Annotated in this window: 52 protein-coding genes and 1 riboswitch (1 of these 53 only partly in view); of the genes, 28 read left to right on the top strand and 24 right to left on the bottom strand. The window is 60.9% G+C overall.

What is annotated here, in order from left to right:
• On the bottom strand, positions 1-1,078 hold the 5' portion of the coding sequence (locus tag APH41_RS26255) for a BCCT family transporter (protein ID WP_230633881.1). Its footprint begins 857 nt before the window's first position; only the first 1,078 of its 1,935 coding nucleotides appear in the window; the start codon lies at positions 1,076-1,078; its stop codon lies off the left edge, out of view.
• Between the two features lie 389 nt (positions 1,079-1,467).
• On the opposite strand from APH41_RS26255, the gene betI reads away from it, so the two are divergent.
• The 10 genes from betI to yccS all read left to right on the top strand — a co-directional run bounded on the left by betI (position 1,468) and on the right by yccS (position 16,320).
• On the top strand, positions 1,468-2,061 hold the full coding sequence (gene betI, locus APH41_RS26250; protein ID WP_054898188.1) for a transcriptional regulator BetI: 594 nt from the start codon (positions 1,468-1,470) through the stop codon (positions 2,059-2,061).
• 110 nt (positions 2,062-2,171) lie between these two features.
• Positions 2,172-3,644 carry a betaine-aldehyde dehydrogenase gene (betB, locus tag APH41_RS26245; protein ID WP_054922365.1) on the top strand — a complete coding sequence of 491 codons (1,473 nt, stop codon included), beginning with the start codon at positions 2,172-2,174 and terminating at the stop codon, positions 3,642-3,644.
• A gap of 194 nt (positions 3,645-3,838) precedes the next feature.
• Entirely contained in the window at positions 3,839-5,542 is a 1,704-nt protein-coding gene (gene betA, locus APH41_RS26240) for a choline dehydrogenase (RefSeq protein WP_054898187.1), read from the top strand.
• Positions 5,543-5,759: 217 nt separating this feature from the next.
• Positions 5,760-7,202 (top strand): TldD/PmbA family protein, encoded by a 1,443-nt coding sequence (locus APH41_RS26235; RefSeq protein ID WP_054922362.1) that lies wholly within the window; start codon positions 5,760-5,762, stop codon positions 7,200-7,202.
• On the top strand, positions 7,202-8,518 hold the full coding sequence (locus tag APH41_RS26230) for a TldD/PmbA family protein (RefSeq protein WP_054922359.1): 1,317 nt from the start codon (positions 7,202-7,204) through the stop codon (positions 8,516-8,518). Before APH41_RS26235 ends, APH41_RS26230 begins: the two co-directional genes overlap by 1 nt.
• Positions 8,519-8,782: 264 nt before the next feature.
• Positions 8,783-9,673: an alpha/beta fold hydrolase gene (locus APH41_RS26225; RefSeq protein WP_034128899.1), complete on the top strand. Its 891-nt coding sequence runs from the start codon at positions 8,783-8,785 to the stop codon at positions 9,671-9,673.
• 36 nt (positions 9,674-9,709) lie between these two features.
• On the top strand, positions 9,710-11,137 hold the full coding sequence (gene mdtD / locus APH41_RS26220) for a multidrug transporter subunit MdtD (protein WP_034128900.1): 1,428 nt from the start codon (positions 9,710-9,712) through the stop codon (positions 11,135-11,137).
• A 130-nt stretch (positions 11,138-11,267) separates the two neighbouring features.
• Positions 11,268-12,605, top strand: a complete 1,338-nt coding sequence (gene dbpA / locus APH41_RS26215; protein ID WP_256220343.1) for an ATP-dependent RNA helicase DbpA — start codon at positions 11,268-11,270, stop codon at positions 12,603-12,605.
• A gap of 145 nt (positions 12,606-12,750) precedes the next feature.
• Complete coding sequence (locus APH41_RS26210; protein WP_054922384.1) at positions 12,751-13,929, top strand: NAD(P)/FAD-dependent oxidoreductase; 1,179 nt, start codon at positions 12,751-12,753, stop codon at positions 13,927-13,929.
• A gap of 207 nt (positions 13,930-14,136) precedes the next feature.
• On the top strand, positions 14,137-16,320 hold the full coding sequence (gene yccS, locus APH41_RS26205) for a YccS family putative transporter (RefSeq protein ID WP_034128901.1): 2,184 nt from the start codon (positions 14,137-14,139) through the stop codon (positions 16,318-16,320).
• A 106-nt stretch (positions 16,321-16,426) separates the two neighbouring features.
• Here the strand turns inward: yccS and APH41_RS26200 are convergent, their stop codons facing one another.
• Positions 16,427-17,164, bottom strand: coding sequence for an ABC transporter substrate-binding protein (locus tag APH41_RS26200; RefSeq protein ID WP_034128902.1), 738 nt, complete (start codon positions 17,162-17,164; stop codon positions 16,427-16,429).
• A 197-nt stretch (positions 17,165-17,361) separates the two neighbouring features.
• Between APH41_RS26200 and APH41_RS26195 the strand changes: the two genes are divergently transcribed.
• On the top strand, positions 17,362-17,814 hold the full coding sequence (locus tag APH41_RS26195; RefSeq protein WP_034128903.1) for a GNAT family N-acetyltransferase: 453 nt from the start codon (positions 17,362-17,364) through the stop codon (positions 17,812-17,814).
• 88 nt (positions 17,815-17,902) lie between these two features.
• Here the strand turns inward: APH41_RS26195 and APH41_RS26190 are convergent, their stop codons facing one another.
• Genes APH41_RS26190 through APH41_RS26180 form a run of 3 tightly spaced genes read right to left on the bottom strand, consistent with a single transcriptional unit; the run spans position 17,903 to position 20,865 of the window.
• On the bottom strand, positions 17,903-18,199 hold the full coding sequence (locus APH41_RS26190) for a helix-turn-helix domain-containing protein (RefSeq protein WP_014720272.1): 297 nt from the start codon (positions 18,197-18,199) through the stop codon (positions 17,903-17,905).
• Between the two features lie 17 nt (positions 18,200-18,216).
• Positions 18,217-18,717 (bottom strand): M48 family metallopeptidase, encoded by a 501-nt coding sequence (locus APH41_RS26185; protein ID WP_034128904.1) that lies wholly within the window; start codon positions 18,715-18,717, stop codon positions 18,217-18,219.
• 42 nt (positions 18,718-18,759) lie between these two features.
• On the bottom strand, positions 18,760-20,865 hold the full coding sequence (locus APH41_RS26180; protein WP_054898181.1) for a bifunctional diguanylate cyclase/phosphodiesterase: 2,106 nt from the start codon (positions 20,863-20,865) through the stop codon (positions 18,760-18,762).
• Positions 20,866-21,177: 312 nt separating this feature from the next.
• Between APH41_RS26180 and APH41_RS26175 the strand changes: the two genes are divergently transcribed.
• Positions 21,178-21,843 (top strand): polysaccharide lyase family 7 protein, encoded by a 666-nt coding sequence (locus tag APH41_RS26175; RefSeq protein ID WP_003194947.1) that lies wholly within the window; start codon positions 21,178-21,180, stop codon positions 21,841-21,843.
• 312 nt (positions 21,844-22,155) lie between these two features.
• Here the strand turns inward: APH41_RS26175 and fba are convergent, their stop codons facing one another.
• From fba to tkt, 6 genes are all read right to left on the bottom strand, one after another.
• On the bottom strand, positions 22,156-23,220 hold the full coding sequence (gene fba, locus APH41_RS26170) for a class II fructose-bisphosphate aldolase (protein ID WP_003177554.1): 1,065 nt from the start codon (positions 23,218-23,220) through the stop codon (positions 22,156-22,158).
• A gap of 275 nt (positions 23,221-23,495) precedes the next feature.
• On the bottom strand, positions 23,496-23,828 hold the full coding sequence (locus APH41_RS26165; protein ID WP_054898180.1) for an MliC family protein: 333 nt from the start codon (positions 23,826-23,828) through the stop codon (positions 23,496-23,498).
• A gap of 60 nt (positions 23,829-23,888) precedes the next feature.
• Positions 23,889-24,116 carry a hypothetical protein gene (locus APH41_RS26160; RefSeq protein WP_003194953.1) on the bottom strand — a complete coding sequence of 76 codons (228 nt, stop codon included), beginning with the start codon at positions 24,114-24,116 and terminating at the stop codon, positions 23,889-23,891.
• Positions 24,117-24,147: 31 nt separating this feature from the next.
• Positions 24,148-25,311: a phosphoglycerate kinase gene (locus tag APH41_RS26155; RefSeq protein ID WP_003194956.1), complete on the bottom strand. Its 1,164-nt coding sequence runs from the start codon at positions 25,309-25,311 to the stop codon at positions 24,148-24,150.
• A gap of 17 nt (positions 25,312-25,328) precedes the next feature.
• Positions 25,329-26,384 (bottom strand): erythrose-4-phosphate dehydrogenase, encoded by a 1,056-nt coding sequence (epd, locus tag APH41_RS26150; protein WP_003194958.1) that lies wholly within the window; start codon positions 26,382-26,384, stop codon positions 25,329-25,331.
• 169 nt (positions 26,385-26,553) lie between these two features.
• Positions 26,554-28,551 (bottom strand): transketolase, encoded by a 1,998-nt coding sequence (gene tkt / locus APH41_RS26145; RefSeq protein ID WP_034128906.1) that lies wholly within the window; start codon positions 28,549-28,551, stop codon positions 26,554-26,556.
• Between the two features lie 259 nt (positions 28,552-28,810).
• On the opposite strand from tkt, the gene APH41_RS26140 reads away from it, so the two are divergent.
• The 5 genes from APH41_RS26140 to APH41_RS26120 all read left to right on the top strand — a co-directional run bounded on the left by APH41_RS26140 (position 28,811) and on the right by APH41_RS26120 (position 33,771).
• Positions 28,811-29,806 carry a metalloregulator ArsR/SmtB family transcription factor gene (locus tag APH41_RS26140; RefSeq protein WP_054899040.1) on the top strand — a complete coding sequence of 332 codons (996 nt, stop codon included), beginning with the start codon at positions 28,811-28,813 and terminating at the stop codon, positions 29,804-29,806.
• 19 nt (positions 29,807-29,825) lie between these two features.
• Complete coding sequence (gene metK / locus APH41_RS26135; RefSeq protein ID WP_003194964.1) at positions 29,826-31,016, top strand: methionine adenosyltransferase; 1,191 nt, start codon at positions 29,826-29,828, stop codon at positions 31,014-31,016.
• A gap of 212 nt (positions 31,017-31,228) precedes the next feature.
• Complete coding sequence (locus APH41_RS26130; RefSeq protein ID WP_014720281.1) at positions 31,229-31,579, top strand: DUF1090 family protein; 351 nt, start codon at positions 31,229-31,231, stop codon at positions 31,577-31,579.
• A 95-nt stretch (positions 31,580-31,674) separates the two neighbouring features.
• Positions 31,675-33,339 (top strand): NAD-dependent DNA ligase LigB, encoded by a 1,665-nt coding sequence (ligB, locus tag APH41_RS26125; RefSeq protein ID WP_054922354.1) that lies wholly within the window; start codon positions 31,675-31,677, stop codon positions 33,337-33,339.
• Positions 33,340-33,375: 36 nt separating this feature from the next.
• Positions 33,376-33,771, top strand: a complete 396-nt coding sequence (locus APH41_RS26120; RefSeq protein ID WP_034129072.1) for a DUF1090 domain-containing protein — start codon at positions 33,376-33,378, stop codon at positions 33,769-33,771.
• A 6-nt stretch (positions 33,772-33,777) separates the two neighbouring features.
• Here APH41_RS26120 and APH41_RS26115 read toward each other — a convergent pair whose 3' ends face one another.
• Positions 33,778-34,227, bottom strand: a complete 450-nt coding sequence (locus APH41_RS26115) for a cytochrome c (RefSeq protein ID WP_054922352.1) — start codon at positions 34,225-34,227, stop codon at positions 33,778-33,780.
• Between the two features lie 128 nt (positions 34,228-34,355).
• Between APH41_RS26115 and APH41_RS26110 the strand changes: the two genes are divergently transcribed.
• Positions 34,356-35,549 carry a murein transglycosylase A gene (locus APH41_RS26110; RefSeq protein ID WP_054922350.1) on the top strand — a complete coding sequence of 398 codons (1,194 nt, stop codon included), beginning with the start codon at positions 34,356-34,358 and terminating at the stop codon, positions 35,547-35,549.
• Between the two features lie 124 nt (positions 35,550-35,673).
• Here the strand turns inward: APH41_RS26110 and APH41_RS26105 are convergent, their stop codons facing one another.
• Together APH41_RS26105 and APH41_RS26100 are read right to left on the bottom strand one after the other, a co-directional pair.
• Positions 35,674-36,060 carry an MAPEG family protein gene (locus tag APH41_RS26105; protein ID WP_034128911.1) on the bottom strand — a complete coding sequence of 129 codons (387 nt, stop codon included), beginning with the start codon at positions 36,058-36,060 and terminating at the stop codon, positions 35,674-35,676.
• 29 nt (positions 36,061-36,089) lie between these two features.
• Positions 36,090-36,923, bottom strand: coding sequence for an EamA family transporter (locus APH41_RS26100; RefSeq protein WP_054899037.1), 834 nt, complete (start codon positions 36,921-36,923; stop codon positions 36,090-36,092).
• A 103-nt stretch (positions 36,924-37,026) separates the two neighbouring features.
• Here APH41_RS26100 and APH41_RS26095 point away from each other — a divergent pair, with 103 nt between their 5' ends.
• On the top strand, positions 37,027-38,286 hold the full coding sequence (locus tag APH41_RS26095) for a sodium:proton antiporter (RefSeq protein ID WP_034128913.1): 1,260 nt from the start codon (positions 37,027-37,029) through the stop codon (positions 38,284-38,286).
• On the opposite strand, the gene APH41_RS26090 is transcribed toward APH41_RS26095, so the two are convergent.
• Positions 38,280-39,167 carry a formate/nitrite transporter family protein gene (locus tag APH41_RS26090; protein ID WP_034128914.1) on the bottom strand — a complete coding sequence of 296 codons (888 nt, stop codon included), beginning with the start codon at positions 39,165-39,167 and terminating at the stop codon, positions 38,280-38,282. The genes APH41_RS26095 and APH41_RS26090 overlap by 7 nt on opposite strands.
• Before the next feature lie 76 nt (positions 39,168-39,243).
• A complete protein-coding gene (locus APH41_RS26085) occupies positions 39,244-39,648 on the bottom strand; it encodes an acyl-CoA thioesterase (RefSeq protein ID WP_034128915.1) in 405 nt (134 codons plus the stop codon).
• Between the two features lie 198 nt (positions 39,649-39,846).
• A riboswitch (S-adenosyl-L-homocysteine riboswitch) is annotated at positions 39,847-39,953 on the top strand.
• 21 nt (positions 39,954-39,974) lie between these two features.
• Here APH41_RS26085 and ahcY point away from each other — a divergent pair.
• The 5 genes from ahcY to APH41_RS26060 all read left to right on the top strand — a co-directional run bounded on the left by ahcY (position 39,975) and on the right by APH41_RS26060 (position 46,543).
• Positions 39,975-41,384, top strand: coding sequence for an adenosylhomocysteinase (gene ahcY / locus APH41_RS26080; protein ID WP_034128916.1), 1,410 nt, complete (start codon positions 39,975-39,977; stop codon positions 41,382-41,384).
• 178 nt (positions 41,385-41,562) lie between these two features.
• On the top strand, positions 41,563-42,408 hold the full coding sequence (gene metF, locus APH41_RS26075; protein ID WP_034129073.1) for a methylenetetrahydrofolate reductase [NAD(P)H]: 846 nt from the start codon (positions 41,563-41,565) through the stop codon (positions 42,406-42,408).
• Positions 42,409-42,487: 79 nt separating this feature from the next.
• Positions 42,488-43,570, top strand: a complete 1,083-nt coding sequence (locus tag APH41_RS26070; RefSeq protein WP_054922347.1) for a hypothetical protein — start codon at positions 42,488-42,490, stop codon at positions 43,568-43,570.
• Positions 43,571-43,633: 63 nt separating this feature from the next.
• Positions 43,634-44,437 carry an ABC transporter substrate-binding protein gene (locus tag APH41_RS26065; protein WP_034128918.1) on the top strand — a complete coding sequence of 268 codons (804 nt, stop codon included), beginning with the start codon at positions 43,634-43,636 and terminating at the stop codon, positions 44,435-44,437.
• Between the two features lie 222 nt (positions 44,438-44,659).
• On the top strand, positions 44,660-46,543 hold the full coding sequence (locus APH41_RS26060) for a DEAD/DEAH box helicase (RefSeq protein ID WP_054922345.1): 1,884 nt from the start codon (positions 44,660-44,662) through the stop codon (positions 46,541-46,543).
• Between the two features lie 142 nt (positions 46,544-46,685).
• Here the strand turns inward: APH41_RS26060 and APH41_RS26055 are convergent, their stop codons facing one another.
• On the bottom strand, positions 46,686-47,285 hold the full coding sequence (locus APH41_RS26055; protein ID WP_014720298.1) for a YceI family protein: 600 nt from the start codon (positions 47,283-47,285) through the stop codon (positions 46,686-46,688).
• A gap of 32 nt (positions 47,286-47,317) precedes the next feature.
• The gene (locus APH41_RS26050; RefSeq protein ID WP_014720299.1) at positions 47,318-47,869 is read right to left on the bottom strand and encodes a cytochrome b; all 552 of its coding nucleotides are present in this window, start codon (positions 47,867-47,869) and stop codon (positions 47,318-47,320) included.
• Positions 47,870-48,141: 272 nt separating this feature from the next.
• Here APH41_RS26050 and APH41_RS26045 point away from each other — a divergent pair, with 272 nt between their 5' ends.
• Both APH41_RS26045 and APH41_RS26040 read left to right on the top strand, forming a co-directional pair.
• On the top strand, positions 48,142-49,548 hold the full coding sequence (locus APH41_RS26045) for an adenosylmethionine--8-amino-7-oxononanoate transaminase (RefSeq protein ID WP_034128920.1): 1,407 nt from the start codon (positions 48,142-48,144) through the stop codon (positions 49,546-49,548).
• Positions 49,549-49,685: 137 nt separating this feature from the next.
• Complete coding sequence (locus APH41_RS26040; RefSeq protein WP_054897560.1) at positions 49,686-50,405, top strand: 16S rRNA (uracil(1498)-N(3))-methyltransferase; 720 nt, start codon at positions 49,686-49,688, stop codon at positions 50,403-50,405.
• A 74-nt stretch (positions 50,406-50,479) separates the two neighbouring features.
• Here APH41_RS26040 and APH41_RS26035 read toward each other — a convergent pair whose 3' ends face one another.
• The 3 genes from APH41_RS26035 to APH41_RS26025 are packed head-to-tail and all read right to left on the bottom strand — an operon-like array spanning position 50,480 to position 53,010.
• On the bottom strand, positions 50,480-51,382 hold the full coding sequence (locus APH41_RS26035) for a transporter substrate-binding domain-containing protein (RefSeq protein ID WP_054897561.1): 903 nt from the start codon (positions 51,380-51,382) through the stop codon (positions 50,480-50,482).
• A 25-nt stretch (positions 51,383-51,407) separates the two neighbouring features.
• Positions 51,408-51,758: a RidA family protein gene (locus APH41_RS26030; RefSeq protein WP_034128923.1), complete on the bottom strand. Its 351-nt coding sequence runs from the start codon at positions 51,756-51,758 to the stop codon at positions 51,408-51,410.
• 10 nt (positions 51,759-51,768) lie between these two features.
• Positions 51,769-53,010, bottom strand: a complete 1,242-nt coding sequence (locus APH41_RS26025) for a D-amino acid dehydrogenase (RefSeq protein ID WP_054922343.1) — start codon at positions 53,008-53,010, stop codon at positions 51,769-51,771.
• Positions 53,011-53,117: 107 nt separating this feature from the next.
• Here APH41_RS26025 and APH41_RS26020 point away from each other — a divergent pair, with 107 nt between their 5' ends.
• Entirely contained in the window at positions 53,118-54,020 is a 903-nt protein-coding gene (locus tag APH41_RS26020) for a LysR family transcriptional regulator (protein WP_054897594.1), read from the top strand.
• Between the two features lie 31 nt (positions 54,021-54,051).
• On the opposite strand, the gene APH41_RS26015 is transcribed toward APH41_RS26020, so the two are convergent.
• Entirely contained in the window at positions 54,052-54,669 is a 618-nt protein-coding gene (locus APH41_RS26015) for a hemolysin III family protein (RefSeq protein WP_003195019.1), read from the bottom strand.
• A gap of 145 nt (positions 54,670-54,814) precedes the next feature.
• On the opposite strand from APH41_RS26015, the gene APH41_RS26010 reads away from it, so the two are divergent.
• On the top strand, positions 54,815-55,729 hold the full coding sequence (locus APH41_RS26010; protein WP_014720307.1) for a LysR substrate-binding domain-containing protein: 915 nt from the start codon (positions 54,815-54,817) through the stop codon (positions 55,727-55,729).
• 124 nt (positions 55,730-55,853) lie between these two features.
• Here APH41_RS26010 and madM read toward each other — a convergent pair whose 3' ends face one another.
• Both madM and APH41_RS26000 read right to left on the bottom strand, forming a co-directional pair.
• Positions 55,854-56,618, bottom strand: a complete 765-nt coding sequence (gene madM, locus APH41_RS26005) for a malonate transporter subunit MadM (RefSeq protein ID WP_032897715.1) — start codon at positions 56,616-56,618, stop codon at positions 55,854-55,856.
• Positions 56,619-56,623: 5 nt separating this feature from the next.
• A partial coding sequence (locus tag APH41_RS26000; RefSeq protein ID WP_054922341.1) for a malonate transporter subunit MadL occupies positions 56,624-56,967 on the bottom strand: 344 nt, incomplete at its 5' end.

The raw sequence follows: 56,967 nt of genomic DNA, 5'->3' as shown, positions 1-56,967 counted from the left end.
TGCCGAAGATCGACAGCCACGCCAGGGTAAAGCCCAGCGGGATCAGCAATACGCCAGCCACCAGTTCGCGCACGGTGCGACCACGGGAAATACGCGCGATGAACATGCCCACAAATGGCGCCCAGGAAATCCACCAGGCCCAGTAGAACAGAGTCCACAGGCCCATCCAGCGTTCGGTCTTGGCACCGTCGCCTTCGTACACATACAGGTCGAAGGTTTTCAGCACGATACCGTTGAGGTAATCACCGGTGTTCTGCACCAGGCCATTGAGCAGGTGCAAGGTGGGGCCGAACAGCAGCACGAAGATCAGCAAACCGCTGAACAGCACGATGTTGAGGTTGGACAGGCGGCGAATACCGTTTTCCACACCCGACACGGCGGCAATGGTCGCCACGGTGCTCATCACGATGATCACGATCAGCAAATTGGTATTGCTGTGCTCCATGCCGAACAGGTTTTCCAGCCCCGACGACACTTGCATCGAGCCGATCCCCAGGTTGGTCACCAGGCCCAGCAGGGTCACGAACATGCCGAAACCGTCTACCGCATGGCCAGCCGCGCCCTTCACCCAACGCTCGCCCACCAGCGGGTACAGCGCCGAACGCAGGGCCAGCGGTTGGTTGTGGCGGTACGCAAAGTACGCCACGGCCAGGCCGACCAGCGCATAGATCGCCCAGCCGTGCAGGCCCCAGTGCAGGAAGGTCAGCTGCAGCGCCTGGCGTGCCGCGCCATTGCTGGCGGCAGCGCCTTCGGGCGGGTTGAAGTAATGGTCCAACGGCTCGGACGCACCGAAATACAACAGCGAGATGCCGATACCCGACGAGAACAACATGCCGGCCCAGGCGCCGTAGCTGAAGTCTGGGGTATCGTCCTTCGCACCCAGCTTAAGTTTCCCATAGGACGAAAACGCCAGGCCGACCACAAACACCAGGTAGGCGGCGATGACCACCATGTAGTACCAGCCAAAGCTTTTCGACAGCCAGGCCTGTGCGACACCGAGCATGCGCCCGGCCTCCTGCGGGGCGACGATCAGAATGGCGGTCAACAATAAAATCAGCGCGGTGGAGGTGTAGAACACCCAACCGTTGACCCGGACCTTTTCCGGTGGGGTCTTTATAAGAGAGGCAGAACTCATGGCGCAGATGCTCCAGGCAGTGCGAGAGAGAAACACAAGGCAACGGTTATCCCGGGACATCGATTTTTCGGCAGTCGACGGACGGGTGTTATAAAGACACCCCAAAATTCTTGAGCCCGCCTAAGCGGTGATCAGGCTCTGAAGTGGCCTGTTTCAAGGGTTTTTGCAGGTGTCGAAGGTTGCAGCTCGCAGGTAGGAAACATCTGTAGGCAGCGACCATTTGTCGCAGATCTTATTCTTTGTTGATTGAACGTTCAATCAAAACAAAATAGACTGGCCCTCAAGCCGACGGACGTGGATCGCCCATCGGCAGGCCTAAGGAGAGGTGCTACATGCCCAAGGTCGGTATGCAACCCATACGCCGCCAGCAGTTGATCGAAGCCACGTTGACGGCCATCGATCGGGTCGGGATGGGAGATGCCAGCATTGCGCTGATCGCCCGTCTGGCCGGCGTCTCGAACGGCATCATCAGCCACTACTTTCAGGACAAGAACGGCCTGATCGCAGCGACGATGCGCTACCTGATGAATGCGCTGATCGAGAACGTGCAAGAGCGCAGGCGTGCCTTGAAGGATGACAGCCCACGGGCGCACCTTCAGGTGATCATCGAAGGCAACTTCGACGCCAGCCAGGTCAACGGCCCGGCAATGAAAACCTGGCTGGCCTTCTGGGCCACCAGCATGCACCACCCGTCATTGCACAGGTTGCAGCGGATCAACGATCACCGTCTGTATTCCAACCTGTGTTGCCAGTTCCGCCGTGCGATGCCGCTACCCGAGGCACGCAGCGCAGCCCGCGGGCTGGCGGCTTTGATCGACGGTTTGTGGTTGCGCGGCGCCCTGTCGGGAGACGCTTTCGACACGGAGCAGGCGCAACGGATCGCTTACGAATACATGGATTTCCAATTGGCCAAGCAGGTGAGTTAGAGCCCTTATAAATGCTCAACCCCTGAACGTCCGCCGCTCAGTGTTGCCACACCCCCATGGCCCACTGTTCGGCGGGTAACGCCAACCACTTATGCACTTGCGAGGACTTTATGGCCCGTTTCGACCTGCAAAAACTCTACATTGACGGCGGCTACAGCGACGCTGGCAGCGATGCCACCTTCGAAGCCATCAACCCGGCTAACGGTGAAGTTCTCGCCCAAGTGCAACGCGCCACCAAAGACGACGTTGAACGTGCCGTGGCCAGCGCTGAAAAAGGCCAGAAAATCTGGGCCGCCATGACCGCCATGGAACGTTCGCGCATCCTGCGCCGTGCCGTGGACATCCTGCGCGAGCGCAACGATGAACTGGCCGCCCTGGAAACCCTGGACACCGGTAAAGCCTTCTCCGAAACCAAGTACGTCGACATCGTCACCGGCGCTGACGTGCTGGAATACTACGCCGGCCTGGTACCTGCCATCGAAGGCGAGCAGATCCCACTGCGCGACACCTCGTTTGTCTACACCCGCCGCGAGCCGCTGGGCGTGGTTGCCGGTATCGGCGCGTGGAACTACCCGATCCAGATCGCCCTGTGGAAATCCGCACCGGCCCTGGCTGCCGGTAACGCGATGATCTTCAAGCCAAGCGAAGTCACCTCGCTGACCACCCTGAAACTGGCCGAGATCTACACCGAGGCTGGCGTTCCAGCGGGCGTGTTCAACGTACTGACCGGCAGCGGCCGTGAAGTCGGCACCTGGCTGACCGAGCACCCGCGCATTGAGAAAGTCTCCTTCACCGGCGGCACCGACACCGGCAAGAAAGTCATGGCCAGCGCGTCGAGCTCCTCGCTCAAGGACGTGACCATGGAGCTGGGCGGCAAGTCCCCGCTGATCATTTTCGACGACGCCGACCTCGACCGCGCCGCCGACACCGCCATGATGGCCAACTTCTACAGCTCCGGTCAGGTCTGCACCAACGGCACCCGCGTGTTCGTGCCCAAGCACCTGCAAGCCGCGTTCGAAGCCAAGATCGTCGAGCGTGTGGCGCGTATTCGCATCGGCAACCCGGAAGACGAAAACACCAACTTCGGCCCGCTGGTCAGCTTCGCCCACATGGAAAGCGTGCTGGGCTACATCGCCAAAGGCAAAGAGCAAGGCGCCCGCCTGCTGTGCGGCGGCGACCGCCTGACCGAGGGTGACTTCGCCAAAGGCGCCTTCGTGGCCCCGACCGTGTTCACCGACTGCACCGATGACATGGTGATCGTGCGTGAAGAAATCTTCGGCCCGGTGATGAGCATCCTCACCTACGAGACCGAAGAAGAAGTGATCCGCCGTGCCAACGACACCGACTTCGGCCTGGCCGCTGGCCTGGTGACCAAGGACCTGAACCGCGCCCACCGCGTGATTCATCAGTTGGAAGCCGGTATCTGCTGGATCAACGCCTGGGGCGAGTCCGACGCGAAGATGCCGGTTGGCGGCTACAAGCAGTCGGGGGTGGGCCGTGAGAACGGGATCAGCTCGCTGAACAACTTCACCCGCATCAAATCGGTACAGGTTGAGTTGGGCGATTACGCCTCGGTGTTCTAACACCTTATGGGCCTGGAATGCTCCTCTGTGGCGAGGGAGCTTGCTCCCGCTGGGCTGCGAAGCAGCCCCATTCCAGACCCAGTAGTTCTTTCAGACAGAACTCGAGCGCTGATTTTGCGACTGCTGCGCAGTCGAACGGGAGCAAGCTCCCTCGCCACAAAAGCAGCCTGAACCCATTTTACGAGGGTACATTCATGTCCCAAGAATACGATTACATCATTGTGGGTGCCGGCTCTGCCGGTAACACCCTGGCGACCCGTCTGACCGAAGACGAAGGCGTCACTGTTTTGCTGCTGGAGGCCGGTGGCCCGGACTACCGCCTCGACTTCCGCACCCAGATGCCAGCCGCCCTGGCTTTCCCGCTGCAAGGCCGCCGCTACAACTGGGCCTACGAAACCGATCCAGAGCCACACATGGACGGCCGCCGGATGGAATGCGGGCGCGGCAAGGGCCTGGGTGGTTCTTCCCTGATCAACGGCATGTGCTACATCCGCGGCAACGCCATGGACTACGACAACTGGTCGAAGCTGCCGGGCCTGGAAGACTGGACCTACCTGGACTGCCTGCCGTATTTCCGCAAAGCCGAAACCCGCGACATCGGCCCCAACGATTGGCACGGTGGCGACGGCCCGGTCAGCGTGACCACGCCGAAAGCGGGCAACAACCCGCTGTTCCACGCCATGGTTGAAGCGGGCGTACAGGCCGGTTACCCACGTACCGAAGATTTGAACGGCTACCAGCAAGAAGGCTTCGGCCCGATGGACCGTACTGTCACGCCGAACGGCCGTCGCGCCAGCACCGCACGCGGCTACCTGGACACGGCTAAAAAGCGCTCGACCCTGACCATCGTCACCCATGCCCTCACCGACAAAGTCTTGTTCGAAGGCAAGCGTGCGGTCGGCGTGCGTTACCTGATCGGCGCTGCCGAAGAACGCGTTGAAGCCCGTGCGCGCAAAGAAGTGCTGGTGTGCAGTGGCGCAATCGCTTCGCCGCAACTGCTGCAACGCTCCGGTGTCGGCCCGGCCAAACTGCTGGAAAGCCTCGACATCCCGGTGGTTCACGACCTGCCTGGCGTGGGTGAAAACCTGCAGGACCACCTTGAGCTGTACCTGCAATACGCGTGCACCCAGCCAGTGTCGCTGTACCCCTCGCTGCTCTGGTACAACCAGCCGGCGATTGGTGCCGAATGGCTGTTCAACGGCACCGGCATCGGCGCCAGCAACCAGTTCGAAGCGGGCGGTTTTATCCGTACCCGTGAAGAGTTCGAGTGGCCAAACATCCAGTACCACTTCCTGCCGGTAGCGATTAACTACAACGGCAGCAACGGTGTGAAAGAGCACGGTTTCCAGGCGCACATGGGCTCCATGCGTTCGCCAAGCCGTGGCCGTATCCAGCTGAAGTCGAAGAACCCACGGGACTACCCGAGCATCCTCTTCAACTACATGGCCACCGAGCAGGACTGGCAGGAGTTCCGCGATGGCATCCGCCTGACCCGTGAAATCATGCAGCAGCCGGCACTGGACCCGTACCGTGGCCGCGAAATCAGCCCCGGCATTGAAGTGCAAACCGATGAACAGTTGGACAAGTTCATCCGCGAGCACGCCGAGACCGCGTTCCACCCGTCCTGCTCGTGCAAGATGGGCACCGACGAGATGGCCGTAGTCGATGGCGAAGGCCGCGTGCATGGCATGCAGGGCTTGCGTGTGGTCGATGCCTCGATCATGCCGATCATCACCACCGGCAACCTGAACGCGCCAACGATCATGATCGCCGAGAAAATCGCCGACAAGATCCGTGGCCGCAAGCCACTGCCGCGCAGCACCGCTGACTACTACGTAGCAGGCGATGCGCCGGTGCGTGGCAAGCCTATGCGTGAAGTAGGGCCATTGGCGCAGTAACCGAAACACCCCAGTGATTGATCGTTCCCACTCCGCGTGGGAACGCATCCTGTGATGCTCTGCGTCACGCCCTTCAAGAGCGGACGCAGAGCGTCCAGGGTGGCATTCCCACGCAGAGCGTGGGAACGATCACACAACAAAACCTCCCTTGATCAGCTCCCCGCCCAGGCCTACTCTGTTCGCCTGCCCGCGCCGAGCCGCCCACAAGGAAGGCCCCATGTTCGAACACCACGCCACGCTCAAGAAACACTTCGGTGCCCTGCGCACCACCGCCGAATTTTTCTCCCTGCGCTACGTGCGCGAATCCGGTCAGTACCTGTCAGTACGCAAGAACGTCGCCGAGCCGCCTCACCTGGGCCATGACGAAGGCGCCATGCTTACCGTGCGTCTCAACGGCGTGGAAGCCTACGCCGCGACCAACGACATTTCCCTTGCCGGCCTGCAAGCCGCCCTTGAGCGCGCTGAACAGCAAGCCCGGTTGATCAAGCCTCACGCCCTGCTCGACCTGCACCAGCAGCCAGTGTCCAGCGACGTCGCCGACTACCTGTCGCCCGACCTCGACCAGCCCTTCCCATCCCTGAGCGACTGCTACCAATTGCTCGGCGATGAGTCCGCCGCCGTGCCCAAGGATGAGCGCCTGGTGAGCTGGGAGGTCAGCCTGGGGACCACGCGGGTTGAACAGATCTATCTCAACAGCGCTGGCGCGCAATTGCGTCAGGCCCAGCGCTTTGTCTTTCCGGGCCTGAGTGTGACCGCCTTCGACGGCAACGACAGCCAGACCCGTACCCTGGGCGGTACCAACTTCGGCCAGCAAGGCAGTGCCGGGGTGATCCAGCGTTTTGGCCTGGTGGGCGCCGCCCGCAAGGTGGCCGACGAAGCCCTGCAATTGCTGCTCGCACCGAATACGCCCCACGGCCCGCGTGACCTGCTGCTGATGCCCGACCAAATGATCCTGCAGATCCACGAGTCGATCGGCCATCCGCTGGAGCTGGATCGCATCCTTGGTGACGAGCGCAATTACGCCGGCACCAGTTTTGTGAAAGCCAGCGACTTCGGCCACCTGCAATATGGCTCACCGCTGCTCAACGTCACCTTCGACCCGGACATCCCCGAACAGCTTGCCAGCTACGCTCATGACGACGACGGCACGCCTGCCAGCAAGCAATTTCTGATTCGCGAAGGCCTGCTGCTCAAGCCCTTGGGCGGGGCCTTATCGCAATTTCGCGCCAACCTGCCAGGCGTCGCCAACAGCCGCGCCTGCAGCTGGAACCGTGCGCCCATCGACCGCATGGCCAACCTGAATATCGAACCTGGGGATAAAAGCCTCGCGCAATTGGTGGGCGGCATTGAGAGCGGCATCCTGATGTCGACCAACCGTTCGTGGTCCATCGACGATGCGCGCAACAAGTTCCAGTTCGGCTGCGAGTGGGGCCAGTTGATCGAAAACGGCGAACTCAAGGGCGTGGTGAAGAACCCCAACTACCGGGCGATTTCCGCGCAGTTCTGGCGCAAGCTCAGCGCGGTAGGCGACGCCAGCACCTTCAAGGTCTTGGGCACGCCGAACTGCGGCAAGGGCGAACCCAACCAGGTGATCCGTGTCGGCCATGCGTCGCCGGCCTGTGTATTCAGCAATGTCGATGTATTTGGGGGAGATGCCTGATGAACCACTTCAAGGCTTTGGTGGATTGGCTCAAGCAGGCGGTCACCGATCAAGAACAATTTCATCTCGGCTACGCGGATGAGGCGTCCGAGTTCGTGCGCTTCAACCACGCGCAGGTACGCCAGGCCGGCCAGGTACAGCAGGCCAGCCTGAACTTCAAGCTGATCAACGATGGGCGCCACGCCGACCTGGGTATCACCCTGTCCGGCGAGGCGCAGTTGGATCGCCAGCGCCTGGCGAATGGCCTGCAACAACTGCGCGAGACCTTGCCGCTGTTGCCGCCTGACCCGTACCTGCTGCTGAATCCCGACGCCTGGCACAGCCATAACGAACAGCTGCGCCCGCTGCCGGAACTGGCCCAAGTGCTGGACGACATCAGCCAGGCCGCCGATGGCGTGGACCTGGTTGGCTTCTACGCCGCCGGCCCGATCAGCCGTGGTTTCGCCAGCTCATCGGGGGCGTTCGGCTGGCACCGGGCTAACAGCTTCAATTTCGACTTCAGCCTGTTCCACGCCAATGGCGAAGCGGTAAAAGCCAGCTACGCCGGGCACACCTGGAACAGCGCCGAATTCGCCGCCCGTTTCCAACAGGCCCGTGAGCAACTGGCGTTTCTCGGTCGTCCGCTGCACAACCTGGCGCCAGGCCAGTACCGCGCCTACCTGGCGCCGGCAGCGCTGGAAGAAATCATCAGCATCATCACCTGGGGTGGTTTTTCGGCCCAGGCCATCGCGAGCAAAGGCAGTTCGTTGCAACGCCTGTACGCGGGTGATCAGTCATTGAGCCCGCTGGTGACGGTGGATGAGCAGATCAGCGGCTCCCTGAGCCAGGCGTTTTCCACTGAAGGCTACCCGCGTGAGGATGTCACCCTGATCAACGCAGGCAAAGCCGAGGGCCAGTTGGTCAACTCGCGCAGCGCCGCCGAATACGGCTTGAACACCAACGGCGCCAGCAGCGACGAGTCGCCCAGCGCCCTGCAAATGGCGGCCGGCAGCCTGGCCCAGGCCGATATTCTCAAGCAGTTGGGCACCGGTCTGTATATCAGCAACCTCTGGTACCTGAACTACTCCGACCTGCCGGCAGCGCGCCTGACCGGCATGACGCGCTTTGCGACCTTCTGGGTGGAAAACGGCGAGATCAAGGCGCCGGTCAGCACCATGCGCTTTGATGACAGTGTCTATCAGTTGCTCGGTTCGCAATTGGAAGCGCTGACCGCTGATCGGGAGCTGCTGTTGTCGGCCAGTACCTATGACCAGCGCAACACCGCTTCCAACCTGTTGCCAGGCGCTTTGGTAAACCGTTTGACGCTGACTTTATAAACTGTAGGAGCGAGCTTGCTCGCGAAGAACGTACAGACACCGCGGGCTGGCTGTCAGCGCTGCGTTATCGTTGTCGTTTTTCGCGAGCAAGCTCGCTCCTACAGTTCAATAACCTGCGCTGCGACGAAACTTCTATCCCGCCTACTTTGGCCGTTCGGCATGTTGTCGCTCTGCTTATTCCTCGTTATAACGGTTAATGGCTTCTCGCCACCCCTGCCCACGAGAGCATAACCTTGCCCGGGAAAGGCAAGCTGGAGCGTTGACATGAACCATGGAAGTTTCGTCATAGAAAAACTGTACAAGCACTACAACGTTCACGTAGAGCAACTGGGTAACGACCCGCATAGAAAAACCGTACTGATGGTCAATGGCGCGTTGTCCACCACGCGCTCCTTTGCCCGCACCAGCAAATGCCTGGCCGAGCACTTCAATGTGCTGCTGTTCGACTTGCCATTCTCTGGCTTGTCACGCGAGCACAACACCGAACTCGACCTGGTCACCAAGGACGACGAGGTGCAAATCCTGCGTGCCTTGGTAGCACGCTTTGCGGTCAACCATCTGGTGTCGGCCTCATGGGGCGGCATCTCCACGCTGTTGACCCTGGCGCACAACCCGCCCTCCATCGAAAGCTCGGTGGTGATGGCCCTGGCGCCCAACCTCAACCAGGCGATGCTGGAATATGTCGAGCGCGTGCGTGTGCTGATCGAGGCCGATGACAAGTCGGCGGTCGGCCATCTGCTCAACGAAACGGTTGGCAAATACCTGTCGCCGCGCCTCAAGCGCAATAACCATCGACACCTGTCGACCATGGCCACCACCGAATACCGCCAGGCGCGCTTTCATATCCATCAGGTGCTGGGCTTGGGCGATGGCAACTACTTGCCGGCGCTGCGGCAGATTGAAACACCGGTGCACTTTCTCAACGGCGCGCTGGACGAATACACGCCGGCCGACGAAGCCCAGCTGTTCAAACACTACGTAGGCCGCAGCAGCTTTGCGGTGGCCGAACACACCGGCCATCTGCTGGACCTGGAGTCCCGCGAAGCCGCGCTGGCAGTGCATCGGGCGTTGCTGGATTTCCTGGTGGGCGAGCATGTGACATTGTCAGATATAGACGAACCGCCAGTGGGAAAAGCGGCGACGGATGGCGCATAATCGCCAACACATAGCCTGCTAATTAAAAGGGATCCCATGCCGAATCGTGCCCCTCTCGATGCCAAGACCGCCCGCTGGCTCCCCTGGGTGGTAGCGATTGCCTTCTTCATGCAGTCGCTGGACGGGACGATTCTCAACACCGCGCTACCGGCCATGGCGCAGGACCTCGCGGAAAACCCGCTGCGCATGCAAGGCGTGGTGATCGCCTACATGCTCACCGTTGCCTTGCTGATTCCGGCGTCGGGCTGGATCGCTGACCGCTTTGGCACCAAGAAGATTTTCTTTGGTGCGATCATGCTGTTCAGCATCGGGTCGCTGCTGTGTGCGCTGTCCAGTAGCTTGAGCATGCTGGTGGGCGCACGGGTGATCCAGGGCCTGGGCGGTGCGCTGATGCTGCCGGTCGGACGGCTGGTGGTACTGCGGGCTTATCCGCGCTCCGAGTTGGTGCGGATCATGGGCTTCATCACCATTCCCGGCCTGCTTGGCCCCTTGCTTGGCCCGACAATGGGCGGCTGGATGGTGCAATACCTGACCTGGCACTGGATCTTCCTGATCAACCTGCCGGTGGGCATGATCGGCTGCTACGCCGTGTGGAAATTCATCCCCGACCTGCGCGGCAGCGAGCGCACGCGCTTCGACGGCCTGGGCTTTCTGCTGTTCGGCGCGGCGATGGTGCTGATCACCATCGCCATGGAAGGCCTGGGCGAACTGCACCTGCCGCATCTGCGCGTGATATTGCTGCTGTTCGGCGGGTTCGCCTGCCTGGCGGCGTACTGGCTGCGCGCCGGGCATATCGATAACCCGCTGTTCTCGCCGGTGCTGTTCAAGACGCGCACCTTTGCCGTGGGGATTCTGGGCAATCTGTTTGCGCGCCTGGGCAGCGGCGCATTGCCGTTCCTGGTACCGCTGCTGCTGCAGGTGGCGCTGGGCTATTCGCCGTCGGAAGCCGGCATGAGCATGTTGCCACTGGCGGCGGCGGCGATGTTCGCCAAGTCCATCGCACGTCCGCTTATCGAGCGCCTCGGCTACCGCATCGTCCTGACCGGCAACACCCTGGCCCTGGGCCTGATGCTGGCGAGCATGGGCCTGGTCAGCGAACAAACGCCCTACCCGCTGCTGTTGGCCATGCTGGCGGTACTGGGGGCCATCAACTCCCTGCAATTTACCGCCATGAACACCGTCACCCTGATCGACCTCGACGACGCCCAGGCCAGCAGCGGCAACAGCTTGCTGTCGGTAGTGGCGCAGTTGTCCCTGAGCCTGGGCGTGGCCTGTGCCGGTGCATTGCTCGGCGGCTTTACCGCCGAAGCCGGCAATGACGGGGTCAATACCGTGCTGGGCGCCTTCCAACTGACCTTCCTCACAGTGGGCCTCATGGCGATGCTGGCGGCGGCGATCTTCCTGCAGCTGTCGCCCAAGGACGGCAAACGGGTGGTCAGCCGCGAGCACGATATCGAGCACTAACGGGCGTCTCGTCGAGAACTTGCGGGGAAAATCCCACGAGGCTGGTACACTGCGCGACATTTTGTTTTGCAGAGCCAGTCCCGTGACTACCATCGCCACCGCTTTTAATACTTTGCCCCTGTCCGCCGCCATGCTGGCTAACCTCGACTCGCTGGGTTACGTCGAGATGACGCAGATCCAGGCGCAAAGCTTGCCGGTGATCCTCAAAGGGCTGGACCTCATTGCCCAGGCCAAGACCGGCAGCGGCAAGACTGCCGCATTCGGCATCGGCCTGCTGAACCCGATCAACCCGCGCTACTTCGGGTGCCAGGCGCTGGTGATGTGCCCGACCCGCGAACTGGCCGACCAGGTAGCCAAGGAAATCCGTCGCCTGGCCCGTGCCGAAGACAACATCAAGGTGCTGACCCTGTGCGGCGGCGTGTCCCTCGGCCCACAGATTGCCTCCCTGGAGCACGGCGCCCACGTCATCGTCGGCACCCCGGGCCGCATCCAGCAGCACCTGCGTAAAGGTTCACTGGTGCTGGACGGCTTGAACACCCTGATCCTCGACGAAGCCGACCGCATGCTCGACATGGGCTTCTACGACGCCATCGAAGACATCATCAGCAAGACCCCACCGCGCCGCCAGACCCTGCTGTTCTCGGCCACTTACCCGGTGAGCATCAAGCAACTGGCCTCCAAGTTCATGCGTGCGCCTCAGCAAGTGAAAGCCGAAGCGTTCCACTCCGACGACCAGATCGAACAACGCTTCTACGAGATCTCCCCGGAAGAGCGCATGGACGCCGTGACCAAGGTGCTGGCGCACTTCCGCCCTGCCTCCTGCGTGGCGTTCTGCTTTACCAAGCAGCAAGTGCAGGAAACCGTCGACCACCTGATCTCCAAAGGCATTTCCGCCGTTGGCCTGCATGGTGACCTGGAACAGCGCGACCGTGACCAGGTACTGGCGATGTTTGCCAACCGCAGCACCTCGGTGCTGGTGGCCACCGACGTCGCCGCCCGAGGACTGGACATCGACGCCCTGGACATGGTGATCAACGTCGAACTGGCCCGCGACTCGGAAATTCACATCCACCGTGTAGGCCGTACCGGCCGTGCCGGTGAGACCGGCATCGCCATCAGCCTGGTGGCGCCGTCCGAAGCCCACCGCGCCCAGGCCATCGAGCAACTGCAGAAGTCGCCGCTGAACTGGGACCAACTGGACAATCTCAAGCCGCAAAGCGGTGGCCCGTTGCTGCCGCAGATGAGCACCCTGTGCATCGCCGCCGGGCGTAAAGACAAGGTTCGCCCAGGCGACATCCTCGGTGCATTGACCGGTGAAGCCGGCATTCCGGGTGCCCAGGTCGGCAAGATCGCTATCTTTGACTTCCAGGCTTTCGTGGCCGTGGAACGCGGCATCGCCAAGCAGGCGTTGCAGCGTTTGAATGACGGCAAGATCAAAGGTCGTTCGCTGCGCGTGCGTATCCTGTAACAACATAGTGACTGCAAGGACCGAATCACTGTGGGAGCTGGCTTGCCTGCGATAGCGACGGTGAATCCACTACCGCCATCGCAGGCAAGCCAGCTCCCACAGTGTTGATTGCATTTCAAATCAATAGTTTTGTGAGGACATGGCTGTGCGCTCGACCGAAGTTGTGATCATTGGCGCCGGCGCCGCAGGCTTGATGTGCGCGCTGACCGCCGCCGGGCGTGGGCGCAAGGTGATGTTGATCGACCACGCCAACAAGGCCGGCAAGAAAATCCTGATGTCCGGTGGCGGCCGCTGCAACTTCACCAACATGTACACCGAGCCGGCCAACTTCCTCTCGCACAACGCGCACTTCTGCAAATCCGCCCTGGCCCGCTATACCCAGTGGGATTTCATCGGGCTGGTGGCCAAGCACGGCGTGCCGTACCACGAGAAGAAACTCGGCCAGCTGTTCTGCGACAACAAGTCCAGCGACATCCTCGGCATGCTGCTCGACGAGTGCATCCAGACCGGCGTGAGCCTGCACCTGGACACTTCCATCGAGGCAATCGCCAAGCTCGAAAGCGGCTATCAACTGCAAACCACCCTGGGTGAGCTGCGCTGTGAATCCCTGGTGATCGCCACTGGCGGCTTGTCGATCCCGACGCTGGGCGCCACCGGTTTCGGCTACCAAGTGGCCAGGCAATTCGGCCATGAACTGCTGCCGAACCGCGCCGGGCTGGTGCCGTTCACCATCACCGACCAGCTCAAGGAGTTGTGCGGCGAGTTGTCCGGCACCTCGGTCGACTGCCTGGTGAGCTGCAACGGCCAGAGCTTTCGCGAGAATATCCTGTTCACCCATCGAGGCCTGAGCGGGCCGGCGATTTTGCAGATTTCCTCGTATTGGCACTCCGGCGACACGGTAGAAATCAACCTGCTGCCCGACCACGACGCCCATGCCTGGCTGCAACAGCAACAGGCCGAACACCCCAACAGCGAATTGAAAACCCTGTTGGGTGAGATCTTCACCAAGAAGATGGCCAACCTGCTGGCCCAAAGCTGGTTCGAATCCAAGCCTATGAAGCAGTACACCCACGCTGAAATTGCCGATATCGCGCAAAAGCTGGGGAGCTGGCAACTGGTACCGGCCGGCACCGAGGGTTATCGCACCGCCGAGGTAACATTGGGCGGGGTGGATACGCGGGAAGTGTCCTCCAAGACCATGGAATCGCTGAAAAGCCCCGGCCTGTACTTTATCGGCGAAGTGCTGGACGTGACCGGCCACCTGGGCGGGTTCAACTTCCAGTGGGCGTGGGCCTCGGGCTACGCGGCCGCGCAATACGCCTGACGTGCACCTTGAGATGCAATCCCCTGTGGGAGCTGGCTTGCCTGCGATAGCGGCAGTGAATCCCACATCGTTATCGCAGGCATGCCCGCTCCCACATTGGTTTTGCAGTGATACTGAAAATTTTGCTGTCCGATGTGATCGCTACGCTTGCCGTGGCGTCATTACTGGCTCAATTTAGCGACAACGTCCCGGAAGACTCCAGACTTCATGTCATCGACCTCGTTCAAGCAGTCCATGCGGCGCCTGTGGGCGCTGGATAAATTCAGCTACAGCGTACGGGTGTTCATCGCCCTCACCGGCAGCATGGCGTTGTGTTGGTACCAGGATGAAATGACGCTGCTGATCCCGCTCTTCCTGGGGATTATCGCCAGCGCCCTGGCCGAGACCGATGACAGCTGGCAAGGCCGCCTCAACGCGCTGGCGGTGACACTGGTGTGTTTCAGCATTGCCGCGCTGTCGGTGGAGCTGCTGTTCCCTTACCCCTGGATATTTGCCATCGCCCTGGCCCTGGCCAGTTTCGGCCTGACCATGCTCGGCGCACTGGGCGAACGCTATGGCGCGATTGCTTCGGCCACCTTGATTCTGTCGGTATACACCATGATCGGCGTGGACCAGCGCGGTGGCGCCGTCACGGATTTCTGGCATGAGCCGCTGCTGCTGGTGGCCGGTGCCGCCTGGTACGGTGTGTTGTCCGTACTGTGGCAGGCGCTGTTTTCCAACCAGCCGGTACAGCAGAGCCTGGCGCGATTGTTCCGCGAGCTGGGGCGCTACCTCAAGCTCAAGTCATCGTTGTTCGAACCGATCCGGCAGCTGGACGTGGAAGCGCGGCGCCTGGAATTGGCCCAGCAAAATGGCCGGGTAGTGGCTGCGCTGAATGCCGCGAAGGAAATCATCCTGCACCGCGTCGGCAATGGGCGACCGGGCTCGAAGGTCAGCCGCTACCTGAAACTGTACTTCCTGGCCCAGGACATCCACGAGCGCGCCAGTTCCTCCCACTACCCCTACAACGCCCTCACTGAAGCCTTCTTCCATAGCGATGTGCTGTTTCGCTGCCAGCGCTTGCTGCGCCAGCAAGGCAAGGCCTGCCAGACCCTGGCCGAGTCGATCCAACTGCGCCAACCGTTCATCTATGACGACAGTTTTGCCCAGGCCCTGGGCGACCTCAACGCGTCCCTGGAGCATCTGCGCATCCAGAGCAACCCGGCCTGGCGCGGCCTGCTGCGTTCATTGCGCGCCTTGGCGGCCAACCTGTCCACACTCGACCGCCTGCTTGGCGATGCCAGCAACCCCGATGCCCTGGCGGACGCCACCGACAGTAACCTGCTGGACCGCGCCCCGCGCAACCTCAAGGAAATGTGGACACGCCTGCGCACCCAACTCACACCCACCTCGCTGCTGTTTCGCCATGCCCTTCGCCTGTCCCTGGCGTTGACCGTCGGCTACGCCACCCTGCACGCTATCCACGCGTCCCAGGGTTACTGGATCATCCTCACCACCCTGTTCGTCTGCCAACCGAGCTACGGCGCCACCCGGCGCAAGCTCGGCCAGCGGATTATCGGCACCGCCATCGGCCTCACCGTGGCCTGGGCGCTGTTCGATCTGTTCCCCAACCCGGTGGTGCAGTCGATGTTCGCTATCGCCGCCGGCCTGGTGTTCTTTATCAACCGCACCACCCGCTACACCCTGGCGACGGCTGCGATCACCCTGATGGTGCTGTTCTGCTTCAACCAGGTGGGTGATGGCTACGGGCTGTTCCTGCCACGCCTGTTCGATACCTTGCTCGGCAGCCTGATCGCTGGCCTGGCGGTATTCCTGTTCCTGCCGGACTGGCAAGGCCGGCGCTTGAACAAAGTGCTGGCCAACACCCTGACCTGCAACAGCATCTACCTGCGCCAGATCATGCAGCAATACGCCGCCGGCAAGAGCGACGACCTGGCTTACCGCCTGGCCCGCCGCAACGCCCACAACGCCGACGCCGCGCTGTCCACCACCCTGGCGAATATGCTGATGGAGCCGGGGCACTTTCGTAAGGAAGCCGACGTGGGTTTTCGGTTCCTGGTGCTGTCTCACACCTTGCTCAGCTATTTGTCGGGGTTGGGTGCGCACCGCGATACTCAGTTACCGGCCGACGTGCGCGAGCACTTGATCGAAGGCGCGGGCAACAGCCTGGCGGCGAGCATCGATGAGATTGCCACGGGCCTGGCCAACAAACAGTCGATTGCGATCCAGAGTGATGCCGAGGAAGGGTTGGCGGCAGAGCTGGAGCAAATGCCCGATGAGATCGATGAGGCGCAGCGGTTGGTGCAGACGCAGTTGGCGTTGATCTGCCGGCAGTTGGGGCCGTTGCGTACGTTGGCGGCGCATCTGATCAAGGATACCGGTGCGGCTTAGACCGCTATCGCAGGCAAGCCAGCTCCCACATTTGACCGAGTTCCAACATAAGAATGCGGGCAAAATGTGGGAGCCGGACTTGCCCGCTATGAGGCCCACAAGCACGCTACATCCCATGCGCCTTCATCAAGCGCGCATAACTGCCATCAGCCTTCATCCTGGCAATCTCCCGATCAAAGCTGGCGACAATCTGCGCGTGCTCGGGGTTCTTCAAACTGACCAGAATGTGCAGGCTGTTCTCGCTCAACGGCTTGCCCACAAACGCCACCGCATTGCGCACCCGCGGCGACTCCCGAGCCAGGTAATAACGCGCTACGTATTCGTCCTCCAGCGTCAACCGCACACGCCGCGCAGCGAGCATGCGCACCGCCATGGCGAAGTTGTGCACGGGTACTTTCTGTAGCTGGGAGTCTTGATCGAACGCCGCCGAGTAAGCGTAACCGCGTACCACGGCGATGGTCTCGTCGTGCAGTCGGGCCAGGCTGTGATAAACAATGTCATCGTCGCTGCGCTTGAGAAAGCGCACACGGTTAAGCAGGTACTCAGCAGAAAACTGGCCAAACTGCGTGCGGGCTTCGTCGTACCAGGCGTTGATCAGCACATCGTAGCGCCCATCGCCCACGCCCTTGAGCGCACGGGCCCAGGGCACCTGCTCAAAGTCACTGGCGTACCCCGCACGGGCCAGGGCCGTGCTGACGATATCCGTGGCCAAACCGCCATTGATCAAGGTGGCATCGGTGAAGGGCGGCCAGCCATCCGCCACCAGACGCAGACGCTGTGCCAGCACCGGCTGGGCCAGCAGCAGCACTGCGATCAAAGCAACGGCACGAGTCAATCTCGGCATGCTCAAAGTCCTTGGCGGGCAGGCGGTGGCCTGATAACAGTAGCTCATCAATGAGCCTGCATTGCAGATTACACAAAGCAACCAGCAGCGCACGCACTCAATGATGGCAAATTGACGCCATTCACACATTTGCCAATTTTAGACAGCAGCGCCCGCCGCGCTTACTATCCAGGCACGTCTTTACAAGAGCACACATCATGACGGTTGATTGGATTTGCAAACATCACGACGACTTGGGCAAGGACCAGCTGTATGCCGTCCTGCGCTTGCGCAGCGAGGTATTCGTCGTCGAGCAGAAATGCGCGTATCAGGACATCGACGGGCAGGACCTGGCGGGTGACACCCATCACCTGATGGCCTGGCAAGATAATGAGCTATTGGCTTACCTGCGCCTGCTGGACCCGGAGTCCCAGGGCGGCGATGTGGTGATTGGTCGCGTCATCGTTTCGCCAGCGGCACGGGGCACCGGGCTGGGGCATCACATGATGGAGGAGGCGCTTGAGCGCATTGAGGATATCTGGCCGCAAACGCCGATTTTTCTCTCGGCCCAGGCGCATTTGCAGGGGTATTACGGACGATATGGGTTTGTGGTGGCGGGTGAGGAATACCTGGAAGATGATATTCCACATATTGGTATGCGGCGCGTCTGAGGGCGCCATCGCAGGCAAGCCAGCTCCCACATTGGACTGTGGGAGGCGGGCTTGCCCGCGATAGCGTCAGTCCTGCCAAAGCCGACCTTCAGGGATAGCCCAACACCTGCTTGATCGACGCCAGATTAGCCTCGATCCACCCCCGATCAATCGCCCCCCAGTCCCGAATCCGATAGCGCCCGGCATGGTGACGCGCACCGTCCTCCTGCTCGAACTCACACACAATATCCAGGTCGGCCAACGCCGCAATGGTGTCCTGGGCGGTACGCCGAGGCATGCCGGTGGCCTCGGTCAGCGCCGGGACGCTGCTGGCCAGTTGGCTGTCGATCAAGTACGCCACGTACAGGCGGCGGTAGAAGCTGCTTTTGGTCTTGCTCACATCCATGGTCAGTCGCCTTGGGGTTAGGGCTTGCCCTGCAAATCGCGCCAGGTGAGGTACACACGCAGGTCGAATTCCACCTGATGGTAGCCCGGCATCATGTATTGGCAGAGTTTATAGAACGCCTTGTTGTGGTCCGATTCCTTGAAGTGCGCCAGCTCGTGCACCACGATCATGCGCAGAAACTCCGGGGCCGCCTCCTTGAACAGCGAAGCGATGCGGATTTCTTTCTTGGATTTGAGATTACCGCCCTGCACCCGGGAAATCGTGGTGTGCAAACCCAAGGCACGATGGGTCAGGTCCAGGCGGTTGTCGAACAGCACTTTGTCGATAGACGGCGCGTTACGCAGGTGCTCCTGCTTCAAGGCCAGGGCATAGGCGTACAGGGCCTTGTCGCTCTGCACCGCATGGCGTTCGGGGTAACGCTGGTCCAGGTAAGCCCCTAACTGGTCCTTGGCGATCAGTTGGCGCACTTGCTCCTGGAGCGCGGCGGGGTATGCCTGGAGGTATTTCAACGCGGTCATGGGCTCTGCAACGCAATTGGGACGGGCGCCAGTGTAGCGAATTCAAAGCGCGCGAGGGTACGACCAGCCGGCAACGTCCTCGGCCATCAACGGCAGCGCAGCCCACGGCCCCTGGATATGGGCGCAGCCATTGGCCTTGAGCCACTGGGTTTGCTCAAGGGTCTCCACGCCTTCGGCGATCACCAGCACACCAAAATGCTCACACAGTTGGATGATGCTGCGCGCCATCGCCGCATCCCGCACCGAGCCAGGCAGGCGCGCCACCAGTTGAGGGTCAAGCTTGAGGGTGTCGAACGCCAAGTCGCGCAAATGGGCCAGGGAGCACTGGCCGCAGCCAAAATCGTCCAGGGCAATCCGCACCCCTATCCGGCGCAGTAACTGGAGTTGCTTGGTGGACTCGGCGAGATTGCTCATCAAGCAGTCTTCGCCGATTTCCACCTCCAGTTGTCGCGCCTGTAACCCATGTCGCTCCAGCATCTGCTGCAGTTGGTTGGCCAGGTTGGGCATGTTGAACTGGCTGCTGCTCAGGCTCACGCTCAACACCAGTTCGGGGTCGAAGGTGGCTTGCCAGGCCTGGCGCTGGGCGGCGACTTGCTGGTAGATCCAGGCACTCAACTGGTTGATCAACCGCGCCTCTTCCAGCAGTGGCAAGAACAGGCCCGGCGGCACATCGCCGACGCTGGGATGCTGCCAGCGCAACAGCGCTTCGACGCCGCGCAAACGCCCGTCTTCCAGAGAGACCTGAGGCTGGTACACCAAGGTGAAATCCTTGTTGGCGATGGCGGTACGTACACTGTCTTCCAGCATCAACCGCGAGCGGGCGCGGCCGTTCATTTCCTGGTCGTAGTAACGATACTGCTGACGGCCGGCGCGCTTGGCTTCGTACATGGCAATGTCCGCGGCCCGTAGCAGGCCGCTCAAGTCCGAGCCGCAATCCGGGAACGTCGCGATGCCAATACTGACCCCAAGCATCACCTCCAGACCATCGACCTGCTGGCACACCGATACCCGCTCGATGAGCTTTTCCGCGATCTTCGCGGCCTGCTCGGGAAACTCCAGCTCCAGCAACGCGGTGAATTCATCCCCACCCATGCGCCCGAGAATGTCGTAGGAACGCAGGCATGCTTGCATCTGCTCCGAAACCCAACGCAGCACGCGATCCCCGGCGTCATGGCCCAACGTATCGTTGACCCGCTTGAAGCCATCCAGGTCCAGGTACAGCAATACCAGCGCCTGCTCGCTACGTTCGCTGCGCAGCAACGTATTCTCCATCGCCTGATGGAAACCGCGCCGGTTCAGCAGCCCGGTCAGCGGGTCGGTCACGGCCTGGAATTCCAGTTGCTGATGCAGGTGACGCACTTCAGACATGTCCAGCACCGTCACCACCATTGCCTTCTGCTCCGCAGGCAAAGGCGCGCAGGACAACGCTACCGGCACTTGCTGGCCCCGACCGGTGCGCAAAATGGCATCGTGTTGGCGCCACGTCTCGCCCCGGCGATATGCCTCGTACATGGGAAAGCCCAACCAGGCTGGCACATGGGGCTTTTGCAGGAAACTGAGGAAACTTTCGCCCTGCAACTCAGCCATCGTTGCATTCAACAGCCGGGAAATGGCCGGGTTGGCATACTCGATCACACTGTTTTCGCTCACCACCAGAATGCCCTCGGCGGCGTTATCCAGCACCGAGGCATTAAAAGCGCGGGCCAATTCCAGGTCATGGCTCAGGCGCTGCAAGGCACGGCGATTGCGCTGGTGCTCGAGCAAGGCCTGCACCTTGGGCTTGAGGATGTGCGGGTCAAAGGGCTTGAACAGGTAGTCGATCGCACCACTGGCGTAGCCTTCCAGCACCGCGTCGGGCGAATGGGCGGTGGCCGTCAGAAAGATAATCGGCGTCATGCGCGTACGCTGGCTGCCACGCATCAGGCGCGCCACCTCGAAACCGTCCATGCCCGGCATGCGCACGTCCAGCAGCACCAGGTCGACCTCGTGGGCCAGCAGTAACTCCAAGGCTTCCAGGCCAGACGCGGCGGTTATCACCCGCCAGTCGTCACGCTGCAACAGCGCACGCATGCTGACGAGGTTTTCCGGGTAGTCATCGACCACCAACAGAACCGAAATTGCATCGTCGTGTTGTGGAGCGCCATCCATGCTACGTCTCTTCCTTAGGGAGCTGCACCGGTCACTTTTGCTACCAAGGCCGGATAAACACTGAGGGCTCACTCTAGCCGCGCGGCCAAAAAAGCAGAAGTGACGTGGGTGCCCTCATTGTGCCAAAGGCCAGGAAGCCGACTAACGGTAAGGCCCTGTAGCCCGCGGTTCACGGGCGACATGGCTTTTTGACATTTAGCTGACGCCAATAAATTGCCAGCAATTGTTTAACAATCTCACCAGCACGGCCTATAAAGAACCTGGAAGGCCCTTTGGGCCAATGCCTACACCCTCTGTAAAAAGGCCAACACCATGATCGACCTTTCCACCTGGAACCTGAGCATTCCGGTCGGCTCCCCACCCACGACCATTGAAACGCCAAGGCTGCTGAGCGGCTTCAACGATCAATACTTCCAGGCCGAAGGCAGCGACGTGCAGTTCTGGACACCTGTGACGGGCTCGCGCACCGAAAACGCCATCTACCCACGCAGCGAACTGCGCGAAACCTACGCCGACGGCCGCCTGCGTAACTGGACCTACCCCGAGGCCGACAACTTCCTGCGCGCCACCCTCACCGTCAACCAGGTGCCCTCCTCCGGCAAGATCGTGATCGGCCAGATCCATGCCTACGACAGCCAGAAACCGCTGATCAAGCTGGAGTACCAATTCAAGGAGAAAACCCAGACCGGCAACATCGTCGCCAAAGTGCGCATGCGCCCGGACGAGGCCGAAAGCCAGGTGATCATCGTCGCCTCCAATGTGCCACTGCAGAAGAGCTTCACCTACGTGATCAACCTCAACAAAGCCGGGCTGCTGAGCGTGTATGCCGCTGACAGTGAGTGGAATGAACGGATTGGCGCGGCATGGGGCGACAAGCCGTTGTACTTCAAGGCGGGGGTGTATGTGCAGGACAATACGGGCGACACCAATGAGGGTGCGCGGGTGACGTTTGCGAAATTGGATATTGATCACGAGTGAATCGTCCCGTGAGACACAGGATTTTTCCCAGATAAACCCAAAGTCTTAAACACACCGTTGCACCCTGTGGGAGCCGGGCTTGCCCGCGATGGCGGCGTATCAGCCAATATCCTCGGCGCCTGACACACTGCCATCGCGGGCAAGCCCGGCTCCCACATTGACCGTGCGTCGGCTAAAGGTCCGGTGTGGGTGCTACAGCACCGTTGCGACAAGCCAAAGAACGCCGTGGTTTCGGCGCTTCATCTGCAAGTTGATTAAATGGTGTCCATAAAAAAGCCCGCATCGCTGCGGGCTTTTATTAACACTTGAGGCTTAGTTCACCTTAGCGTTCAACTCACCTTTCAAATACCGCTGGTACATCGCTTCCAACGAGATCGGCTTGATCTTCGAAGCATTACCCGCAGTACCAAAGGCTTCATAACGCGCAATACACACATCACGCATCGCCGTCACAGTGGCGCCGAAGAATTTACGTGGGTCGAACTCGCTCGGGTTGGTGGCCATCAGGCGACGCATCGCACCGGTGGATGCCAGGCGCAGGTCGGTGTCGATGTTGACCTTGCGCACGCCGTACTTGATGCCTTCGACAATTTCTTCAACCGGTACGCCGTAGGTTTCTTTGATGTCGCCGCCGTACTGGTTGATGATCGCCAGCCACTCTTGCGGTACCGAGGAAGAACCGTGCATCACCAGGTGGGTGTTGGGGATGCGCTTGTGGATTTCCTTGATGCGGTCGATGGCCAACACGTCGCCGGTAGGTGGCTTGGTGAACTTGTAGGCGCCGTGGCTGGTGCCGATGGCGATGGCCAGGGCGTCGACCTGGGTCTTCTTGACGAAATCGGCGGCTTCTTCCGGGTCGGTCAGCATCTGGCTATGGTCCAGCACGCCTTCGGCGCCGATGCCGTCTTCTTCGCCGGCCATGCCAGTTTCAAGCGAACCCAGGCAGCCCAGCTCGCCTTCAACCGAAACGCCGCAGGCGTGCGCCATGGCCACGGTTTGTTGGGTGACGCGTACGTTGTACTCGTAGTCGGTTGGGGTCTTGCCGTCTTCGCCGAGGGAACCGTCCATCATCACCGAGCTGAAGCCCAGTTGGATCGAGCGCTGGCACACGTCAGGGCTGGTGCCGTGGTCCTGGTGCATGCACACCGGGATGTGCGGGAATTCTTCGATGGCGGCGAGGATCAGGTGACGCAGGAACGGGGCGCCAGCGTATTTGCGCGCACCGGCCGAAGCCTGGACGATCACAGGGGAGTCGGTCTTGTCAGCGGCCTCCATGATGGCGCGCATCTGCTCAAGGTTGTTGACGTTAAAGGCTGGGACGCCGTAGCCGAACTCGGCTGCGTGGTCCAGCATTTGACGCATGCTGATAAGTGCCATTGTGTTGTCTCTCCCGGTCGAGGGTCGTTAATCGTGCAAGCCTGCCGTAGCGGCGGCTGCTATTCAAGTTATTGCAGATCAAGGGGTTGAGCTTGAGCTGCTGAATCGTTATTGCTGGTGTGGCTTAGCGCTAGTGCCACTGTGAAGCAGGTCAATGTGGGAGCTGGCTTGCCTGCGATGGCGGAGAACCAGTCGATATTGGCTTTGCTGACCCACCGCAATCGCAGGCAAGCCAGCTCCCACATTTTGATCTCATTGGACTTCAGATCGTATTCTCAGTTGGCTTTGCAGCCGCGCCCAATCAAATCATCCGTCGCTACCCAGTAAACCAGGCCTTCCTCACCTTTGGTGTGAAACGCCAACTGGCCGTCGCTGTACAGCACGCCCGAAGCGGCTACCTCTTGCTTGAGCCGATAAACCTGGTCCGAACCGCCGAGGCGAACATCCACTTCGGAGCGGGCCTGGTTGGCAAAGCGCCAGTTGACCTCGGCTTTGCTGTCGCAGGTCCAGGTGGTCCATTTGTCGGCTGGCTCTGCCTTGTCGAACAGGTTCATGCTGCTGCAGCCGGCCAACAGGGCCAGGGCTGCCAGGGCGAAAACGCCTTTCATTGCCAGTCCTCGCAGGGCGACCTGGGGCCACCGTTGCTATCGGTTAGTGGATCAGACCCGTCATGGGCAACCCTGTTCCTGACCGTTGGGCGCGGAGTCGTATTTCTCCAGCCGTTCGTTGCCGATGCGCTTGTTGATCACCGGCATGGTCTCGGCTTGCCAGTCAGCCTGGTAACAGCTTTTTCTCAACGGTGCCTTGGCGTTATCCGCCTCCGGCGCCGCGCTGGGTGTGCTGCCGCAGCCGGCCAACAGGCCCGCTGCGATCACCAGTGCCAACGACTTGATCATGGGAACGCTCCTTTTCCTGATCACGCGAGCCTTAACCTTTGGCTCGGGTTTCCAGCACTTCCACGGCTGGCAACACCTTGCCCTCGACGAACTCGAGGAAAGCGCCGCCACCGGTAGAAATGTAGGAGATCTGATCAGCCACACCATATTTATCGATTGCCGCCAGGGTATCGCCACCGCCAGCGATGGAGAACGCCGAGCTTTCAGCGATCGCCTTAGCCAGCACTTTGGTGCCGTTGCCGAATTGGTCGAACTCGAATACGCCCACCGGGCCATTCCACAGGATAGTCTGGGATGCCTTGAGCAGCTCGGCGAAGTTGGCTGCCGTTTGCGGGCCGATGTCCAGGATCATGTCGTCGTCGGCCACGTCAGCGATAAGCTTGACGGTCGCCGCGGCGCTTTCCGCGAATTCCTTGGCAACCACCACGTCCACCGGCAACGGCACGCTGACCTTGGCGGCGATGGCGCGGGCGGTGTCGAGCAGGTCTGGCTCGTACAGGGATTTGCCCACCGGGTGGCCGGCAGCGGCCAGGAAGGTATTGGCAATGCCGCCGCCGACGATCAGTTGGTTGCAGATCTGGCTCAGGCTGTTGAGCACGTCCAGTTTGGTGGATACCTTGGAGCCGGCAACAATGGCCGCCATCGGTTGGGCCGGAGCGCCCAGGGCCTTGCCCAGCGCATCCAGCTCGGCAGCCAACAACGGGCCCGCCGCGGCGACCTTGGCGAACTTGGCCACGCCGTGGGTCGAACCTTCGGCGCGGTGGGCGGTGCCGAACGCGTCCATCACAAACACGTCGCACAGGGCGGCGTATTGCTGGGCCAGTTCGTCGCTGTTCTTTTTCTCGCCCTTGTTGAAGCGCACGTTTTCGAACAACACGATATCGCCGGCTTTCACGTCCACGCCGCCCAGGTAGTCTGCGACCAATGGCACGTCACGGCCCAGGGCCTTGCTCAGGTACTCGGCGACCGGCTTGAGGCTGTTTTCGGCGGAGAACTCACCTTCGGTCGGGCGACCCAGGTGGGAGCAGACCATCACGGCCGCGCCTTTTTCCAGGGCCAGCTTGATGGTCGGCAGCGAGGCCAGGATTCGCGCATCGCTGGTGACAACACCGTCCTTGACGGGGACGTTGAGGTCTTCGCGGATCAGTACGCGCTTACCTTGCAGATCGAGGTCGGTCATCTTCAACACGGTCATGGGTCGCAGTTCCTGAATTACTGTTGAGGTTGTTTAGAAGCGATGTGCAGATAGTGTTCGGCAACATCCAGCATGCGGTTGGCAAAGCCCCATTCGTTGTCGAACCAGGCCAGGATGTTCACCAGCCTGGGGCCGGAAACGCGGGTCTGGCTGGCATCGACAATCGCCGAATGCGGGTCATGATTGAAATCGCAACTGGCGTGGGGCAACTCGGTGTAGGCCAACAGACCTTTGAGCGGGCCGCTGGTGGCGGCGTCGCGCAGGATTCGGTTGACCTCGGCCGCGTCAGTGTCACTGACGGTTTGCATGGTGATATCCAGGCAAGACACATTCACCGTCGGCACCCGTACGGCTTTGGCCTGGATTCGCCCGGCAAGTTCCGGCAGCAGTCGCTCGATGCCGCGCGCCAGGCCGGTGGACACCGGAATCACTGACTGAAACGCCGAACGCGTGCGGCGCAGGTCTTCGTGGTGATAGGCGTCGATGACCGGCTGGTCGTTCATCGCCGAGTGAATCGTGGTGATCGACACGTAATCCAGGCCGATCGCCTGGTCCAGCAGGCGCAACAACGGCACGCTGCAGTTGGTGGTACACGACGCGTTGGACACCAGCAGCTCATCGCCGGTCAGGCAATCCTGGTTGATGCCGTAGACGATGGTGGCGTCGACATCCGCCTCGCTGGCCATCGGCTGGGAAAACAGCACACGCGGGGCGCCGGCGTCGAGAAAACGCTGGCCATCGGCACGGGTGTGATAGACACCGGAGCATTCCAGCACCAGGTCGACGCCCAGTGCTTTCCAGTCGATGCCTTCGGGGGTGGCACTGCGCAACACTTGTACGCAGTTGCCATTGATATGCAGACAATCGCCTTCAACCCGCACTTCGCCAGGGAAGCGGCCGTGGGTGGAGTCAAAGCGTGTCAGGTATTCGATGCTGGCCATGTCGGCCAAATCATTGATCGCGACAATTTCAAACCCGGCCGCCGCCCCTCGCTCGAACAGAGCACGCAAGACGCAACGACCAATGCGGCCGTAGCCGTTGAGTGCAACTTTGTAGGGACGCGGTTGGGGCATGGGGTTCTCGCATTGTGGGCGACACAAACCACTGTAGGAGCGAGCTTGCTCGCGAAGAACCTGAGAGCGCCGCGTTAAACCAGAAACGCTGCGTTATCGTTAACGATCTTCGCGAGCAAGCTCGCTCCTACAGTAGAGGCGGTGACCAGTAGGCCACCGCGTTAGCGCTTTAGTCTTCCAGCAACTCTTCAGCCTGACCCAGGATGTTTTCCAGGGTGAAACCGAACTCTTCGAACAACGCTGGCGCCGGCGCCGACTCACCGTAGGTGGTCATGCCGATCACACGGCCTTCCAGGCCCACGTACTTGTACCAGTAGTCGGCGTGAGCCGCTTCGATGGCGATACGCGCACTGACCTGCAATGGCAATACCGATTGCTTGTAGCCGGCGTCCTGGGCTTCGAACACGCTGGTGCACGGCATGGACACAACGCGAACGTTGCGGCCTTGCTCGGTCAGCTTGTCGTACGCCTGAACGGTCAGGCCCACTTCGGAACCGGTGGAGATCAGGATCAGCTCCGGCTCGCCGATGCAGTCCTTGAGCACATAACCGCCACGGCTGATGTCGGCGATCTGCGCGTCGGTACGCACCTGGTGCTGCAGGTTCTGACGCGAGAAGATCAGCGCCGAAGGGCCGTCCTTGCGCTCGATGGCGTGCTTCCAGGCCACGGCGGATTCCACGGCGTCGGCTGGGCGCCAGCAATCCAGGTTCGGCGTGGTGCGCAGGCTGGTCAATTGCTCGACCGGCTGGTGCGTCGGGCCGTCTTCGCCCAGGCCGATGGAGTCGTGGGTGTAGACGTGGATCACGCGCTTCTTCATCAGCGCCGCCATACGTACGGCGTTACGTGCGTATTCCATGAACATCAGGAAGGTTGCGCCGTATGGCACCAGGCCGCCGTGCAAGGACACGCCGTTCATGATGGCGCTCATGCCGAACTCGCGCACGCCGTAGTACATGTAGTTGCCGCTGGCGTCTTCGGCCGAGACACCTTTGCAACCCTTCCACAGGGTCAGGTTGGAACCGGCCAGGTCAGCCGAACCGCCGAGGAACTCAGGCAGCAACGGGCCAAAGGCGTTCAGGGTGTTCTGGCTGGCTTTACGGCTGGCGATGGTCTCGCCCTTGGCCGCGACTTCAGCGATGTAGGCCGAGGCCTTTTCCGAGAAGTCGGCAGGCAGGTCACCGGCCAGGCGGCGTACCAGCTCGTTGGCCAATTCAGGGAATTCGGCGGAGTACGCAGCGAAACGCTGGTCCCACTCGGATTCAGCCGCCAGGCCTTTTTCCTTGGCATCCCATTCGGCGTAGATGTCGGCCGGGATTTCGAACGGGCCGTGGTTCCACTTCAGCGCTTCGCGGGTCAGGGCGATTTCCGCGTCACCCAGCGGGGCGCCGTGGCAATCTTCTTTACCTTGCTTGTTCGGCGAGCCGAAACCGATGGTGGTCTTGCAGCAGATCAGGGTTGGCTGCGCGCTCTTGCGAGCGGTGTCGATGGCGATCTTGATTTCTTCCGGATCGTGGCCGTCGACGTTGCGGATCACCTGCCAGTTGTAGGCTTCGAAACGCTTTGGCGTGTCGTCGGTGAACCAGCCTTCGACTTCACCGTCGATGGAGATGCCGTTGTCATCGTAGAAGGCAATCAGCTTGCCCAGGCCCAGGGTACCGGCCAGGGAAGCGACTTCGTGGGAGATGCCTTCCATCATGCAGCCATCACCCAGGAATACGTAGGTGTGGTGGTCAACGATGTCGTGGCCGGGGCGGTTGAACTGCGCGCCCAGGACTTTTTCCGCCAGGGCGAAACCAACCGCATTGGCCAGGCCTTGGCCCAGGGGACCGGTGGTGGTCTCGACGCCCGGGGTGTAGCCGAATTCCGGGTGGCCCGGGGTGCGGCTGTGCAGCTGACGGAAGCTCTTGAGGTCGTCGATGGTGACATCGTAGCCGGTCAGGTGCAGCAGCGAATAAATCAGCATCGAGCCGTGGCCGTTGGACAGCACGAAGCGGTCACGGTCGGCGAACGACGGGTTGCTCGGGTTGTGTTTCAGGTAGTCACGCCAAAGTACCTCGGCGATATCCGCCATGCCCATCGGGGCACCGGGATGGCCGCTGTTGGCTTTTTGCACGGCATCCATGCTGAGGGCACGAATGGCGTTGGCACGCTCACGACGGCTGGGCATCGCTGATCTCCTGGAGTTTGCTGAAAAGAAACGGAAAAAAGGACCGGCATTTTCCCTCAGCCACCGCCTGCGGGCAATGACAGATAGTCACTTGAGGGCGTTTTTCCTGTGCTTTGGGCATCAATCCCTTGCAGAAACCTTTAACCGGTTCGTCTTAAGGTTATAGCGACGGCTTATAACCGCCACTTATCGTTCAATATCAAAACTTTTTGATATTGGCCTTGCGAGGATCTACACCCGTCACTAGACTGCTGGCCTTATGAACCTACCCGTGCCCTCCCTGCGTCCTGACGACGGCGATGAACTGGCTGCCTTGTGCAAGGCCGCTGGCGATCCGTTGCGCTTGAACGTACTGCGCGCACTGGCCAACGATTCTTTCGGAGTACTGGAGCTGGCGCAGATCTTCGCCATCGGCCAGTCCGGCATGAGCCACCATTTGAAGGTGCTGGCCCAGGCCGACCTGGTGGCCACCCGTCGCGAAGGTAATGCGATTTTCTACCGGCGTGCACTGCCCCATACCGAACTGCTTGGCGGCAAATTACACGCTGCCCTGCTCGAAGAAGTGGATAACTTGTGCCTGCCCGGCGATGTGCAATCGCGTATCGGCCAGGTGCACGGGCAACGCGCCGCCGCCAGCCAGGATTTTTTCTCACGGGTGGCCGATAAGTTTCGCGCCCAGCAGGATCTGATCGCCGGCTTGGCACAGTACCGCGAAAGCGTACTGGCGCTGCTGGACAAGCTGAGCTTCAGTGAAGAGGCCACGGCCTTGGAAGTCGGCCCTGGCGACGGCGGTTTCCTGCCCGAACTGGCGCGCCGCTTCGAGCAGGTGACCGCGCTGGATAACAGCCCGGCGATGCTTGAACTGGCGCGCCAACTCTGTGAGCGCGAAGCCTTGGGAAATGTGCGCCTGCAGTTGGCCGACGCCCTGAGTGACACCGGCCTGCGAGCCGATTGCGTGGTGCTGAACATGGTCTTGCACCATTTCGCCGCACCGGCAGAAGCTCTCAAGCAAATGGCCGGGTTGCTGCACCCCGGCGGTAGCCTCCTGGTTACGGATTTATGCAGCCACAACCAGAATTGGGCCAAGGAGGCCTGCGGTGATCTCTGGCTGGGTTTTGAACAGGACGATCTGGCCCGTTGGGCCACCGCTGCGGGACTCGTTCCCGGGGAAAGCCTCTATGTAGGTTTACGTAATGGTTTCCAGATTCAGGTCCGCCATTTTCAGCGACCGGCTGGCGACACTCACCATCGGTAAATATCAGGAAAACATCGAGATGAGCGAATACTCCCTTTTCACCTCCGAGTCCGTGTCTGAAGGGCATCCGGACAAAATCGCCGACCAGATTTCTGACGCGGTGCTGGACGCTATCATCGCTGAAGACAAGTTCGCCCGTGTGGCGTGCGAGACGCTGGTGAAAACGGGCGTGGCGATCATCGCCGGCGAAGTTACCACCACTGCCTGGGTCGACCTGGAGCAGATCGTGCGTGACGTAATCACCGACATTGGCTACAACAGCTCCGACGTCGGCTTTGACGGCGCAACCTGCGGTGTGATGAACATCATCGGCAAGCAGTCCCCGGACATCAACCAGGGCGTTGACCGGGCCAAGCCTGAAGACCAGGGCGCCGGCGACCAGGGCCTGATGTTCGGCTACGCCAGCAACGAAACCGACGTACTGATGCCCGCGCCGATTACCTTCTCGCACCAGCTGGTACAACGCCAGGCCGAGGCGCGTAAATCCGGCGTACTGCCATGGCTGCGCCCTGACGCCAAGTCCCAGGTGACCTGCCGCTACGAAGGCGGCAAAGTCGTGGGCATCGACGCCGTCGTACTGTCGACCCAGCACAACCCGGACGTGTCCTACGCCGACCTGCGTGAAGGCGTGATGGAGCTGATCGTCAAGCATGTGTTGCCTGCCGAACTGCTGACCAAGGACACCCAGTTCCACATCAACCCGACCGGCCAGTTCATCATCGGTGGCCCCGTGGGCGACTGCGGCCTGACCGGCCGCAAGATCATCGTCGACAGCTACGGCGGCATGGCCCGTCACGGCGGTGGTGCATTCTCCGGCAAGGACCCTTCCAAGGTTGACCGTTCTGCGGCTTACGCCGGTCGTTATGTGGCCAAGAACATCGTGGCTGCCGGCCTGGCCGAGCGCTGCGAAATCCAGGTTTCCTACGCCATTGGCGTGGCCCAGCCTACGTCGATCTCGCTGAACACCTTCGGCACCGGCAAGATCAGCGATGACAAGATCGTCAAGCTGGTGCGTGAGATCTTCGACCTGCGCCCGTACGCAATCACCACCATGCTCGACCTGCTGCACCCGATGTACCAGGAAACCGCAGCCTACGGCCACTTCGGCCGCACCCCTGCGCAGAAGACTGTGGGTGATGACACCTTCAGCACCTTCACCTGGGAAAAAACCGACCGCGCCAACGACCTGCGTACCGCCGCCGGCCTGTAATCGTTCGCGGCAAATAGAGCCCCGCCAGGTCTGCCTGGCGGGGCTTTTTGTTGCCTGCAGGACCACTTCGGGCTTTTTTGGATCCAAGGCTTGCAGGCCAAATGATGGCCCACTAGAATCCGCGCCCTCTCGGGCCCTTCACCTTATTTGGATATTGCACTGCGCCCGCCCGGGATGGATAAGCGCGCAGGCAATCGAACATTGAGGTTTTCATGCGCATTTCCACGCTCGCCCCTGCCGCCCTTCTGCTCAGCCTGTTCACCCTGTCGGCCCAGGCCGCTGACCTGAACGCTCTGAGCGGCGCCCTGAGTGCCCAGCTCGGTGGCGGCAATGCCGGCGACTGCCAGCAGCAACCCAAAGACCTGCAAGCCAAGATCGACGCGGCCAATGCCAAGAACGATCTGCTGAAAGTGCGGGCGTATGAGGCTGCGCTGGAGCAGGTCAACAAAGCTTGCAACAAACTCGCCGACAGCCAGGCAAAAGTCGACGCCAAGCAGCAGAAGCAGCAGGCCAAGGCTGAAAACAATGATGCTGTGAAGGCCTTGGGCGGCCTGTTCAAGTAAACAGAAATACCCGGTAAAAAGCCCCGCTCGGTCGGGGCTTTTTTGTGGGCGCGCGGATCACTTAGGCTGGCCCCCCTTTTCGAGCAAGGATGCTCATGATGCACGTATTACTGGCTGTTCTCATAAGCGCCGTACCAGCCTGGGCCTGGGCCGAAACCTGCCCCGATGACGTTCACTCACAGCTGGAAACCCTGTCCAGGCAAATCCAGCAGTGGGACGACAGCTACCATCGACAGGGCCAAGCCCTGATCAGCGATGAGCTCTACGACCAGGCCCGCAGACGCCTGGCGCATTGGCAAGAATGCACTCGCGAGCAGACACCCAAGCCTGATAACCCGCTGGCCAGTGCGCGCGGTACCTTACCTCACCCGGTCGCACACACTGGCCTGCAAAAGCTGCCGAGCGAGCCGGCCGTCAGTGACTGGCTCAGCACTCGACAGGATGTCTGGGTCCAACCCAAGGTCGATGGCGTTGCGGTGACACTGGTGTATCGCCAGGGCCGCTTGCATCAGCTCATCAGTCGGGGCGACGGCCTGCTTGGCCACGATTGGTCAGCCTCCGCCGTCAAGATCCCCGGCATTGTCCAACAGTTGCCCGACGCCGTTGATGTGGTGCTGCAAGGCGAACTCTATTGGCGCCTCAACCACCATGTGCAATCGCTCAAGGGCGGGCTCAATGCACGCAGCAAAGTGGCTGGCCTGATGAACCGTCGTCGGTTGAGCGATGCCGAGGCTGCCGGGATCGGCCTGTTCGTCTGGGCGTGGCCAGACGGCCCGACGGACTTCACCGAACACCTTGCCACCTTGGCGCGCTGGGGCTTCACCGATAGCCAACAGTACAGCCAACCCGTCAGCACCATCAGCGAAGCTGCGCATTGGCGCACGCATTGGTACAACGCGCCATTACCCTTCGCCAGCGACGGCGTGGTGCTGCACCAGGCTGCGCGAGCGCCCGCCGAGCGCTGGCAAGCCAGCGCGCCCTACTGGTCGGTTGCCTGGAAGTACCCGGCTATCAAGGCACTGGCCCTGGTGCGCAAGGTCGAGTTCAGGGTGGGACGTACCGGGCGTATTACACCTATCCTCGAATTGGAGCCCGTACGGCTGGATGATCGGCAGATCAGCCGAGTGAGCGTCGGCTCCCTGAAACGCTGGCAAGCCCTGGATATCCGCCCTGGCGATCATGTGTCGATCAGCCTGGCGGGCCAGGTCATACCGCGACTGGACGAGGTGATCCTGCGCAACGAGACACGCGTGGACGTGCAGGTACCCAACGCTCAAGACTTCCACGCCTTGAGCTGCTGGCAACTGGACCCTGGCTGCGAAGACCAACTGCTCGCCCGCCTCACCTGGCTGAGCGGTAAACACGGCCTGGCCTTGCCCCACATGGGGCGCGAAACCTGGAACGTATTGATCCAGGCCGGTCTAATCGCAGGCTTTCTCGATTGGTTGACACTTGATGCGGCCGAGCTTGCTACCATTGAGGGCTTAGGCGAGCGTACCCGTGCGCGGGTGCTCGACAGTATTCAAAGCGCCCGGCAACGCCCTTTTTCACTATGGCTCAAGGCCTTAGGCGTGCCGCCGGCGGCGCGCAACAACCTGGAAGGAGACTGGCAGACGCTGGTCGCTAAAGACACTCAAGCCTGGCTGGCCTCAGATGGCATCGGCCCGGGACGCGCGGCGCAACTCAGCGCTTTTTTTCGCGACCCGCAGGTACAAGCCTTGGCTGAAACATTACGCGGAGCCGGGATAGATGGGTTTTGATCCCTCCGCCACCTGATTGCGAACCTGGAGTCTTATATGAAATTTCTCGCCCCCTTTGCCTTGCTGACCTTCGCGAGCTTCATGGCCACGCCGCTGTTGGCCGCCGAAGACGCACAACCCCTCACCGGCTGCGCCGCCAAGCGCCAGGCCATCAGCAGCCAGATCGAACAAGCCAAGGCCCACGGCAACAGCGCGCAACAGGCTGGCCTGGAAAAAGCCCTGGCCGAAGTTACCGCCCACTGCACCGATGCCGGCTTGAAGAAAGAACGTGAAAACAAGGTGCTCGACGCCAAGCACGAAGTCAGCCGCCGTCAGGCCGACCTCGACAAAGCCATGAAAAAAGGCGACCCGGACAAGATCAACAAGCGTAAGGAGAAACTGGCCGACTCGCGTAAAGAGCTGCAGGACGCAGTGGAAGAACTCGACCAGTAAAACCGATCAATGATCGCGGAACTGTTTATGGCAGGCGCTGCAGGCATCTTCAACTTTTTGCACCGGAGGTTGAAGGCTACTGGCTTTATAAGGCTGCACCTGGCTGGCGATCACCAATTCACCGGTGGCCGCCTCAAGTTCGCGGGCCAGTTGCTGGAACTGCGCCTGTTTTTGCCACACATCATCTTTGGCACTGGTGTGGTCTTCTTCGCGTACGCTCGGGAAATGTTTCCACGGTTCATGGGACAACGCATCCAGCTTGACCGCACCCTCGGCGAACTTGGCGCCATCAAATGGGATACGTCCGCGCAGCATGCCGCCCAGGTCTTCACCGGTCTTGAGCATCTGCTTGAAGATCGCCTTGCGCTGGCCCAGGGGGGAATTGGGATCAACACCGCCACAGGCAGACAAAGCCAGGCAGGCCAGCAATACAACGGTCAGTTTTTTTAACATCATCATGGCTTCAAGGTCACGGGAAACGGCGGCCAGTATCCTCGCACCGCCCACAAAGACCAATAGCCCTATTAATAACAAGGTTGCCCGGATGCAGTGAAGCGCGGGCAATCGTTTCAGGAATTGCTTGCATGAATGTCACCTTCAAACCCTGGGGCCGCCGCCTGGCTTGGGCTCTGCCAATGTTCGCGCTACTGGCCGGCTGCGATGCCGGTAAAGACACCGATAAAGAAGTTGCCCAGGAGCCAACAAAACCTCACGCCGTTGCCACCTATGTGAGCGCACCGTGGGAAGCCCTGCCGAGCGTTTCCGACAGCGACTTGCTCGCCGGGTTTGAATCCTGGCGCAGCGCCTGCCAGCGCCTCAAGGCCGACCCGATCTGGGGCCCGACCTGCGCGACAGCGGCTAGCGTACCGGGCGATGCCGTAGCGGTTCGTAGCTTTCTCAAGGAACACCTGGATGTCTTCGGCCTGCGTTCGGCCAACAACACGCCAAACGGCTTGATCACGGGTTATTACGAGCCGGTCTACCCCGGCAGCCTGACCAAGACCACCACCGCCCACGTGCCGGTATACGGCGTGCCGGACGACCTGATTGTCGTCAACCTCGACAGCATCTACCCGGAGCTCAAGGGCAAGCGCCTGCGCGGGCGCCTGGAAGGCCGTGTGCTCAAGCCGTATGACGACGCCAGCACTCTCAACAGCCAAGGCTCTACCGCCAAGCCGATCGCCTGGCTGACCGACCCGATGGACCTGCAGTTCCTGCAAATCCAGGGCTCGGGGCGTATTCAACTGGCCGGCGGGCGTCAACTGCGTGTGGGTTACGGCGACCAGAACGGCTACCCGTACCGCCCTATTGGCCGTTGGCTGGTGGAACAAGGCGAACTGAAAAAAGAAGACGTGACCATGGGCGCCATCAGCGCCTGGGCCAAGGCCCACCCGCAGCGCATTCCAGAACTGCTGGCGAGCAACCCCAGCTACGTATTCTTCAGTGCCCGCCCCGACAGCAACGAAGGCCCACGCGGTTCGCTGAACGTGCCATTGACCGCCGGCTACAGCGTGGCAGTGGATCGCAAGGTAATTCCGCTGGGCAGCCTGTTGTGGTTGTCGACCACCAAACCAGACGGCACGCCACTGGCACGCCCTGTCGCCGCGCAGGATACCGGCGGCGCAATCACCGGAGAAGTGCGCGCAGATCTGTTCTGGGGCACAGGCAATGCCGCAGGCGAGTTGGCGGGGAATATGAAACAGCAAGGGCAGATCTGGATGCTGTGGCCCAAAGGCGCGGCGTTGCCCCAGGTGCCGGATGCGCCTGCCGGAACCTGACAATCACTGGCGCTTTTTTTAGGAGCGAGCTTGCTCGCGAAAAACGCACAGGCGCCGCGCTTACTCAGGAAGCACGCGTTATCGTTGACGTTCTTCGCGAGCAAGCTCGCTCCTACAACACCCCTTACATCGAAACGAAGAAGAAACTCGCAATCAACGCCATACCCACGGCCCACACCAGCGAACGCAAGATCGCCCAGTCCGCCAGGTAGCAAATGATGTACAGCAGGCGGCTGGTGATAAACAGCACTGCCAGCACGTTGATCGTCACCAGTTCGGCGTTGCCGGCCAGGTGCGCAATGATGACTGCAGCGGCAAACGCCGGGGTCACTTCGAAACTGTTGAGTTGCGCGCTATGAGCACGCTTGGCGACGCCTTCCAGGCTATCGAGGAAGGCACGCGGGTCGTGGTTATCCCGTGGCCCGAACTTGCCTGTGCTGAACTTGGCCACACCAGTGCAAATGTACGGCAGAAAGATTGCGATCAATACACACCATAAAGCGACTGTCATCACCGATTCCTTTTAGTTTTATCCGACGGTTAGAGTTTCATCACCAACATGCCAATCAACACCAACCCACAGGCTATGAGCCGTGGACGGCCAAAAGGTTCTTTCAAGTAACGCATGCCGAACAGCACCACCAGAATCACACTGACTTCGCGCAGCGCGGCGGCTTCGGCAATCGAGCCCAACTGCATGGCCCAAAGTACCAAAGCGTAGCTCAACAACACGCACAGCCCCACGCTCAAGCCCAACCGCCACTGGGTGCGCCAGAACAGGCTGAAGGCCGCACGCTTGCGCACCAGCGCCAGCAACGGAAACGGCCAGGCGCTGATCAGCGTCAGCCACACCAGGTAATCCAGCGGATGCGACCAGCGCCGCAGCGCCTGCCCGTCCAGAAAGGTGTAGCAGCCGATGCACAGACCAATCAATACCACCACCGGTAGCATCGACCAGGGCAACCGGTCACCGCCGCCGCCCTGCCACAGCAGGCACACCATGCCAAACGGAATCAGCAGAATCCCCAGAATCTGCTGGGTATTCAATACTTCGCCGGCAAACACCAGGGTCAGCACCAGCACCACCAGCGGCGACAAACCGCGCATCAACGGATACACCAGGCCCAGGTCACCCACCCGATAGGCCTGGATCAACAAATAGCGATAGAGCAACTCAAACAACGCAGAAGCAATGATCCACGGCCAGATGTCCAGCGGCGGCCAGGACACGAAGCCCACCGCGAATACCACGAACAGCAGCGCCACACTGTCCATGCAGGCAATGACTAAAAGGCGCTCGCCGCTGAACTTGATCAAGGTGTTCCACGTCGCATGCAACAGCGCCGCTACCAGCACCAGGGCTGTCGCTACCACCAGAACCTCCTTAATTGATACGTCATGTAACAGCACCTGTTTATACTAACTACCGATTCGACGCACCCCGTGCGCCTATATTTCCCTGCTCCAAGGACCCCGGATGCTTGAACTTGTCGCCGCCTTCATCTGCCTCACCACCCTGCTCACTTATGTGAACTTCCGCTTTATCGGCCTGCCGCCCACCATTGGCGTGATGGTCACCGCACTGTTGTTCTCGCTGATCCTGCAAGGCCTGAGCGTGCTCGGCTACCCAGGCCTGGAAGAACGTATCCAGCAGTTGATCGGCCAGATCGACTTCGGCGATTTGCTGATGAACTGGATGCTGTCGTTCCTGCTGTTCGCCGGCGCCTTGCACGTCAACTTGAACGACTTGCGCAGCTACCGCTGGCCCATCGGCCTGCTGGCAACCTTTGGCGTATTGATCGCCACCGTGGTCATCGGCAGCCTGGCGTACTACATCTTCGCCCTGTTTGGCTGGCACGTGAGTTTCCTTTACTGCCTGCTGTTCGGTGCCCTGATATCCCCTACCGATCCCATTGCGGTGCTCGGCGTGCTACGGACCGCCAATGCCTCCAAACCGCTGAAAACCACCATCGTCGGCGAATCGCTGTTCAATGACGGCACCGCCGTGGTGGTGTTTACCGTGCTGCTGGGTATCGCGCAGTTGGGTGAGACGCCCACCGTGAGCGCCACGGCCATGCTGTTTGCCCACGAAGCCATTGGCGGCGTGCTGTTTGGCGGGCTGATCGGCTATCTCGTGTACCTGATGATCAAGAGCATCGAACAGCACCAGATCGAAGTCATGCTGACCCTCGCCCTGGTGATCGGCGGCTCGGCCATGGCCTCGGAGCTGCATGTGTCCGCACCGATTGCGATGGTGGTCGCGGGGCTGATCATCGGCAACCTGGGGCGCAAACTGGCGATGAACGACATGACGCGTCGCTACCTGGATGGTTTCTGGGAACTGCTCGATGACATGCTCAATGCCTTGCTGTTTGCGCTGATCGGCATGGAGCTGCTGCTATTGCCATTCAACTGGCTGCACGTGTTCGCGGCCAGCCTGCTGGCAGTGGCGATCCTGCTCTCGCGCCTGCTGACCGTGGCCCCGGCGATCCTGTTGCTGCGCCGTTGGCGCACGGTACCGCGCGGCACTATCCGTATCCTTACCTGGGGTGGCTTGCGCGGCGGGGTTTCGGTGGCACTGGCCTTGGCCCTGCCTCTGGGCCCGGAGCGTGACTTGTTGCTGAGCATCACCTACATCGTGGTGCTGTCTTCGATCCTGTTGCAGGGGTTGAGCATCGGCAAGCTGGTCAAGCACGTGACCCGGGACGAACCCCAGGCCACGCCTGAGCATCACTGATCCTTGTTGATCTGCTGCGGATGCCTCGGGTCCGCAGCCTTTTTACCTGGCAGGCTGCTTTCGCTGCGAACCTGCGCATGGCTGATCAACGCGAAGATGAAACTGCCGCCGATGATGTTGCCGGCCAGGGTCGGCCCGGCGAAGACCAGCCAGAAATCCTTCCATGGCAACTCGCCGGCAAATACCAGGTAGGACACTTCGGCTGAACCGACGACGATATGGGTGAAGTCACCCAGAGCCATGAAGTAGGTGATCAGAATGATGATCCACAGCTTGGCACTCTCCATCGACGGGATCATCCAGACCATGGTGGCGATCATCCAACCGGAGACGATGCCCTTGGCGAACATCTGCGCGGGGTCGTTCTCCATGACCTTGCGCCCGATCTCGAGGAAGGCCAGGTCGGTCTTGGTATCGAAGATCGGCAGGTGCAGCATCACGTATGCCACCAGCAAGGTGCCACACAGGTTGCCCACCAGCACCACTGACCACAGCCGCAACAGACGCCCGGCATTCGCCAGGGTTGGCTTGCTCATCACCGGTAGCACGGCGGTCAGGGTGTTTTCGGTAAACAGTTGCTGGCGTGCCAGGATCACCGCGAGGAAGCCCGCGCAGTAGCCGAAGCTGGCAATTACCTTGAAGGCTTCGCCCTCAGGCAGGCGTGAATTGAGCAGCCCCATGGCCATCAGTGACAAACCCATGGTCAGCCCGGCGGCCAATGCCGACCACCACAACGCGGCGACACTGCGCTCCAGCTCCTGGTCGCCCTGGGTACGAATGATTTCGTGCAATACCGCTGCGCGGGGCGGCTGGTTCTTGTCGACGTCCTGCTGCTCTTCCTGGGACAGGTTGGGGGTCTTGCCGTCTTCTTGCGTAGCCATGGTGATACCTGAACGGGGGGCGATGTTCAGGTACGACCTATGGTTGATGAAGAGCGTTCACTGGTCCTGCGCGGGATTACTCGCTGAGGCCGTCTTCCTGGAACTGATCCTTGACGTACTTGATCTCTGTACGGCCGTGAGGCGCGGGCAAACCGTCTTCGCCAAGGTTGACGAAGACCATTTTTTCTACCGTCAGGATGCTTTTGCGCGTGATCTTGTTACGCACTTCACAGGTCAGGGTAATAGAGGTACGACCAAACTCGGTGGCCGTGATCCCCAGCTCGATGATGTCGCCCTGGCGCGAGGCGCTGACAAAGTTGATTTCCGAGATGTACTTGGTGACCACGCGCTGGTTGCCGAGCTGGACAATGGCGTAGATGGCCGCTTCTTCGTCGATCCAGCGCAACAGGCTGCCGCCGAACAGTGTGCCGTTGGGGTTGAGGTCTTCGGGTTTTACCCATTTGCGGGTGTGGAAGTTCATGGTCACTCCAAAGCGTCTTGCCAAATGATAGGCAACATCATGGCAGAGCAAGGACCCAAGCTCTATGAACCATTAGCTATCAAGCCCATGAACGATCTTCATGCCGCCGACAGAAAGGCTTGGGAAGTGCCGCTTACACGGCTATAATCGCCTCCGCTTCAAAACGGTCATCTTCGATTGATACCGTTCTCCCGCCACCTGTCCGAGGGGCGCTGCAGCAGGTTCAACCTGTCAGGCTCGGATGGGGCGTTGTCCGGCCTGGTTGCCCTGGCCTGATACTAAACGCACAACGGCGCCCATTCGCACACTACGAATGGAGGCTCTCTATGAGCGCTGTAATGACGCCTGCAGATTTCAACGACTACAAAGTCGCCGACATGTCCCTTGCTGCCTGGGGCCGTCGCGAAACCTTTATCGCCGAATCCGAAATGCCAGCCCTGATGGGCCTGCGCCGCAAGTACGCCGCTGAGCAGCCGCTCAAGGGCGCCAAGATTCTCGGCTGCATCCACATGACCATCCAGACTGCCGTGCTGATCGAAACCCTGGTTGCTCTGGGTGCCGAAGTGCGTTGGTCGTCCTGCAATATCTTCTCGACTCAAGACCAGGCCGCTGCCGCTATCGCTGCTGCCGGTATCCCGGTATTCGCCTGGAAAGGCGAGACCGAAGAAGAGTACGAGTGGTGCCTGGAGCAAACCATCCTCAAAGATGGCGCGCCTTGGGATGCCAACATGATCCTTGACGACGGCGGCGACCTCACCGAGTTGCTGCACAAGAAATACCCGCAGATCCTCGACCGCGTCCACGGCGTGACCGAAGAGACCACCACCGGCGTACACCGCCTGCTGGACATGCTGGCCAAGGGCGAGCTGAAAATCCCGGCCATCAACGTCAACGACTCGGTGACCAAGAGCAAGAACGACAACAAGTACGGCTGCCGTCACAGCCTGAACGATGCGATCAAGCGCGGCACCGACCACCTGCTGTCGGGCAAGCAAGCCCTGGTGATCGGCTACGGTGACGTGGGCAAGGGCTCGTCCCAGTCCCTGCGTCAGGAAGGCATGATCGTCAAGGTCTCCGAAGTCGACCCGATCTGCGCCATGCAAGCCTGCATGGACGGTTTCGAAGTGGTTTCGCCGTTCATCAACGGCCAGAACGACGGCACCGAAGCCAGCATCGACAAAGCCCTGCTGGGCAAGATCGACCTGATCGTCACCACCACCGGTAACGTGAATGTGTGCGATGCGAACATGCTCAAGGCCCTGAAGAAGCGCGCCGTTGTCTGCAACATCGGTCACTTCGACAATGAGATCGACACCGCTTTCATGCGCAAGAACTGGGCATGGGAAGAAGTGAAGCCGCAGGTACACAAGGTTCACCGTACCGGCGCTGGTGATTTCGACCCACAGAACGATGACTACCTGATCCTGCTGGCCGAAGGCCGCCTGGTGAACCTGGGCAACGCCACTGGTCATCCAAGCCGCATCATGGATGGCTCGTTCGCCAACCAGGTGCTGGCGCAGATCTTCCTGTTCGAACAGAAGTACGCCGACCTGTCGCCAGCCCAGAAAGCCGAGCGCCTGACTGTGGAAGTACTGCCGAAGAAACTCGACGAAGAAGTGGCCCTGGAAATGGTCCGCGGCTTCGGCGGCGTGGTGACTCAACTGACCAAGACCCAGGCCGACTACATCGGCGTGACGGTTGAAGGCCCGTTCAAGCCGCACGCTTACCGCTACTGATCGGCCTTGCTGGCGCCGGCTCTTCTGTGGGAGCCGGGCTTGCCCGCGATGCAGACGCCTCGGTGTTCCAGTAACACCGAGCGGATGCTATCGCAGGCAAGCCAGCTCCCACAGAAAGCCAGGCACCCGCATCGATTGTGTATGCCTTCCAGGCTTTCGAGTTTCCAAGGGTATGACCATGTCCCAAGACCGTCGCTACAGCTTCGAGTTCTTCCCGACCAAGACCGATGCTGGGCATGAAAAACTGATGGCAACTGCCAAGCAGTTGGCCAGCTTCAGCCCTGACTTCTTCTCCTGCACCTACGGCGCTGGCGGTTCGACCCGTGATCGCACGATCAACACCGTGTTGCAGCTTGAAAGTGAAGTCAAAGTTCCCGCCGCTCCGCATTTGTCCTGCGTGGGCGACAGCAAGGCCGACCTGCGTAGCCTGCTGACCCAATACAAAGCCGCCGGCATCAAGCGCATCGTTGCCCTGCGTGGCGACCTGCCATCGGGTATGGGCATGGCCAGCGGTGAGCTGCGCTACGCCAACGATCTGGTGAGCTTCATCCGCGAAGAAAGTGGCGATCACTTCCATGTCGAAGTAGCCGCTTACCCGGAGATGCACCCCCAGGCGCGCAATTTCGAAGACGATTTGCAGAACTTCGTGCGCAAGGCCAATGCCGGCGCCGATAGTGCGATCACCCAGTATTTCTTCAACGCCGACAGCTACTTCTACTTCGTCGAGCGTGTACGGGCGATGGGCGTGAACATCCCGATCGTGCCGGGCATCATGCCGATCACCAATTACAGCAAGCTGGCGCGCTTCTCCGACGCCTGCGGTGCCGAGATCCCGCGCTGGGTGCGCAAGCAACTGGAAGCCTATGGCGATGACGTCAAAAGCATCCAGGCGTTCGGCGAGCAGGTCATCACCGAGATGTGTGAGCAATTGTTGCAAGGTGGTGCACCAGGGTTGCATTTCTATACCCTGAACCAGGCTGAACCCAGCCTTGCCATCTGGAACAACCTCAAGCTGCCACGTTAACGCTTGACCGGTTGTACCAAGGCCCTCGTTCTGACGAGGGCCTTTGTCGTTTTACGTTACCCACGGAACCCCGCAGTCCATGAATACAGTGCCCTCGACGTCCCGCCCGCAACTGGTCTACCTGGTCTTCGGCGCCGACACCTACCATCAGGAAGCCGTATTCAGCATCGCCAGCGCACTGGCATTCCTGCAGGACACGCCGGACGCGAACATCGACATTCAGGTATTCAGCGACAACCCCGAACCCTATCGCTTGCTGCCGGTGCGCGTCCGCCCGCTGGACGAGGCCACCCGCAAACGCTGGAGCGAGCCCCACGGCTATCACTTTCGTACCAAACACGTGGTGCTGCGCCAGGTGCTGCAAGAATCCCCGGTAGCACTGCTCATCGACACCGACACCTTCTTCCATCATTCGCCCATGGCCCTGTTCGAACGCGTACAGCCCGGCACCCTGCTGTGCAACGCTTTCTACACCAAGTACGGCGACAATCACGAAAGCATCCTCTACACCGCCTTGCGCCAGCGCCTGCTGGACATGGGCGTGGCCGACGATGACATGATGACCCTCAACTCCGGCGTCATGGGCCTGACCCAACAGGATGCGCACATCCTCGACCGCTCCATCGAATTGATGGATGAACTGTTCCCCCACGCCCAGGGCGCCTACACCCTGGAAGAGTTCTGCCTGTCCATCGCCGCCTACCGTACCCTCAAGGTGCGCGAGTGCCCGGACCTGATCCACCATTACTGGAGCCGCAAACAGCTGTTCCGGGCCAAGGTCAAGGCGTGGATCGCCAAGCACGCCAGCGCGCCCACCAGTGTGCAAGCCCTGGCCGATACGCGCCAAGTCTCCTCGCACCTGCCGCGCCCGCCGCGTTTGCAGCGTTTGATGTACAAGCTGATCACCCTGCTGCTGCCCAAGCATCAGCAACAGTTCATCCGCGAGATTCTCTACGGCTGCTACGAACACGAAAACGAGTTCGACCAGGCGTGCGGCCCGGTTTGGTGGGACAAGGCCCGACAAAACCAGGAAGAACGCCAGAAGCGCCCGATTGATGCCCACCAGTTGGAACACTGGTTCGCCAACCCCGTGGTGCGTTTGATTCTGGGTGAGCGCCGGGCCGCGATCCACGAACACCTGCTGAACGCTCCCGCGAAGTAAGACCGCCCGCCAATGCGCGTGCCAGAGCTTCTCTTTCTTCGGGGAGCGTCGTAACCTCAGGGTATGCCCGTCCTCTTCAAGCTGTTGACCGCTGTGCTGTTTTCTTGCCTGAGCCTGGCCGCTCATGGCGAGAAACTGCGCATTGTCACCGAACCCTGGGCGCCCTATGTCTACGAAGACAACGGCACCATGGCCGGCCTGGATTATGAAACCACCCTGATCGTGTTCCAGCGCCTGGGGGTGGAGGTGCAATGGCAGTTCCTGCCCTGGAAGCGCTGCTTGGCGATGCTCGAGCAGGGCCACGCCGACGGCGCGCTGGATATCTTTCACAGCCAGGAGCGCGACGCGTTGCTGCTCTATCCCAGCGAGCCGTTGTCGGAAGTCGAATTTGTCTTGTTCTATGCCAACGAACGCCCTCACCCCGCCGCCACGCTCGACGACCTGCGCGGCCTGACCGTTGGCGTTTCCCCTGGCTACCTTTATGGCGACGCGTTCAGTAAGTCCAACACCTTCCAGCGCGAACCCGCCCCCAGCCATGAAGCCAACTTTGGCAAACTCATGCTGGGGCGCGTCGATATGGTGGTGACTGACCGGCGCGTGGGGCACCACGTGCTCAAGGCCCTGGGCCTGGAAGGTAAAGTCAGCCAGGCATCGGTGGTGGTCAGCCGCCAGCAGCAATTTCTTGCGGTACGCCGTGGCGCAGGCATGGACCTGCTGGTGCAACGCTTTGCCGCCGAGCTCAAGCGCTTCAAGCAAGAGCCCGCCTATGCCACATTGAGCGCCAAATATGGCCGGATGCACGAGCAAACGGCACCCATACCAGCCCCCGAACACGCCGTTGAGCAGCAGGAAAGCAGCGCGCAGTGATTGCTCTGTTATACTGCGGCCTTTCCGCCAGGCTTACGCCCGGCCGCTCGGGTCTTGAAAACGGCACCCAACCCAGCTACTGCGCAGCTTTGCAGCCCGCGCGAGCCGGTGGAGTGCCCGCCAGACGCAGCAGGACCGGACGGGGTTGCGCTCCCCTAAGCGCCATTCACGCCCGGCAAGATTATCCCTTTGGGCCAAGCCCTAACTAAAACAGGATTACTCATGTCCTTTGCTTCCCTCGGTCTCTCCGAGGCTTTAGTCCGCGCCATCGAGGCAGCGGGCTATACCGAGCCTACTCCGGTGCAACAGCGGGCCATTCCCGCCGTGTTGCAAGGTCGCGACCTGATGGTCGCGGCTCAGACAGGTACTGGTAAAACCGGCGGTTTCGCCCTCCCGATCCTGGAGCGGTTGTTTCCCAACGGTCACCCGGACAAATCCCAACGTCACGGCCCGCGCCAACCGCGTGTACTGGTCCTGACCCCAACCCGCGAACTCGCCGCTCAGGTGCACGACAGCTTCAAGCTGTATGCCCGCGACTTGAAGTTCGTCAGCGCCTGCATCTTCGGCGGCGTCGGCATGAACCCTCAGGTTCAGGCCATGTCCCGTGGCGTCGATGTACTGGTGGCCTGCCCGGGTCGCTTGCTCGACCTGTGCGGCCAAGGCAGCGTCGATTTGTCCCACGTGGAAATCCTCGTGCTGGACGAAGCCGACCGCATGCTCGACATGGGCTTTGTCCATGACGTGAAAAAGGTCCTCGCCCGCCTGCCGGCCAAACGTCAGAACCTGCTGTTCTCGGCAACGTTCTCCAACGACATCACCGCCCTGGCCGGCAAGCTGCTGCACAACCCGGAGCGCATCGAAGTCACGCCGCCCAACACCACGGTCGAGCGTATCGAGCAACGCGTGTTCCGCCTTGCCGCCAGCCACAAGCGCTCGCTGCTGGCGCACCTGATCACCCAGGGTGCCTGGGAACAGGTGCTGGTGTTCACCCGCACCAAGCACGGCGCCAACCGCCTGGCCGAGTACCTGGACAAGCACGGCCTCACCGCCGTCGCCATCCACGGCAACAAGAGCCAGAACGCGCGCACCAAAGCCCTGGCCGACTTCAAGGCCGGCAGCGTGCGTATCCTGGTGGCCACCGATATCGCCGCACGCGGCCTGGATATCGACCAGTTACCACACGTGGTCAACTTCGAGCTGCCAAACGTCGATGAAGACTATGTGCACCGTATCGGCCGTACGGGCCGTGCCGGTCGTTCGGGCGAGGCCATTTCGCTGGTCGCGCCGGACGAAGAAAAACTGCTGAAAAGCATCGAGCGCATGACCAAGCAGAAAATCGCCGATGGCGACCTGATGGGCTTCGATGCCAGCGCCGTGGAGGCCGAGAAGCCAGAAGCGCGCGAGCGTCCGGATGTGCGCAACCCGCGCAACCCACGTGGTCCGAAGGGCGATGGCCCGAACGGCGGCGGTGGTGGCGGTGGTCGTCGCGACAAAGGCAAGGACAAGGGCAAGGAAAAAACCGCGAGCAGCAGCCGTGGCGAACGCCCGGCCCGTGAGCAGAAGCCCCGTGAAGGCACCCCGGCCCGCGAACAGCGCCAGCCGAGCCAGCCACCACGCGCCGCGGCCGACCGCGCCCCGGACGAGTTCCTTGACGACGATATCGATAACTTCGGTAACCGCGTCGACTACGTGCCCCAGGCCAAACCGGCCCAGGGCCGTGGCCGTCGCCCAGGGGCTCCTGCCCAGGGCGCAGGCGCTCCACGTAGCGGCCAGCCACAGGGCGGTCGCCAGAACGCCCCGCGCAACAGCAGCGGCGGCACCACCGGTACCCCGCCTGCCAAGCGCAGCGGCCCGCGCAATGGCGCACCGCGTGACGGCCAGGCCCGTCGCGAAGATTCACGCAGCAACAACCGCCGCCCTGCCCGTGACGATCAGCCTCGCTCGTCCGAGCCTGCAGTACAAAACCCACGGGGTGGCCCGGCGCCGAAGATCATCCACAAGGAGTCGAAAGCGGATCGCTTCCCGACACCTGAGCAGTTGGATCAACTGCCAGGCCGCCCTCGTGGTGAGAAACCAGCGCTGCTGACTCGCAACCGCGAAGCATAAAAAAAACCCGTATCGTGAGATACGGGTTTTTTTTGCCTGTAGGAGCTAGCTCGCGAAGGTCGTCAACGATAACGCGGGCATCCTGGTTTAACGCGGTGTCCTTGCGGCCTTCGCGAGCAAGCTCGCTCCTACATACGAAGCATTACTTCGCTTTCACACCTTCAAACGTGATGTACAACTGCACGTTGTCAGACTGTGGACCTACGTCCATGCCGTCCTTGTTGAATTCCTTGCGGCTGATGTTGGTGGTGCCTTCGAAGCCGGCACGGTAGCCGCCCCATGGATCCTTGCCTTCGCCCAGGAACGTGGCTTTGACCAGGATCGGCTTGGTCACGCCGTGGAAGGTCAGGTCCCCGGTCACATCAGCAGTCAGCTTGCCATCAGCATTTTTGCCAGTTGGCTTGACGCTGGTGGAAACGAACTTGGCATCAGGGAATTTGCCCGACTCCAGGAAGTCCTTGCTGTTGACGTGCTTGTCGCGCTCGGCGTGGTTGGAGAACACGCTGGCAGTACGCACGTTGACTTCAATCTTGGCGTCTTCGGGCTTGGCGGCGTCAAAGCTGAACTTGCCATCCAGGTCCTTGAAGGTACCGGTGATGTAGCTGTAACCCAGGTGGCTGATTTTGAAATCGACGAAGGCGTGCTGGCCTTCCTTGTCGATCACGTAGTCAGCGGCCATCGCCGAACCTGCGGACAGCAGGGCAGAACCGATTGCCAGCGCAGCGAGTGTTTTTTTCAACATGCTTTCTATTCCTTGTGAGTCGAGGTTGAACATCAGGCTTTGCGTCCCAGCATTCGCGCAAGGGTCGCATCACGATCGATAAAATGGTGTTTCAGTGCCGCCACGCCGTGCAAGCCAGCGAAGACCACCAACACCCAGGCGAGGTACAGGTGCACCCAACCGGCGGTATCTGCCTGGTCCGGTAGACCGGAAACCACGGCAGGAATTTCAAACAGGCCAAACACCGGGATACCGACACCGTCTGCGGTGGAAATCAGGTAACCGGCAATCATCACGGCAAACAGCCCAACATAAAGAAATGCGTGCCCAAATGCGGCACCGATCCGCGTCATGCGGCTATAGCTGGCCAGCGGCGGAGGCGGCGGACTGACCAGGCGCCAGACGATCCGTACCAGCATGATGGCGAACAGCGTGATGCCAATGCTCTTGTGCAAGTCGGGCGCATCTTTGCGCCAGGCGCTGTAGTAATCGAGTCCGACCATCCACAAGCCCAAGGCAAATAAACCGAACACCACCAGGGCTACACCCCAGTGCAGAACCATGCTGACCCAACCATAGCGGGCCGGCGAATTACGTAGCTGCATGTACTTAATCCCGTAAGAACTGTGCCCAAGACTAGCGCTTTACCTATCGAATTAAAGCGGAAAATTTTGCTTTGAAATATCGAAAAATACGATAACGAGGCTAGGCATCATAAATTAACAAGGGATTAAGACTATCCCTGGGAAACGTGACAGACCGTCCTGCATTTACCGCGAATTTCCCCACAATGGCTTGTGACCCAAGCCACCATTGCATAGGCTTGCGCGATTGTTTCGCCTGCGCCCGCCGCAGGACCGCTTCGAGGAGATCACCGATGGGCTTGAATAACCAGTGGATGCAACGCGACCTCGCGGTGCTGTGGCATCCCTGCACCCAGATGAAAGACCACCAGCAATTGCCCCTGGTGCCCATCAAGCGCGGTGAAGGCGTATGGCTGGAAGACTTCGAAGGCAAGCGCTACCTCGATGCCGTCAGTTCCTGGTGGGTCAACGTATTCGGCCACGCCAACCCGCGGATCAACCAGCGTATCAAGGATCAGGTCGATCAGCTGGAGCACGTGATCCTCGCCGGTTTCAGCCATCAACCGGTGATCGAGCTGTCCGAACGCCTGGTCGCGATGACGCCCGAAGGGCTGACCCGCTGCTTCTACGCCGATAACGGTTCGTCCTGCATCGAAGTGGCGCTGAAGATGAGCTTCCACTACTGGCTCAACCGCGGCCAGCCGAACAAAAAGCGCTTCGTCACCCTCACCAACAGCTACCACGGCGAAACCATCGCCGCGATGTCGGTGGGCGACGTGCCGCTGTTTACCGAGACCTACAAGGCGTTGCTGCTCGACACTATCAAGGTGCCGAGCCCGGACTGCTACCTGCGCCCCGAAGGCATGAGCTGGGAAGAACACTCGCGCAACATGTTCCTGGCGATGGAGCAGACCCTGGCCGAGCATCACGACACCGTCGCTGCCGTGATCGTCGAGCCGCTGATCCAGGGTGCCGGTGGCATGCGCATGTACCACCCCGTGTACCTCAAGCTGCTGCGCGAAGCCTGCGACCGCTATGGCGTGCACTTGATCCACGACGAGATCGCCGTGGGCTTTGGCCGCACCGGCAGCATGTTCGCCTGTGAACAGGCCGGCATCCGCCCGGACTTCCTGTGCCTGTCCAAGGCGCTCACCGGCGGTTACCTGCCACTGGCCGCCGTGGTCACCACCGAAGAGGTCTACAGCGCCTTCTACGACGACTACCCGACCCTGCGTGCCTTCCTGCACTCCCACAGCTACACAGGCAACCCGCTGGCCTGTGCGGCAGCGTTGGCGACGCTGGATATCTTTGAAGAAGACAACGTCATCGAAAACAACAAGGCCCTGGCCCAGCGCATGGCGACCGCCACCGCGCACTTGGTCGACCATCCTCACGTGTCCGAAGTGCGCCAGACCGGCATGGTGCTGGCCATCGAGATGGTGCAGGACAAAGCCACCAAGGCCGCCTACCCGTGGCAGGAGCGCCGTGGCCTGAAGGTCTTCGAGCACGCGCTGGAGCGCGGGGCGCTGTTGCGGCCACTGGGCAGCGTGGTGTATTTCCTGCCGCCGTATGTGATTACCCCGGAGCAGATCGACTTTCTGGCCGAGGTGGCCAGCGAGGGGATAGATATCGCCACCAACAGCAAGGTCAGTGTGGCGGTGCCCAAAGATTTTCACCCGGGCTTCCGTGATCCGGGTTGATTGCCGAAATCCTTGTAGGAGCGAGCTTGCTCGCGAAGGCATTCCAGGCGCACCGCTGCGTCGGATGTACATTTTTCGCGAGCAAGAACTAGGCGTCCCCCTCGCTCCTACATAAACAACCTCTTCAGAGAACAGACATGAGACTGTCCCGCTTTTTCACCGACACCCCGCTGAGTCTCGGTGACCACGAACTGCCCGAAGCCCAGGCGCATTACATCAGCCGTGTGCTGCGCATGAGTGAAGGCGATGCCGTGCAATTGTTCGACGGCTCCGGCCAGGAGTTTCGTGGCACCTTGCTGGAAGTCGGTAAAAAACGCGTCACCGTGCAACTCACGGATAGCTTTGCCGGCCAGGCCGAATCGCCCCTGCATATTCACCTCGGCCAGGGCCTGTCCCGGGGCGAGCGCATGGATTGGGCGATCCAGAAGGCCACTGAACTGGGCGTCAATGCCATCACACCGATCTTCAGCGAGCGCTGCGAAGTGCGCCTCAAAGACGAACGCGCCGACAAGCGCTTGCTGCACTGGCGCCAGGTGGCAATCAGTGCGTGTGAGCAATGTGGGCGTTCGACGGTGCCGGTGATTCACCCCCCGCTCTTGCTGGCAGACTGGCTCAAGCAAACCGAGGCGGATTTGAAGCTGGTGCTGCACCCGGTGGCAGAACCGATGATCAGCCACGCCAAGCCATCGAGCCTGGCGTTCTTGATCGGCCCCGAGGGTGGGCTCACCGACAATGAAGTCGAGACCGCCCAGGGCGCCGGCTACCACGCCGCTCGCCTCGGCCCGCGGGTGTTGCGTACCGAGACCGCGCCCGTCGTCGCACTCTCCGTCGCCCAACAACTCTGGGGCGACTTCTAACCTCACCCTGTAAACCCAATCAACTGTAGGAGCTGGCTTGCCTGCTCCCACAGTTTTATCGGGTTACCCCAGGCTTACTCCACTGGGTCACTCACCGGCTTGGCGATGATCGCTTTCAACTCGCTGGTCATCGGGAACTCCAGGTTCAAGCCCTTGGGCGGAATCGGCTGCTCGAACCAGCGCTGGTAAATCCCGTTGATCTCTCCCGAGCGGTACAGCTCGCCCAGGGTTTCGTTGACCACCGCGAGAAACTGCGGGTCATCCTTGCGCACCATGCAGCTGTAGATCTCCCGCGACTGCTCCTCGCCGACGACCACCCAGTGATGCGGGTCCTTGGCCTTGGCGCGCTCGCCGTAGAGCAACGCGTCGTCCATATAGAACGCTACGGCCCGGCCAGTCTCGAGCATCTTGAACGCTTCGCCATGGTCCTTGGCGCTGATCACGAACATATTGGCTTTGTGTTCAGCGTTATAACTTTTGAGAAAGCGCTCATTGGTGGTGCCGGCAGTGGTCACCACATTCTTGCCCGCAAGGTCGGCAAAGCCTTTGATCCCACTGTCCTTGGCCGTGAGCAACTGGCCCTTTACATAGATAAACCCGTAGGAGAATGCCACCTGCTTCTGGCGCTCAGCCGTCACGCCGGTGGAGCCGCACTCCAGGTCGACAGTGCCGTTCTGCACCAGCGGGATGCGGGTTTGGGACGTCACCAGGTTGTACTTCACCTTGAGGTCGCCCACTGCGGTTTTCTGCTGAATACGCTCGACAATCCTGTTTGCCAGGTCCACCGAGTAGCCCATCGGTTTACCACTGTTATCCCCCACATAGGAAAACGGCACCGACGCATCGCGGTAGCCAAGGGTGATGGACTTGGCGCTGGCGATCTTGCTCAAAGTGCCCTCCAGTGGCGCTTCGGTTGCATGGGCCTGTGCGCTCAACAAAAGCCCCAGCGCGCAGCCGGTCAACAGGATTGTTTTCATTGTTATTCTCCGTGGGTCTTTGAGGTTATTTACGGACTGCAATCACGCTGATTTCCACCAGCACACTCGGCCGCGCCAGCTCTGCTTGCAAGGTAGTGCGCGTGGGCGCCATGCCTGGCGAGAGCCATGCGGACCAGACTTCATTCATCGGCGTAAAACCGGCAGCGATGTCCTTCAGGTAGATCGTCGCGTTGAGCAAGTGGTCCTTATCGCTGCCCGCCTCGGCCAACAGCGTGTCGATTCTGGCAAGCACTTCCCGGGTCTGGGTAGCCACATCCAGGCCGTCGCCCGGCACCTGGCCCGAAAGGAACACCAGTTCCTTGAACGTCACGGCACCGCTGAGTCGTTCGTTGCTGTTGATTCGGGTAATGGTCACGGCTGCATCCTCAAGCGGCGCGGGGCGTCAGGCCCTGCATATCAATGGAAGGGGTGCGCTGGTCGATCAATTCGGCCAGCAATTGGCCGCTGCCGCAGGCCAGGGTAAAGCCAAGCGCGCCGTGGCCTAGGTTCAGCCACAGGTTGCGATAGCGACTGGCGCCAATCAGCGGCACGCCCGTTGGCGTGGCCGGGCGCATGCCAGCCCATTCGAGCGCGTGTACGTAGTCAGCTGCATGGGGAAATGTCTCTACTGCCTGGCGCTTTATCAACGCCAGGCGCGAAGGCTCAAGGCCGGCATCGAATCCCACAATATCCACCATGGCCGCGACCCGTAGTTGCTCGCCGAGGCGCGCGTAGACGATCTTGCGGTCGTAGTCGGTGATGCTCACATTCGGCGCCTTGTGTTGCGGGCCAATCGGCGCGCTCAAGCTGTAGCCCTTGAGCGGGTATAAGGGCAGTGACAGCCCCGGCAGTGCCAACTCAGCGCTGCGATAACCGGCCGCCAGGACCAGTTGCTCGACTGGCATCACCTCATCACCCAGTTCGATGGCCTGCACCGCACCGCCAGCATGGCGCAGCCCGGTGACCTTGCGCCCGAGCAAGAACCTGCAGCGCCCCGACGCCTCAAGCCGGGCCGCCAATTGCCGGCAAAAAGCGTGACAATCCCCCACTTCCTCGTTCGGCGTGTAGATGCCGCCGACAAAGCCACCGGCCGCCAGTGCGGGCTCCAGGCGAGCGCACTCAACAGACGACAACACCTGTTGCTGCAGGAAATTTGTGACCTTGGCGCGGGCATGTTCGAAGGTGCTGGTACTGCGAAACATCACCAGCTTGCCGTTGCGCCGCCAGTCGAAGCCGCCCAGGCGATCATCCTCGCGCCACTGCTGTAACGTGCCCTGACTCAGGGTAGCCAAGCGCAGAAGATGGGCACCGTTACGCGTGTTGACCGAACCTCGGCAAGCGCCGATAAAGGCCGCCATCCAGCGCCATTGCTGTGGGTCAAGGCGGGGTCGCAACTTCAAGGGCGAGTCGCCCCGCAGCAACCACCCGATTGCCTGCAAGGGCACGCCCGCGTCAGCCAGTGGCGCAACATAGCGATAGGACAGTTGCCCACCGTTGGCAAAACTGGTTTCGCTGCCCAAGGTGCCACGGGCATCGATCAGCGTGACCTCATGGCCAGCCCGCACCAACGCATAAGCGCTGGCCAAGCCGATAACCCCACCGCCGATAATGCAAACCTGCCTGGCCATCCCAGCCCCCAACCGTTGATTAAGAGCGCTCAGCGTAGAGCCAGGTGACAGGTCACCGACAATGAATAAAGATGGCTCACCTATAAACAAAGGTTATGGGACTCGCCATGCGCTTGCGTCATATCGAAATCTTCCAGGCCATCCGTCAGACCGGCTCCATCAGTGCCGCCGCGCAGTTGCTGCACGTCTCGCAACCGGCGGTGACCAAAGTGCTGCAGCACGCCGAGCTGCAGTTGGGCTTTGCGTTATTCCTGCGGGTACGGGGTAAATTGCAACCCACCCCGGAAGCCCTGGCGCTGGAACGCGAAGTCGAGAAAGTCAGCGCAAGCCTGCAAGGCGTGCGGCGCCTGGCGAAAAGTTTGCGCCGCGAACCGGGACAAAGCATTCGCATCGGCGCAATCCCGGCGCTGGCGCTGGCGCTGCTACCGCCGGCGGTCCTGGAATGGAAGCGCGATTACCCGGACATTGCCTGTGAACTGTCCAGTGACCATAGCCACGAGCTGGTGCAAAAGCTGTTGATGCGCGAGATCGACCTGGCGCTGACGCTCAACTTTTCCGGGCATCCGGGGCTTACCACTCAAGTATTGGCCAACGGGGTGTTGGTGGCATTGGCGTCCAAAGGCTATTGGCCCGATGCCGAACGGCATCAGCCCCTGCCGTTGGCCGAACTGGCCGGCGCGCCCTTGATCGGCCTCTCCAGCGCTGACCCGCTGGCCGCCAAGCTGGAGAGTTATCTGGAAAGCGTCGACCCGCCACCACGCGTGACGATCTCGGTGCAGACCTATTCACTGGCCCGCGCGATGGTCGAATCCGGCGCGGGCCTGACCGTGATCGATCCGTTCACAGCATTGGGTGCTTCAACGGCCACCACCCATATCCGAACGCTCACCCCGCCGCTGCCGATTACCCTCTACGCGCTGACCCGTGCCAACGAACCTCCACCGCATATGCTGGCCAAGTTGCTAGAGATTTTCGGTAGCCGCGCCCAGGTGTTACTGGAACGCCTTTAAGTGTGGGAGCCGGGCTTGCCCCCTCCCACAATCAGAGCACGTAATGCATGATCGCCACGAAATGCAGCAGGCTGCCGCCAATCACAAACAAATGCCAGATGCCGTGGGAATGGCGCAAGCGATCCTCCAGGGCAAAAAAAATAATGCCTACGGTGTACAGCACCCCACCAGACGCCAACCAGATAAACCCTGCCGTACCCAACGCCGCCATCAACGGCTTGACCGCTACCAGTACGATCCAGCCCATCACGGCGTAGATCACGATGGACAGAATCCGCGCCTCCGAACGCGGCTTGATCTCCTGCAGGATGCCGATCACCGCCAGCCCCCACACAATCCCGAACAACGTCCAGCCCCACGGCCCGCGCAGGGTCACCAGGCAGAATGGCGTGTAGCTGCCGGCAATCAACAGGTAAATGGAAAAGTGATCGACCTTCTGCATGATCGCTTTTCGCCGGCCTCGCACGCTGTGGTACACCGTCGACGCGCTGTACAGCACCATCAGGGTAAAGCCATAAATCGCCACGCTGACGATCTTCCAGGGGCTGCCGTCAAGGCTCGCCACTACCAACATCCACACGGCGCCAATACAGGCCGCGACTGCACCGAGCAAATGGCTCCAGGCGTTGAATCGTTCCCCGTGGTACATCTGTCACTGACCTCCCGTAACCCTCAAGAACAGGCGGACAAGCGTCCAGCCTTGCGCATCAGAGTGCAAGCGGCACGTGACGTTCCGGCGACGACAGCCGCGTTTACGGGCACAATCGAGTGCAATCGAACAAGAGCCCAAGGCCATGCTGATCGACGAAGAATTCACCCTCAAGAAGCTGGAGATCTTCCTGGCGTTCATGCGCACCGGCAACCTGGCCCGCGCGGCCGCCGAGTTGCAAACCAGCAATGTCAGCGTGCACCGCGCCATTCACTCCCTGGAAAGTGCCCTGCGCTGCCCGCTGTTCAAACACGAGGGTCGCAACCTCACTCCGCTGGAAAGCGCCTACGTGCTCGAAGAGCGTGCGCAGAAACTGGTGGCCGACGTGGTCGACAGCGTGCGCCTGACCCGCGAAGCCGCTGGGTTCTCGGCCGAACGTTTCAAGCTCGGCTCGCTGTATTCGCTGACGGTCAAGACCGTGCCACAGTTGATCATGGGCCTGAAAATCCGGCGCAGCGAACTGAATATCGACCTGATCCTGGGCTCCAACTTCGACCTGCTCTATAAGCTCAAGAACATGGAAGTGGACGCGATTCTCATCTCCCTCGACGAACACGCCCACGACCCCGACTGCGAGCAGATCGCGCTGTTCAGCGATGACATCTTCCTCGCCACCCCGGCCGATTCGCCCCTGGACCGCGATCAGGAAATCGACCTGGCCGACGTGCGCGATGCCACCTTCATCACCCTCACCCAGGGCTTCGCCACGCATCAGGACGGCAACCGGGTGTTCCATCAGGCCGGGTTCGAGCCGAAGGTGGCGATGCAGGTGAACGATATCTTCACCTTGCTGAGCATGGTCAGTTCAGGGGTGGGTTATGCGCTGCTGCCAGGACGTATCGCAGCGGTATATGAGAACCGCGTGAAGCTGATACCGTTGCAGCCCAGGTATCGTTTGCAACAGCAGATCGGTGTGGTGTTCCTGAAAGCCAAGGAGCGCGATCCGAACTTGCTGGCGTTGTTGGCGGAGTGTCGGATGTATGCCAATCGCCAAAGCTGAGGACGATCGCTCCCACGCTCTGCGTGGGAGCGCAGCTTAGGACGCTCCGCGTCCGCTTTTTGACCGTGACGCAGAGCGTCACAAGAGGCGTTCCCACGCGGAGCGTGGGAACGATCATCCCCTATCAGCCCACCAACCCACGCATCAGCAAAAACAACAACGACGGCCCCAACAAACACCCCAGCGCCGTATAGAACGCCGCCGTCAAACACCCATAAGGCACCAGCTTCGGATCAGTCGCCGCCAGGCCGCCCGCCACACCGCTGGAGGTGCCCATCAAGCCACCGAAGATCACCGCGCTGCGTGGGTTGTTCAGCCCGATCAGCGGCGCCACGAACGGCGTCATCACCATCACCAGAATGGCCTTGATCAACCCCGCGGCAATGGACAGCGCCATCACCTCGGAGCTGGCCCCAATCGCCGCGCCGGTCACCGGGCCGACGATATAGGTCACGGCCCCGGCGCCGATGGTGGTGAGGCTCACCGCATCGGTGTACCCGAACGCCATCGCCACCCCTACCCCGGCAACGAACGACGAGCCCACGCCGACAAACAGCGCCAGCACCCCCACGAAGCCGGCGCGTTTGAGCTCATCGACACTCACGCCAAAGGCCGTGGCGACAATGGCAAAGTCGCGCAGCATCGCACCGCCCAGCAGGCCGATGCCCGACAACAGTGGAATATCCACCACGCCCTTGGAACCACCCGTAAACGCACCGCCCACATACGACAGCGCCAACCCCAGCAAAATGGCAATGGCCGAACCATGCAGGCGGCCCTTGGTGAAGGTATCGGAGATCCAATAAGACACCCACATGGTCAGGCCGATCACGGCGAAACCACTGATCAAGCCGTAGCCGGTGATCACTTTCATCATCGATTCGTACATGGCGATCACCCCGCTTCTTTAGTGGGAGCAACCGCAACCGGCTCGCGGTTACCGATACGCACCAGCACGGGCACCAGGGCAAAGCCAAGCACCACGGCGAGGGTCCCGGCCAGAATCGCCATAGGCCCACCACTGATCGCGCCATACACGTTTTGCTGGGCAGCCATCGCCACCACAATCGGGATATAGATCGCAGCCCAGAAACTCACGCCTTGCTCTGACTTGCCGGTAAACAGGCCGCGTTTGCTCAGGTAGCTGCCCAGGCCAATTAACAGCAGCATGGCAATACCCACCCCGCCGACGTTGGCCGGAATACCCAACAGCTTGCCCAGCAGTTCACCCACAAACA

The sequence above is a fragment of the Pseudomonas sp. NBRC 111138 genome, from assembly GCF_001320835.1.
Taxonomy (GTDB): domain Bacteria; phylum Pseudomonadota; class Gammaproteobacteria; order Pseudomonadales; family Pseudomonadaceae; genus Aquipseudomonas; species Aquipseudomonas paracarnis.
Note: the sequence above shows the minus strand (reverse complement) of the source record. Positions and strands in the feature narration are given on the sequence as shown.

What these genes read in the sequence shown, in the direction of transcription:
- betI (WP_054898188.1), top strand. Translation starts at nt 1,468, where the DNA reads ATGCCCAAGGTCGGTATGCAACCCATACGCCGCCAGCAGTTGATCGAA.
- betB (WP_054922365.1), top strand. Translation starts at nt 2,172, where the DNA reads ATGGCCCGTTTCGACCTGCAAAAACTCTACATTGACGGCGGCTACAGC.
- betA (WP_054898187.1), top strand. Translation starts at nt 3,839, where the DNA reads ATGTCCCAAGAATACGATTACATCATTGTGGGTGCCGGCTCTGCCGGT.
- APH41_RS26235 (WP_054922362.1), top strand. Translation starts at nt 5,760, where the DNA reads ATGTTCGAACACCACGCCACGCTCAAGAAACACTTCGGTGCCCTGCGC.
- APH41_RS26230 (WP_054922359.1), top strand. Translation starts at nt 7,202, where the DNA reads ATGAACCACTTCAAGGCTTTGGTGGATTGGCTCAAGCAGGCGGTCACC.
- APH41_RS26225 (WP_034128899.1), top strand. Translation starts at nt 8,783, where the DNA reads ATGAACCATGGAAGTTTCGTCATAGAAAAACTGTACAAGCACTACAAC.
- mdtD (WP_034128900.1), top strand. Translation starts at nt 9,710, where the DNA reads ATGCCGAATCGTGCCCCTCTCGATGCCAAGACCGCCCGCTGGCTCCCC.
- dbpA (WP_256220343.1), top strand. Translation starts at nt 11,268, where the DNA reads ATGCTGGCTAACCTCGACTCGCTGGGTTACGTCGAGATGACGCAGATC.
- yccS (WP_034128901.1), top strand. Translation starts at nt 14,137, where the DNA reads ATGTCATCGACCTCGTTCAAGCAGTCCATGCGGCGCCTGTGGGCGCTG.
- APH41_RS26200 (WP_034128902.1), bottom strand. Translation starts at nt 17,164, where the DNA reads ATGCCGAGATTGACTCGTGCCGTTGCTTTGATCGCAGTGCTGCTGCTG.
- APH41_RS26195 (WP_034128903.1), top strand. Translation starts at nt 17,362, where the DNA reads ATGACGGTTGATTGGATTTGCAAACATCACGACGACTTGGGCAAGGAC.
- APH41_RS26190 (WP_014720272.1), bottom strand. Translation starts at nt 18,199, where the DNA reads ATGGATGTGAGCAAGACCAAAAGCAGCTTCTACCGCCGCCTGTACGTG.
- APH41_RS26185 (WP_034128904.1), bottom strand. Translation starts at nt 18,717, where the DNA reads ATGACCGCGTTGAAATACCTCCAGGCATACCCCGCCGCGCTCCAGGAG.
- APH41_RS26180 (WP_054898181.1), bottom strand. Translation starts at nt 20,865, where the DNA reads ATGGATGGCGCTCCACAACACGACGATGCAATTTCGGTTCTGTTGGTG.
- APH41_RS26175 (WP_003194947.1), top strand. Translation starts at nt 21,178, where the DNA reads ATGATCGACCTTTCCACCTGGAACCTGAGCATTCCGGTCGGCTCCCCA.
- fba (WP_003177554.1), bottom strand. Translation starts at nt 23,220, where the DNA reads ATGGCACTTATCAGCATGCGTCAAATGCTGGACCACGCAGCCGAGTTC.
- APH41_RS26165 (WP_054898180.1), bottom strand. Translation starts at nt 23,828, where the DNA reads ATGAAAGGCGTTTTCGCCCTGGCAGCCCTGGCCCTGTTGGCCGGCTGC.
- APH41_RS26160 (WP_003194953.1), bottom strand. Translation starts at nt 24,116, where the DNA reads ATGATCAAGTCGTTGGCACTGGTGATCGCAGCGGGCCTGTTGGCCGGC.
- APH41_RS26155 (WP_003194956.1), bottom strand. Translation starts at nt 25,311, where the DNA reads ATGACCGTGTTGAAGATGACCGACCTCGATCTGCAAGGTAAGCGCGTA.
- epd (WP_003194958.1), bottom strand. Translation starts at nt 26,384, where the DNA reads ATGCCCCAACCGCGTCCCTACAAAGTTGCACTCAACGGCTACGGCCGC.
- tkt (WP_034128906.1), bottom strand. Translation starts at nt 28,551, where the DNA reads ATGCCCAGCCGTCGTGAGCGTGCCAACGCCATTCGTGCCCTCAGCATG.
- APH41_RS26140 (WP_054899040.1), top strand. Translation starts at nt 28,811, where the DNA reads ATGAACCTACCCGTGCCCTCCCTGCGTCCTGACGACGGCGATGAACTG.
- metK (WP_003194964.1), top strand. Translation starts at nt 29,826, where the DNA reads ATGAGCGAATACTCCCTTTTCACCTCCGAGTCCGTGTCTGAAGGGCAT.
- APH41_RS26130 (WP_014720281.1), top strand. Translation starts at nt 31,229, where the DNA reads ATGCGCATTTCCACGCTCGCCCCTGCCGCCCTTCTGCTCAGCCTGTTC.
- ligB (WP_054922354.1), top strand. Translation starts at nt 31,675, where the DNA reads ATGATGCACGTATTACTGGCTGTTCTCATAAGCGCCGTACCAGCCTGG.
- APH41_RS26120 (WP_034129072.1), top strand. Translation starts at nt 33,376, where the DNA reads ATGAAATTTCTCGCCCCCTTTGCCTTGCTGACCTTCGCGAGCTTCATG.
- APH41_RS26115 (WP_054922352.1), bottom strand. Translation starts at nt 34,227, where the DNA reads ATGATGTTAAAAAAACTGACCGTTGTATTGCTGGCCTGCCTGGCTTTG.
- APH41_RS26110 (WP_054922350.1), top strand. Translation starts at nt 34,356, where the DNA reads ATGAATGTCACCTTCAAACCCTGGGGCCGCCGCCTGGCTTGGGCTCTG.
- APH41_RS26105 (WP_034128911.1), bottom strand. Translation starts at nt 36,060, where the DNA reads ATGACAGTCGCTTTATGGTGTGTATTGATCGCAATCTTTCTGCCGTAC.
- APH41_RS26095 (WP_034128913.1), top strand. Translation starts at nt 37,027, where the DNA reads ATGCTTGAACTTGTCGCCGCCTTCATCTGCCTCACCACCCTGCTCACT.
- APH41_RS26090 (WP_034128914.1), bottom strand. Translation starts at nt 39,167, where the DNA reads ATGGCTACGCAAGAAGACGGCAAGACCCCCAACCTGTCCCAGGAAGAG.
- APH41_RS26085 (WP_034128915.1), bottom strand. Translation starts at nt 39,648, where the DNA reads ATGAACTTCCACACCCGCAAATGGGTAAAACCCGAAGACCTCAACCCC.
- ahcY (WP_034128916.1), top strand. Translation starts at nt 39,975, where the DNA reads ATGAGCGCTGTAATGACGCCTGCAGATTTCAACGACTACAAAGTCGCC.
- metF (WP_034129073.1), top strand. Translation starts at nt 41,563, where the DNA reads ATGTCCCAAGACCGTCGCTACAGCTTCGAGTTCTTCCCGACCAAGACC.
- APH41_RS26070 (WP_054922347.1), top strand. Translation starts at nt 42,488, where the DNA reads ATGAATACAGTGCCCTCGACGTCCCGCCCGCAACTGGTCTACCTGGTC.
- APH41_RS26065 (WP_034128918.1), top strand. Translation starts at nt 43,634, where the DNA reads ATGCCCGTCCTCTTCAAGCTGTTGACCGCTGTGCTGTTTTCTTGCCTG.
- APH41_RS26060 (WP_054922345.1), top strand. Translation starts at nt 44,660, where the DNA reads ATGTCCTTTGCTTCCCTCGGTCTCTCCGAGGCTTTAGTCCGCGCCATC.
- APH41_RS26055 (WP_014720298.1), bottom strand. Translation starts at nt 47,285, where the DNA reads ATGTTGAAAAAAACACTCGCTGCGCTGGCAATCGGTTCTGCCCTGCTG.
- APH41_RS26050 (WP_014720299.1), bottom strand. Translation starts at nt 47,869, where the DNA reads ATGCAGCTACGTAATTCGCCGGCCCGCTATGGTTGGGTCAGCATGGTT.
- APH41_RS26045 (WP_034128920.1), top strand. Translation starts at nt 48,142, where the DNA reads ATGGGCTTGAATAACCAGTGGATGCAACGCGACCTCGCGGTGCTGTGG.
- APH41_RS26040 (WP_054897560.1), top strand. Translation starts at nt 49,686, where the DNA reads ATGAGACTGTCCCGCTTTTTCACCGACACCCCGCTGAGTCTCGGTGAC.
- APH41_RS26035 (WP_054897561.1), bottom strand. Translation starts at nt 51,382, where the DNA reads ATGAAAACAATCCTGTTGACCGGCTGCGCGCTGGGGCTTTTGTTGAGC.
- APH41_RS26025 (WP_054922343.1), bottom strand. Translation starts at nt 53,010, where the DNA reads ATGGCCAGGCAGGTTTGCATTATCGGCGGTGGGGTTATCGGCTTGGCC.
- APH41_RS26020 (WP_054897594.1), top strand. Translation starts at nt 53,118, where the DNA reads ATGCGCTTGCGTCATATCGAAATCTTCCAGGCCATCCGTCAGACCGGC.
- APH41_RS26015 (WP_003195019.1), bottom strand. Translation starts at nt 54,669, where the DNA reads ATGTACCACGGGGAACGATTCAACGCCTGGAGCCATTTGCTCGGTGCA.
- APH41_RS26010 (WP_014720307.1), top strand. Translation starts at nt 54,815, where the DNA reads ATGCTGATCGACGAAGAATTCACCCTCAAGAAGCTGGAGATCTTCCTG.
- madM (WP_032897715.1), bottom strand. Translation starts at nt 56,618, where the DNA reads ATGTACGAATCGATGATGAAAGTGATCACCGGCTACGGCTTGATCAGT.